This window comes from Thermoactinomyces mirandus, assembly GCF_013868055.1.
Lineage (GTDB): Bacteria > Bacillota > Bacilli > Thermoactinomycetales > Thermoactinomycetaceae > Thermoactinomyces > Thermoactinomyces mirandus.
In genome coordinates this window covers 115,343-173,013 of sequence record NZ_JACEOL010000036.1, presented here as the reverse complement: position 1 = coordinate 173,013, position 57,671 = coordinate 115,343, and the positions used below count along the sequence as shown (strand labels likewise).

Sequence of the window (57,671 nt, the reverse complement as noted above, 5' to 3'; positions counted from 1 at the left end):
TCCTCCTGGTTTGGGTAACAAGTGACTGATCCGATTCAGCGAAGAGACGGAAAACAGTCCCGTTGCGAACACTGATCCCGTTGTCACTCCGAAAGCTAGCAGGTAATAAATCCAGGCACTGTCAATCTCATGCCATTGCACCCAGGTTACACCAATCATTGCAATAAAAAAGACAGCCAAATACATCATGATTGAACGAAAGCGGAAATCAATCGGATATACTTTCTGATTTTTAAGATAGACCCAGACAATTACAAACAAGTATGCCAAAACGGTCATTGTCACTGTTCCCCAAATACTGAAAACAGGTACAAGGAGCAAATTTCCGGCCAGGTAAATGACCGCTGCTATCATAAACCCGTATGAAATCACTTTGGTCTTCTTCTTGATCAACAAACCGACCCCGAAAACATTATGCAATACATTAAACAATGTTCCAAGGGATAATGCCCATACATAAATATACCCCGATGCCAGCGACTGGTCATTCCGTCCAATAATATACAGATTGTAGATAGGCTTCATGAAAAATGCCAGAATCATCACAATGAGCGTTCCGACCACAAGCAGGGCCCGCCCAACCAAACCGAACAGTTGCGGAGCGTCTTCCCGTTCCTTAATGGACATGGAAAACGGACGCCATGCCAATTGAAATGGAGAGGTTACCAAAACAATGATGCTTGCAAGCCGTACGCAAGTTTCAAAAATATCGGCACTGAGCAGGGAATCGATATGGTACAGAATGGGACGGGATACAGAAGTCATAACCCAAAAAGCCAACAATGTCGGCAATAAAGGTGCCCCATATTGAATCAAATCAGTCAGATGTTTGCGTGAAAACCGAAAAACAAATTCCTTGCGAAATAGAATAATCAGAATCAGCGCAACTGTCAATTGGCCGATCAATTGTCCATAAAATATCCCCATTACACGCATATCATAAACAACAACAAACATGACACTCAACAGATTGGAGCCAATCACATAGGCCATGCTGAATATATTAAACATCCAGACCTGACGGTTATACCTGGCATATCCCAGAATGTGCTGAATGATCACCGCTCCAAAAGTTGCCAAAAATGCAACGGGTAACAAGTTGGCATAATTCCGCGGACTGTCATAAATCCATTCAGATAATGGAGCCCCGAACAGGAAAGCAAAAATTGTAAAAACAAGACAGGCTCCGGCACTGTACACGACAGCGTTCGTAAAATAGACGCGCCTTTCAGTCAGGTTTTTGGCATCATAAAAATAAAAAGCCATCGCCATATCGGTCCCCAAAATACTCAAATAGGTCAAGATCAGCGTGATCGTATTTGTGAGTCCCCATTCGGCGATTTCTCCTTCTCCGGTCAAAAAAGCGACGTAGATGGGGCCAAGCATGGCCGCAACCACCTTGTTCCCCATCGTCGCAATTGCAAATGCGGCAGAATCTGAAAAAAGCCGTTTAATATATTGTTTCATGTTAAAACAACACCTCTACCTGATTCGGTGTCACTCCTGATTCTCCAATTTTTCACGTTCAGGCACTTCGCGCAAGACACGCGCCGGAACTCCCACATACACTTTTCCCGTCTCTGTATCCTTGTTGACCAAAGCGCCTGCTGCAATGAAGCTTTCTTCTGCCACGGTAACTCCCGGAAGGAGGATGGAACCTCCTCCTACACGCGCTCCTCTTTTTACAACCGGTCCACACACATATTTAAAGCGTTCCCTGGTTCGTCCCATAAAGTTGTCATTGGTTGTTGTTACGGTCGGCGCAATAAATACATGGTCCTCGAGAGTTGTATATGCTGTAATATAGGCATTGGTCTGAATCTTTGTAAAAGATCCGATTTCCACCTGGTTCTCCACCGCGACGCCGCGGCCAATCACCACCCGGTCGCCAATGACGCACTTTTCACGCACAGATGCCTGGTCACCGATCATCACTTCTTTTCCAAACCGACTTCCCCGATACAGGACCGTACCCGCTCCGATGGTGGTTCCGTCGCCAATTTCCAGGGCAGGGAGGCTTGCATCCACCTTTACGGTTGAAGATTTGGCCGGACGCGGCCAGCGTCCCAACACACAATTGTCCGAAACAAATACGTCAGAACCGATCACGGTTCCTGCATGAATGGTAACATTGTTGCCAACAGTCACATTATCGCCAAGGACAACTCCTTCTTCAATAACGGAAAAATGGCCGATGGAGACATTTGTTCCCATCTTGACCGAATCATGTACAAAATGTTGTTTCATGGAAAACCCGCCCTCTTATAATTTTTCGTAATCCGCCTTGATTTCCTGTACGCCACTTAAAGCATTGCGCGTATCAAAAACAACTTTTGCTTTTTCGGCAATCAGTTCATAATCAAAAGCGCTGTGATCCGTTGTAATCAACACAAGGTCTACAGATTCCAGCATTTCCGGAGTGACATTTTCAACCGTTTCAATCTCTTTTCCCGCAGCCTTGAATGATTTCACATAAGGGTCAACCACAACAAAGTCAGCACGATATTTCTCGAGCAACTCCACGATCTGGATGACGGGAGATTCCCGATAATCGTCAATATCTTTCTTGTAAGCCGCTCCCAGCACAGCTACTTTAGCCCCATTTAACGCTTTGCCATATCGGTTAAGGATTTTCATGCAACGGTCAACCACGAAATCGGGCATTTCATTGTTGATTTCCCCGGCTACTTCGATCAGACGGGTATGGTAATGGTATTCACGCGCTTTCCATGTCAGGTAGAAAGGATCGATCGGAATACAGTGCCCTCCCAGTCCGGGGCCGGGATAAAAGGCCATGTAACCATACGGCTTGGTTTTGGCTGCATTGATCACTTCCCAGATATCAATTCCCATTTTATTGCACAGAATGGCCATCTCGTTTACCAATGCGATATTGATGTTGCGGAAGGTGTTTTCCAGGATTTTCTCCATTTCCGCCACTTTCGGACTTGATACCAAATGAACTTCCCCATCCAGAACAGCCCGGTACAACGCACCGGCCATCTTGGTGCAATTTTCCGTTACGCCGCCAACCACTTTGGGGGTGTTTTTGGTCTTGAATACCTTGTTGCCGGGATCGACACGTTCCGGTGAATAGGCAAGATAAAAATCAACTCCCACTTTCAACCCGGTTTCCTCCAGAATCGGCTGGACAACCTCTTCGGTAGTTCCCGGATAGGTGGTACTTTCCAGAACAACCAGCATTCCCGGATGCAAGTATTTCGAGATGCTTCTGGCAGAAGATTCCACATAGGTTACATTGGGTTGCTGATATCGATCAAGCGGTGTCGGCACACAAATGGCAACCGCATCTACCTCCGAGATTCTCGAATAGTCCGTTGTGGCGGTCAAATGGCCGTCTCCGACAATTTGTTTCAGTTCTTTGTCGACAACATCCCCGATGTAATTTATGCCATGATTCACCTGATCAACCCGATTTTGCAAAATGTCAAAACCAATGACTTTAAAACCTGCTTTGGCTTTTTCCACAGCCAGTGGCAAGCCGACATATCCCAAGCCGACAACACCAATGACTGCCGTTTTTTCTTCAATTTTTTGCAGTAAGGTTTTTCCGCTCACAGGTTTTACCTTCTTTCACTTATTTATTGGCATAATACTTTTTAATGGTGTCTGCAATAAACCCGATCGTTTCATCCTCCAATTCCGCATACATCGGGAGGGCAAATGTCCGTTTGGACATATATTCGACATTTGGCAAGCTTCCTACTCCATAGCCCAAACCTTTGTAAACCTCCTGTTGATGAAGCGGAACCGGATAATAAATTCCGCAGGCAATGCCGTTTTCTTTCAAATGAGCCATCAATTCATCGCGATCCTCGGCCTGAATAATATATAAATGGTATATGTGCTTGCGGTCTTTCCCTTCATAGGGCGTAACAACCGGGGTTTCTTTCAGCAATTCGTTGTACAACGCCGCTTTTTCCCGCCGCCCGTCATTCCAATTGTCCAAATGGCGGAGCTTGATGCGCAAAACAGCAGCCTGGAGGGCATCAAGCCGGCTGTTATAACCGATCATGCTGTGATAATATTTCGGATTTGAGCCGTGAACGCGCAAAATGCGAACTTTTTGGGCCAGCTCGTCATCATTGGTCACAATCATTCCTCCATCGCCATAACCGCCCAGGTTTTTGGTCGGGAAGAAGGAGAAGGTGGCTGCGTGGCCCCATGCCCCGATTTTACGTCCTTTGTATTCCGAACCCATTGCCTGTGCCGCATCTTCCAGTACGAACAGGTTGTGTTCTTCAGCCACAGCCATAATTTCGTCCATATTGGCCGGTTGACCGAAGATGTGAACCGGAATGATCGCCTTGGTTTTATCTGTAATCCGTGCCCGGATTTGATCGACATCAATATTGTAGGTTTTGGGGTCGATATCGACAAAGACAGGAGTTGCCCCGAGCCGGGAAACCGTTTCTGCGGTGGCAAAAAATGTGAATGGTGTGGTGATTACTTCATCTCCCGCTTTGATTCCGGCCGCGTCCAACGCCAGCAGAAGTGCGTCTGTTCCGTTTCCTACACCGACAGCATGTTTTACACCAAGATAGTTAGCCACTTCTTCCTCAAAAGCCCTGACTTCGGGTCCCATGATATATTGACCGCTATCCAGTACTTTTTCCACTGCCTGCATGACTTCGTCGCGGATCGTTGCAAGTTGGGCTTTCAAATCTAGCAAAGGAATCTTTTTCATTAGTAAACTCTCCTTATCTATTTTCAGGTTAGTTGCGTTTCAATTGATTCATTTTTACTGGTTTTCCTGTTTCAGCAGCCATTTGGCATGCGATGACGAAACTCAACGCTTTGCGGCCTTCCTCACCGGATACGATGGGCCGCCTGTTGTCCTGGACGGCCTCGGTCATATCTTGAATAATGCACTGATGACCCGGGATTCCAAATGGATCTTTTTCGATTTTTTCTATGGTGGCTTCAGCTTCTTCTTCAGACAGACCCTCAAATTTCCATTCTTTAATCCAGTTGGCTGTCCGGCCTGCGATGACTGCTGTTCCCTTTTCCCCAAAAATGCTTAATGATTCTTCCAGGTTTTTGGGATAGATGGTGACAGCGGCCTCCAGGACTCCCAAAGCTCCATTCTTGAAGCGAATCACCGAAACAGATGTATCTTCAGCTTCAATATTGCGGATCCGGGTTGCACTATAAGATGAGACTTCCTCGATATCCCCCATCATCCATAACAAGAGATCCATGTTGTGAATAGCCTGGTTCATCAACACGCCCCCGTCCATTGCCTTGGTGCCTCGCCAGGGAGCCTGGTCATAATATGCCTGGTTCCGATTCCAGCGAACAGTGGCATTCGCATGTCCGATCTTGCCAAAGGCACCCTGCTCCAATTGTTTTCTCAATTCAACCACAGCCGGGCGAAACCGGTTTGGATGAACGACGGCCATTTTGACACCATTTTTCTCACAAGCTGCAATCATTCGGTCGGCGTCTTCCAATGTAAGAGCCATCGGCTTTTCCACAATAACATGTTTTTTGGCTTCTGCAGCCTGAATCGTCAATTGTGGGTGAAGCCCGCTGGGTGTACAGATACAGACGACATCAACATCTGTCCTCAACATACCCCCCAAATCCTTGTACCCTTGAATTCCATCTTTTGCGAATTCCTTGAGACGCTCTTCATTGGTATCGCAAACCGCAACCAACTCTGCACCTTGTGTGGCTTCAATGGCTGAAACGTGTTTTTTTGCAATGTGGCCACAACCTACAATTCCATAGCATATCACAAGATCTCCCTCTTTTCCTTGTCCAGGTCAGTCAATATTGTTCCATACACAAACTTATATCGACTACCGATATTACAATAACATTACAAAATCTATACTACAATGTAACATAGATGAAATCTTTTGGGTATCCCTGCTAACAAAAAGTCATAAACTTTTCTGCTCCAATAATGTAGTATAACATTGAAGCGTTTGTCGTGCATTTTGACTCCAGGTCAATGCCCGGGATGCCCGATGGGCGTTTTCCCCCATTGACGTAATCAGGGAGGGGTCATCTACCAGAATCTTGCGCAGACAATGGGCAATTTTTCCTGGGTCCTTGGCTGGTGCCAGCAGGCCTGTTTTCCCGTCCTGAAGAATTTCTTTAATTCCACCCACATCGGTGGCAACCATGGTCCGCCCACACCCCATCGATTCCAGCAGGATTGACGGCAACCCTTCACTCAGACTGGTAAGAACGGTCACATCTGCGCTGCTGATCCAATCCGGAATTTCGTCATATGGTTTTCTCCCCAGAAAAGTGACAGCCTCCGAAATACCCATCTCTTCCGCTTTCTGTTCCAACTCTGTCCGAAGCGGCCCGTCTCCGACCAAATAGAGAAGAATATCCCGATTCACTTTTCGCACTTCATGGAAAGCTTCCAATAAATATTGAATCCCTTTGACAGGGTATAGATTCCCTATAAACAAGATCAATTTTTTCCTTGGGTCCAAGCCTAATTTTGCCCGTACCTGCAACCGGTTCCTCGGTCGAAACCGTTCCGGGTCAAATCCGTTGTAAATGGTGACTGTATTTGCTTCGGGACACAGCTTTTTAACTTCTTTTTCCAGTCGCTTACTTACCATGATGACCAGATCGCTTGCTTTTAACGCCTGAACTGTCTGTTCATAGATCTCCCGATTCCGATACGGGTACAGCATGATATCCGAACCGTGAATCGTACTGACAAGGGGAACCTTCCACTCTTTCTTCAGCTCTCCCCCGGCATATCCATCGGGGTAGATGGTATGGCAATGAATTAATTCAAAAGGAAATTCTTTATGTATTTCACGCAATCCGGTTTGTAAAGACTTTATATAATATCGACCATACCGTTCGAAAAAAAATCCTCCCGGGAACATTCGCGTCGGAACATAATAAACGGGAATCCCTTCTTTTTCTGTCCGTTTGGGCAAGTTCCGGTATTTTCTCCATTTTGGATAAAAAGGAAACGAAGGAATCGGTACAGCAACCTGTACTTCCGTTCCTTCCTTTTGCAATGCCTTTGCCTGGTTATGGACAAAAATTCCAGCTATGGGATTCACCGGATTGGGATACATATGAGAAATGATTAAAACACGATGGCTCATTCAACCACTTCCTTTATCCGGTTTCGTTTAATAAGGCACACATTCATTGAATTGTCCAGTTTCGGTGATACTAAAGACATCATTGATGTCAGGAGAGATTGTGTGTCATGAGAAGACAGAGAATTGTCAGTGATGACTCAACGGATTGGTTGCTTGGCATTGTCAATGCCATCCTGTTTAGCTTGCCTTTTTGGGGACTGATTTATTTTGGACTTCGTATAATCCAGATATGGAATTAAGAAAGATGAGAAGGAAGGCCCCGACCGGGACCTTCCCAAATCTATGGTTCTGTTATTCGTCGATCGCAAACATCAATTCGGCTTCCACCGCCACATTTTCTCCTACGCGGGCAATTCCCCGGCCTTTCCCGACTTTCCCCCTCAGACGGGTCATTTCCACTTCCAGGGTAAGAACATCTCCAGGTTTGACCTGATTGCGGAAACGCACTTTTTCCAATCCGGCAAAAAAGGCCATCTTGCCACGGTTCTCTTCCACACTAAGGATTGCCACCGCTCCCACCTGAGCCAATGCCTCAACAATAAGCACCCCGGGCATCACCGGATAGTCGGGGAAATGTCCCTGAAAAAAGGGTTCATTGATAGTCACATTTTTCAAACCTGCCGCTCTTTTGGCCGGTTCCAGTTTCGTAATTCTGTCAACCAGCAAGAAAGGATATCTGTGAGGAATAATTTCCTGTATTTGCTTGGCATCAAGCATATTTGCTTCACTCCTGTTCTTTTGCCAGTCAATTCTGCCGAAAGTCACTTGTCATCATTATAGCGAAACAAAGTTTAAAATACCAAGCGCCAAAAAAGGCAGTTTCTTAACAATCAAGGAAAAAATAACTAAACATTGAAAATGGTTCCCGGCACCAGATCTTGTCAAAAAGTATCTGATACCAAAAAAGAACCGGACTTGCCGCCGATTCTTTTTACATTGCCTGTTGGTTTATCGCTTTCAATTGTACCATATAGATCAGTGAAGTGAGATAGGACAACGCAATGACCGACCACAAAAAGGTTTGGGCGATCGAAAAGTTGAACATAAGCAAAAACAAGGCAATATAAAACAAAAACGTTGTTAATTTACCGAAAATATTTGCCGGAACCGTTTTCTTGCCACGCAGATGAAATATCATGGAACAAAGGATCATCGTTACATCCCGGAAAAAAATGACAAAAGCAGCCCATATCCCAATTTTCCCGGAAATGAGCAGAGACAAAAAAACTGAAAGCATCATCAATTTGTCAGCTAAAGGATCGAGCATAATTCCCAGTTGGGTGATCTGTCTCATCCTTCTGGCCAAATAGCCGTCGATCACATCGGTCAACCCCGCAAGAAGAATGATCCCAAAAGCCCAGTGCACGTGCCATGGCATGTCTGAAAAGAACACGACGAGGTAAGCAGGAATCAAAATAAAGCGAATCAGGGTCAAGAAATTGGGCAAATTCATCCCAGGAACTCCTCCTCACAGTTACCGAACCGATCCAACATCCAAAATGAAATAGCCCGTCCCATTTCACATGTAAGACTTGAGCGGAAGACGGGGCATATTATCCATACATTAATTTGAAAATATGAATCCACATATCAATATCAAAAATATCACTAACCGGTTGTTCTCCAATCACAGAATGGCCGATGATCAGTCCCGCAAACAAAACGAAAATCAATGTTGCAGGCAGCCAATAAATTCTTACCCATTTGGGAATCTGTTTTTCTTCTTCCTTTTCCCATGCTTTTCCGCCGGCAAAGGTATTCTGTTTTTTCCTTTGTGCAGCGGCATCAGATGCCATCAAATCAGGTTTTGCTACAAAAGAAGGCTTTTCCTCTTCTGTCATTGATTCCCCGCTGTTTTTTTGGTCCAATGCCGGGTCGATTGAATATTCCTTAAAGTTAATGGGTGTTAACGTGTCCTCCAAAGATAACTGACGGCCCGTGTTAGAGGACTCATTTTCAGGGGCAAACGGAATTTCGGCATTTTCGGAACCAGGCTTTTCCTTTTTTCCGGAGCCCTCGTTCCCGTCTTGAACTTCCTCGTCTTTGCCTGTTTCTGGTTTCTTTTCTTTATTGCTATTTTTTACAACTGAGCTTTTTTTCTTGGCCAGGCCCAAATTGTGATGCGTATCTTCCTCAAACTCTTCACCTTTTCGCCATTTCAGCTGACCTACTGGCATGGTGTCTTCCAATTTTTCATCTTTTGAAAATATATCATGCTGATTATTCAATTTTTGTTTCAAAGTCTCTACATTGTCCAGCTGATAGTCTGTATGTTTTTCTTTATCAGGATAACTCATCTGCATTCCTCTCCAAGACTAACTTCTATTTCCGAACCTCACTTCTCTATAAGCTCGTCCAATTAAATAAACAAGCTTCATTGTACTCATAATAGAATATATCGTAACTGTGAACATAAGTCTATACTTACTAATTGTTGGAGTGTGAACGTTTCTTATACAGTAGAAGCACCGGCGACAATAAAATTATACATATAATAACAACGATTCATTCCTCTTTTAATATTATGTAATTCCGGTGCCTCCCTGCTTTTTTCATACATGCATTGAAATTTCCTGCTTTTTTTTGTCGGACGACTTTCGTTTATATTTGATTTTTGTTGCTTCCCCTCCCCGGATATGACGGATCGACTTATGGTATTCCAGGATTTCCTTCACCTGATTGGCCAGTTCCGGATTGATTTCCGGCAGGCGCTCTGTGAGATCTTTGTGAACGGTACTTTTGGAAATACCGAACTTTTTGGCAATCGTCCGAACCGTATTTCGCGTTTCCACAAAATAATGACCGATCTTTAATGTCCTTTCCTTAATATATTCTTGCACCCGTTTCTGCCTCCCCTCTCTCCATTTGCTACATTATATTTACGGGTGCCAAGGGTTATTCTTTGAATACAAGCCATGACAAGCTGTTATTTCAATTTTTTGTTCTTTTGCTGCAAATAAAAAAGCGTTCCCTTTTATTGGAAACGCTTTTTTATTTATTTTGCTGTGCTCAAATATATATCAGGATTCATTGCCTTCTGGTTGCGGTCGCGAATCTCAAAATGCAAGTGAACCCCGGCTTCCTTTTCAAAGCGATTTCGGCCGGCTTTGGCAATTACCTGTCCTTTTTTCACCATTTGCCCTTTTTTCACCTGTACATCGTCCAGGCTCTGGTAAACCGTCTGGATGCCGCTTTCATGCTGAATCACAACCTGCCATCCGACAACCGGATTTTCTTCTACCCGAATCACTTCCCCTTCAAGTGCGGCAACGACATCAAACGTTTTTCCGTCTCTGCGGGCAAAATCAACCCCCGCGTGGGGCGTATAGGTATTGGCATATTCTACAAGTGAGGATTCCCGGCTTGCTTGTGAATTTTCTTCTTTATAAAATCCTATCGTTTTGATAGCATCTGAATTTTTGGCAACAGGCAATACCAGATCATCATCCGTGGGATTGGTTGGAATATCCTCCTCGGGGAGTTTTTGTTCCACCCAGTTTCTCGCCGTTTTTGACGTTTTTTCAACCTGATGTTCCTGATACCACCAAGCCACACTTAAAATTAGTGCCGCCACTGTCAGGTAAACAGCGGGAAAAAACCATTTTTTAGCCATTAATTTCTTTAATTTCAGCCGTCGCTTCGCTTTTTCAAAGGAAGAAATCTGTTTGTTTGGTTCTTCAGGTTTCATCTAAATCACCTCAGGAACCATTGTCGACCAGCAAATTCCTTTTTATACCCAAGGTGGAAAATTTTTAGTAAATTTGCATCAAACTTGCAACCATGACAATACATATTTCTCATTTTTCGGTGGATACTAATAAAAATTTCCACTCAGGAGGTCTTTTCATGGTAAAACCCTTCAAACCGGATCTTGTCTATTACGAGCCGGGCGCTCTGAAATATCCGCTTGGCAAAGAGCTGGTCAAACATTTCAAAAACATGAATATCCCGATGAAAATGACTACCTCCCATAACCGCGTAACCGGACTGCCAGGCAAAACCAATCCGGAAAAATACCGGGTTGCCAAACGGACATTGGTCATAGGAGTCAGGAAAACATTAACATTTGAACCCTCAAAACCCTCTGCCGAGTATGCAATCCCGCTTGCAACCGGCTGCATGGGCCACTGCCATTACTGCTATTTGCAGACGACACTGGGGCATCGTCCATACATCCGGATCTATGTCAATCTGGACGAAATCTTTGCCCAGACGGAAAAATACATCCGGGAACGCGCTCCGGAAATTACCCGTTTCGAAGCGGCCTGTACATCCGATCCGGTCGGTATTGAACATATCTCGGGGTCACTGAAAAAAGCCATCGAATTTATGGCGGAACAGCCGCTGGGCCGTCTCCGGTTTGTTACCAAATATGCTCATGTCGACTCCCTTCTGGATGCGCACCACGCAGGCCATACCCATTTCCGTTTCAGTATCAATGCCGATTATGTGGTAAAAAACTTTGAGCCTGGCACCTCCCCAATCAATGAGCGTGTGGAAGCGGCAGGAAAAGTGGCAAAGGCAGGGTATCCGCTCGGGTTTATCATCGCGCCGATCATGATTTTTCCAGACTGGGAAGAACAATATACAGAGCTTTTGGCAAATCTGTCCCGCCACCTGCCAAAACAGCTGGATAACCTGACTTTCGAATTGATTACCCACCGCTACACCAAAACAGCCAAACGAATCATTGAAGAGCGTTACCCGAAAACAAAACTGGAAATGGACGAAGAAAAAAGAAAAAAGAAATGGGGACGTTACGGCCGGGTCAAATATGTGTATCCAAATGAACAGATGGCCAAGTTGGAAAAACATCTGGAAAACTCAATAGAAAAATATTTTCCTAATGCAAAAGTCCTTTATTTCACCTGATCTTCCCGAGTTTTTACGATGTCAACCCCCTGGTAATAATGCCTGATAATTTCTTTTGCGCTTTTTCCTTCCTTTGCCATCAGGTTGGCCCCCCATTGGCTCATGCCCACGCCATGTCCATATCCAAAAGACGTGATTTTTACCTGCCCTCCCTGCACTTCCACTTCAAAATCAGATGACGCCAATTGCAATGCTTCCCGAACTTTCCTGCCGGAAAAAATCCGGTCCCCTATTTTTACTTTGGCCACCCGCTTTCCTTCAGTACGTTGGGTCACCTGAACCGGTTCTCCTCCGGCTGAAGCAGGAAGACTGATGGATTGACCGGTTTCTTTTTCCAGACGGCTGATAAACTGATGCAAGGAAAGAGTTTGTTCATGGAGATATTTCGGGGAAAGCCGGTCCCAGGAAGAGGATACGCTTCGCAGATACGGATATTTTCTTTTGAAGTAATCTTCGGAGTTTTCGGTATAGCCGTTGCTGGTTGAGAAGAAAGCGGCATAAATCGGTTCGCCCTCATAGGTAATAATCTGTCCGGCTGTTTCCGCTACCGCCTGCTCTATTTTTTTGTGGTTTGCCTGATACCGGCTTCCCCACTCTCGCTGCAAAGCTTCATCCGTCTTGTAAACCTGGTGTCGCATGGTATCCGTTACATGGGCTTCCTTAGCAACGTTTCCCCATTGGGCCAGATCAGTAAAATCCTTCCTCAACAAACGGTCAATGATATAGGTTCTGGCGGCCAATGCCTGGGCTTTTAACGCTTCTTTATGGAAGTCAGCAGGCATCTCCGCCGCTACCACTCCATAAATATACTTTTCGAGCGGCAACTCAATGATTTTCTTCTCATCACTTAAATAAACCCGGATCGTTAACGCAGACTTTTCATACTTCTCCTTCACCTGGGCAGATGCCTCAGGCCGTTTATCCGAATCACAGGCAACCAAAAAAGCCGGGATCAAAAGAATAATCAACAACAGCCCCAACAAGCCGATCAGCAATCCTTTCTGCAACCTTTATTCGCCTCCATCTGTGGACAACATTTACTACTAACCTATGAAAACCGGAAATTGATTTAGAACCCGTTTCGTAGATTGCGGACAACCTTTTTATAAAAAAACACGATCCCTGTCATACAGGCATCGTGCAGCCAGTACAAAACTCGCCCCAGAAAGCGACTATTCCGTTTGTAATCAGGCAAGCGTTTTTTGTTCAACTTTTGAATCCGTCTCTTCCCGAACCCGCTCGATTCTTGCCCCCAGGTTGCGCAGTTTGCCGACGATATCCACATAACCGCGATCAACATGATGAAGTTCGGTTACTTCCGTTACTCCCTCGGCAACCATACCAGCCAGAATCAATGCCGCTCCCGCGCGCAGGTCCGTTGCTTTTACCTGGGCACCGGACAAGGGTTTTCCTCCTTCAATGATTGCGGTACGGCCATCTATCTTGATCTGTGCACCCATTCGTTTGAATTCTTCAACATGCATAAACCGGTTTTCAAAAACGGTCTCGGTCAACATACTGTTTCCGTTTGACGTAAGCAAAAGTGCCATCATCTGTGACTGCATATCGGTCGGGAATCCTGGATACGGCAGTGTCTTGACGTCAACCGGTTTTAGTTCCCCTTCCGCACGGACATAGATTCCATTCTCGCCGTCAAGCACATGAACTCCCATCTCCCTCATTTTGGCGATCAATGGTACCAGATGATCAGAGATGGCCCCTTCCACGAACACTTCACCACGCGTAATGGCACCTGCAACCATATACGTACCGGCTTCAATGCGGTCAGGAATCACTGTATATTCCGTTCCCCGCAAGAAATCGACACCATCGATCCGGATTTCATCCGTTCCCGCTCCACGTATCTTCGCACCCATCGTATTGAGGAAATTGGCCAAATCTACAATTTCCGGTTCACACGCTGCATTTTCAATAACTGTCCGACCCTGTGCCAATGTTGCTGCCATCATTATATTTTGGGTTGCTCCTACACTTGGGAAATCAAGGTAAATGGTTGCTCCTTTTAACCGGCCGTCAATTTTTCCTTCAATGTATCCTTGCCCGATATCAAACCGGACACCCATCGCTTCAAATCCTTTTAAATGGAGATCGATTGGGCGGCTGCCGATTGCGCATCCTCCGGGAAGTGGAATTCTCGCGTGTTTTTTTCTGGCCAGGAGGGGACCCATCACCAAAACGGAAGCTCTCATTTTGCGCATCAAATCATAAGGAGCTTCTGTAGAACCAACCTTTTCTGCATTGATCACAACTTCTTCATTGCCCAGATCTACTTTGATCCCCAAATGTTTCATCATTTGCGTAATGGTCTTTACATCTTCCAAAAGCGGAACATCCATAATCAAGATGTCCCCTCTGGATACCAATATCGATGCGGCAATTAAAGGAAGCACGGCATTTTTCGCACCATGTACCTTTACTCTTCCTCTTAAACGTGTTCCGCCTTGAACGATGATTTTTTCCAAGACTCTTCCCCCCAAAAACTAATATTCGATGGTGATAATTGGCGTTCCCAAAGTCAATGTCATGCGATGGGCATCTGAACTTGTCCGGATCGCTGCCTGCATATTCATCATACCACCTTTTGTTTCAATCCCCTCCGGCATCAACGGAGAGAAAGCGGAAATACTGATGATATGACCAGTACGCATTGCTTCCACTTCTTTTGCCTTCAACAACTGAAAAACCTGGGCGAGCAAGTGTTCATGGTTTTTTATGTCGGCCTGTTTGCTTCCCTGAACAGAATAATGATAAGAAGGAACTATTCCATGATCCAGTAATACACGTGTCGCCTTATCGCGCACAACAAGCCAGTTTTCACCAGGTTCTCCGTTTGCGAAGAGCTGAATCGCCAAATAAGGGTGGATCCTTTTTTTGGATGGTTCATCGTTGATAACGACCATTTTGATCAGAATGTTTCGTCCCGCTGAGCCCTGGGCTGTAAATCTGATGCCATCCGGCCCTTCATCCGTGATTACCGGTCCGATTCCAAAGGCTTTTCCCAACTCCCCGGCCCACTGTTTTACCTCTTCCTTGCTCATTGCCCGTTCCGTGCGGTTTCCATGATGCCATACGAATTTCTCCGGCTGGACCCCGATTTCTTCAAATACATCCAGCAGACATTCTTCCGGTTGGGGCTTCGTTTGTGATGCGATCAGGACCAGCGGCAGAATCAGACAAACAACCGCTGCCTGTTTCCAAATTCCCCGCATTTGCCATCCTCTCCTGTGAATTTGTACAATTGCAATTATTCACATACATTGGAGAGGATATACTTGAACCTATCCAGAAAATAACTGGGTCATCAACTGCGACCAGCCCAAATAGTCGATAAAAAAGGTAGCCAACTGATGCCCGAGTACAATGGACAACAGAATCATCAATGCTCTGGCCTGTACAACCCGGTTGGACTTGAAAAGGAACTCGATTCGCATTCCCAGCAAAATCCACCAAACGATGACAATACACACAATCGAGATGAGGATATTGACCAGGCCAGTCAAAGCAAGTTGTGTCGTTCCATTCATCATATGCACTCCCTAAGGCATTTGTTCACATGGTACCATGGTACAAAAAATTAAGGAGATGCGCAAAAGTTTTTTCCCCCAATCTTGAACAATTTATGATATTTCCCCCGACAAATGGATTTCGAAAAGTGCCATGAAAACAAAAAAGGCATCCCCCACAAACGGGGGTATGCCCTGTCTCAATCCGTCAATATCCAAGCGAATTGGCGGCTTGGGAGAATCCGGATACCCAATCCAGTTGCCCAAAAGCCTGCAAAAAGAAGTCAGGAATAATTCCCAAAAGGATGGTTCCCAAAACTGCCATTCCAACAACCGCCACCGTTGGCCATGAAACGGCGATTTTTTGGGAGTCCTCCGCTTTCCTGAAATACATTTGCCGTGCAAACCCAAAGTAATAATAGTAAGAAATGACCGTTGTGGCAATCATGATCGCTGCCAGCCAATAATGGGTACTTGCAATGGCACTCATCAGGATATAAAACTTCCCGATAAACCCGGCCGTAACCGGAAGTCCTGCAAGCGACAGGAGGAAAAATGTCATGATGAGCGCCAGGCTTGGCGAGCGCTGATATAATCCGGCAAAAGCATTCATGTCATAGGTTCCGGCTCTTCTGGCCACAATCTCAATCACCACAAAGGCACCCAGCGTCATACACAGATAAGCGACCAAATAGAATACAAGGCTCGGGAACAAGTCAAATCCGACAAACCCCATTGTTGCCGGAGGCACAAGCATATAACCGGCATGGGCAATGCTGGAATAAGCCATTAACCGTTTGGTATCTTTCTGGCGCAAAGCAACAGTATTTCCCACAATCATGGAGAGTGCTGCAACAAGCATGAATGACCAGGAAATCACTTCATTCCAGACTCCGGTTGTTACCAGGGGAATAAAAGCGATCAGCACAATGCGGACGACAAAGGCAAATGCAGCCACTTTGGAAACAACCGCCAGGAATATGGTTACGGGTGTAGCCGCTCCCTGGTATACATCCGGTGCCCAGGTATGGAAGGGAGCCGATGAAATCTTGAATCCGAATCCTACGATCATCAAAAAGAACGACAGATAGAGAAATGCCTGATAGTCTGTTCCGGCAATTTCTGCCACATGCTGCTGTATTTCAAACAAATGGGTTGTTCCTGTCAAACCGTACAAAAACGACATTCCGTAAAGGATAAATGCGGAAGATACGCTGCCCAGGACAACATATTTCCAGGCGGCCTCTGCCGAATCGGCCCGTTTTCTTCGAATTCCTACCAGGATATAGGAAGAGAGGCTCAATAACTCCAAACCGACAAACAACGTGATCAGTTCTGCAGAAGATACCATAATCATGGCACCCAGCAAAGCGGTTAACAGCAGGGAGTAGTATTCACTTTCTGCCTCCAGTTTTTCCGTATCCTTGTCCGACAGAGAGAACAGTAGAACCAGCGCCGTTCCAAACAGCAATATCGCTTTGAAAGCCAGACTGAAATCATCAATCCGGTAGGAATCCCCCAAAATCTGATAAGGTTCATGTCCCCAGCCCAATCCGACAAATATACCTGCCACCAGTACTGCAAGCAACCCTAAAATACCAATCCATTTCCTTGAAACTGTTTCTTTGAGCAGCAAATCAACGATGGTTAATAGGGCGGCGGCAGCGACGATTACAAGTTCTGGAGCCAACACTCGCAGGTCAAAATCCAGCAACGTTTGTATCATGCCCCTACCCTCCGATCCGAGATACAATAAGATCTAGTGTTACCTGCATGGGCGCACCCAAGGAATCCGGATAAACACCGATTAGTACAATCAACGCTACCAAAACCATCATCGGCACACTTTCGTTGACATTCAGATCATTCAATAACCGGTAACGCTCGTGAATCGGACCAAACGTTGTCTTCAGCAAGGCACGCAGTGCGTAAACAACGGTGAAGATTAACCCGAGAGCCCCGATCGACGCAATCACTGGATAGTTTTGGAACAAACCGAGGTATGACAAAAATTCGCTGATAAAACCGGACAATCCGGGTAAACCCAGGAGCGCCATGATACCCACAAGGAAAATCCCTGAAAAAACAGGCATCGATTTCGCAAGTCCGCCTAAATCATCCAATTCAGTTGTTCTGGTCCGCTCATACATACATCCGACAAGGAAAAAGAGCAGTGCTGAGATCAATCCGTGAGACACCGCCTGGAACATGACTCCTTTCAATCCTGCTGCATTCAGGGAAGCCAGTCCAAACAGGATAATTCCCATATGGCTGATGCTGGAGTAAGCAAGAACGCTTTTCAATTCTCTTTGTACGATGGCAAGCAGCGCTCCGTACAAAATGTTGATTAATCCAAGGATCGCAATCAATACGGCTATTTCTTTCATTTGTTCCGGGAACAATCCCACGCCAAACCGCATAAAACCATAAGCTCCCATTTTCAGGAGAACTCCCGAGTGAATCATGACTACCGGTGTGGGTGCTTCAACGTGCGTCCGCAACATCCAGCTGTGAAATGGAAAAACAGGCAACTTGATGCTGAAAGCAATCATCAAGGCAATAAAGACTGCCCATAATGTCGTTTCGATTTGCGGCGGAAGCAAAGCCAGTTGTCCCATCACCTGTCCCATCCGAGACTCCAGATCAGAATACTCAAGGGAACCAAACATAATCATGAGCGCAACCATGGCAAACAGCAAAAATCCTGATCCCAATCCGTTATACAGCAAAAACCGGTTAGCTGCCTTTACTTTCCCGAGGAATCCCCATTTCCCGATCAGAAAAAAGGTAACAATCAGGGTGATTTCGAAAAAGATGAAAAAGAGAAACAGGTTTGCGGCTGCAAAAACCCCGATCATTCCCGTTTCAAGCAGCAGCAGCAACTGATAATAACCTTTTGTGGCCTGGCGAATATATAAAGAAGCCACGGCAGCGAGGGTACTTACAATTGTCGTTAACACAATCAGCGGAAGTGACAATCCGTCAACCCCCATACTGTAATGGAAAGTCCACGGCTCTCCCTGCAGGATCGGAATTTGGAACCAGATAACGGATTGAAACCACTGTAGCCCTTTAAATCCCTGATCAAAATGCAAATACATGTACAGTGCAAAGAAAAGTGACGGGAGTGTCGCCATGATTCCCCAGAATCGGTGAAGCCCCGTTTTTTCACGGGGGAGAAAAAGAAGAACAGCGACTCCTAAAAGCGGGAAAAATGTAACCAATGCAGGCAACCAATTTATCCAACTCATTTCAAAAACCTCCCCGCCGTTAAACCTACAATCAATAGAACAAAACCGATTACACTAACCAAAGCATAGGTTTGCGCCTGCCCGTTCTGGATCCGGGAACCGATCCGGCCGATAAATTGTGCGATCCAGGCAGTTAAATAAGCAAGTCCTCCTACAACAAACCGGTCCACACCATACAGGAACCAGCCGATTCCTTTGGCAGGCAAAACAAACGCATAATGATACAACTCATCAACATAGTACTTGTTGAACACCAGCTTGTGGAGCCGGGGAACGGTTTGTACCACTTTGGACGTGCTCCATTTTCTGCTTCCAAAGTAAAGATATGCCAGTCCAATTCCGACCAGGGATACGGTTACGACCAGCACCGGCAACCAGACAGGGGCATGACCTGTCGCAGCTGTATAATCATTGCCTTTGGATAACCATGCTGTCAGCAGATGCATGGGAGATGCATTTGCAAATCCGCTAAACACGGAGAAAAGTCCCAGGATCACGATTGGAACCATCATCACAACCGGAACCTTGCTGTCCGCTTTCGGACCCCTGGCTTCCCCGGCAAAAACCATAAAGAACAGGCGAAACATGTAAAATGCCGTAAAGAAAGCTGCAATAATCCCGATCACAAACAAATCGATTCTTCCATCCAGGTAAGTGGACAACAGGATCTCATCCTTGGAGAAAAACCCGGAAAATGGAGGAATTCCCGCTATCGACAGACAACCGGCCAAAAACCAGATTCCCAGTTGACGGTGGCTTTTCCAAAGTCCACCCATTTTCCGTATGTCTTGCTCATGGGAAAGCAATACGATTACTGCACCTGCACCCAGGAACAAGAGGGCTTTAAAAAAAGCATGTGTAAAGAGATGAAATACCCCCGCTACATACCCGGCAGAACCAAGCGCCAGCATCATATAGCCCAACTGACTTACCGTTGAATACGCCAGCACCCGTTTAATATCGTATTGTGCCAAACCGATGGTAGCGGCAAAAATAGCAGTAAATCCGCCAACATAGGCTACCAGATCCATTGCAAAAGGCGACGCCTGGAAGAGGAAAAACAGATTGGCAACAAGGTAAACACCAGCCGCTACCATTGTGGCTGCATGAATTAACGCACTGACAGGTGTTGGCCCTTCCATGGCATTGGGCAGCCATGTATGTAATGGAAACTGGCCTGATTTTCCAATTGCACCGACAAAAATAAGCACAGCAAGCAAGGTGATGAGTCCCGGCGTCAGTTGACCAGACTCAACCACTGCCTGAAGATCAGATACTTCAAAACTTCCTGCATGCCAAAACGCCAGACAGATGGCAATGAAGAAACCAACATCACCAATCCGTGTTACGACAAACGCTTTGCGGGCTGCATCTCTTGCTTCCGGTTTAAAATACCAGAAACCAATTAACAAAAATGAGCAGACCCCTACCAGTTCCCAGAAAATATAAATCCATAACAGGTTACTGGACATGACCAGACTGAACATGGAGAAAGTGAATAATGCCAGATAGGCATAAAACACCTGAATCCGGTCATCATGTTTCATATAGCCGTAGGAATACAAATGGACGAGCATGCTGACAACGCTCACTATGAATAACATCAACATCTGAAGTGACCCAATCTCAATACTGAGTGACACTGTTTGATTTCCAATCTGCAGCCAGGGAACTTTCCATGTTATTGTCTCTCCTGCCACCAGGACCCATGTGGACAGGGCGAAAGAGGCAAATGTTGCCGCCACTCCGACTGCGGCCGCCATCTTCTTGCAAAAAGCCTTGCGGCCAAAAATGAGCAGAAGAAAAGCAATAACCGGAAAAAGGGGAATCAAGAGAGCAAGATTTGCTTCCATTTCTGATCCTTCCTTCTTCTATAAGTTTCATCGCTCTGTTTTCATGTCGAAATATCATGTCAAAGTGAAAGATGAAAAAGAGCTTCATCCATTAACCTTTTAATGACTTGAATTGGTCTGCTTCTGCAGTTTCCACATGCCGGTACAGGGCGATCAGTATAGCAATTCCCAGCGCCGCTTCGGCAGCTGCAATGGTAATCGTAAACAGGGTAAAGATATGCCCCGCAAGATCGGGAAACAGACCGAATTTGGAAAAGGCAACAAAATTGATATTTGCCGCATTCAACATAAGTTCAATACAAAACAGCACAATCACGGCATTCCGTTTTGTCAACACTCCATATAGTCCAATGCTGAACAGGATGGCAGACAAAGCGAGATAAGAGGTAACAACCATCATTTCTCCTCCTTTTTCGCCAAAACTACTGCGCCAACCAGAGCAACCAGTAAAAGGATTGAAGCTAATTCGAATGGAATAACATATTCTGTAAAAACCCTTTCTCCCAGTTGCAAAATCGTCCACCCTTCTCCATCGCTGGGTTCACTGATCACGGGAGTCTGGTAAATAATCCACATCAATACACCAAAAAAGGCTGCCACTCCGACAAAGCTGAGCACAGCATGCCACGGAGCGATGGAACTCTTCAATTCTTCATGGTTCTTCGTCAACATGATTCCAAACAGCATGAGAATCGAGATTGCTCCAGTATAGATCAGGATCTGAATCACCGCCAAAAATTCGGCATGTAATTGCAGATAGATCCCCGCAATACTTAAAAAGGTAAATGCCAGCGCCAAAGCCATATGGATAACCCGTGTAAAGTTGATCATGAAGACTGCTCCGCCAATAGCCATAACAGAAAGGATAAAGAAGGCAATAAATTCACTGTTGATAGACATTATTGTTTTCCTCCGTGTCTTTTTGCTACATTGCCGCTTTGTTCCTCACGAATATGTGTATTGTTTTGGTTCAGCCATTCCAAATCCTTGAACAGTTCGTCACGGCTATACACGGCGAGTTCATAGTTATTGGTCATTGTAATTGCTCCAGTCGGGCAGACCTCTGTACACAGATCGCACAAGATGCATGTTTCAAAATTGATCGTGTAGGTATCGATCACTTTCCCTTTCTTTTCCGGTTGCTTTTTCCCGGATAAAGTAATGCAATCTGTCGGACAGATCCGTGCACATTGGTTGCAGACAATGCATTTTTCCGGATCAAAATGTTGTATCCCGCGGAAGCGGTTTGGCATAAGGAGCGGCTCATCCGGATAACGATAGGTTACCTTCGGCTTGGTCATGTTTTTCAGGGTAACTCCCAACCCTTTTACTAAGCCCAGCACGATGCTTCCCTCCATTCAAATTCTCCATCAAAAATATGCTCCGATTACAGGAACTTCCTTCAAAACACAGGTTAACAAAATGTTCAGCAAAGCGATTGGCAACAATACTTTCCAGGAAAACTGCATCAATTGGTCTGCACGAAGCCTTGGCATCGTTGCTCGCAGCCAAAACAGGAAAAATACAATCAGCAAAAACTTGAGGACAAACCAAATGATTGGTGGAATAAACGTCAGTCCAAACGGTGCATTCCATCCTCCAAGATAAAGTACGGTCGTTAAAGCAGCCATTGCGAACATATACACATACTCGGTCAGCATGAAGAAGGCAAACCGAAATCCCGAATATTCAACATGGTAACCGGCAACCAGTTCCGATTCCGCTTCGGGCAGGTCAAACGGACAACGGTTCAGTTCTGAAATTGCCGCGATCAAAAAGACGACAAACCCGACAAACTGGGGAACAATAAACCAGACATCCTTTTGTGCCTCAACAATTTCCGTAAGATTTAACGATCCTACAGACAGAACGATACCAACTACAGACATGACCAGGGGAATTTCATAACTGATCATTTGTGCGGCTGAACGCATGCCGCCCATGAGCGAATATTTGTTGTTGGAAGACCATCCCCCGATCAGGATTCCGATAATCGTAATGCTGGAAAGGGCCATGTAGTATAATAAACCGATTGCAAAATCGGAGAACCGGATTGAGTCAGAAAACGGAATTACCGCCAATACCGCAAAGGAAGGTACAAATGCGATAATCGGTGCGATCCGGAAAAGCAATTCGTCTGACTTGTTCGGGATCACATCTTCTTTGAACAACAATTTCAAAACATCGGCGACCGTTTGCAGCAAACCCCAGTATCCTACGCGATTGGGACCAATCCGGTTTTGCGCCCAGCCGATCACTTTTCGTTCAAAAAAGATCGCATACACAACAAAAAGAAGTACAACCAGAAGCAGCAGTACTGGTCCGATCAGCAGCCATGAATTCATCAGCAATCCACCTCCCCCAGAATAATGTCGATACCACCCAGGATTGCAACCAAATTGGAAATATTTTCTCCTTTCAGCAAGTGCGGTATAATTTGCAAATTATAGAAAGACGGACGGCGGAATTTCAGGCGCCATGGTTTGTCTTTTCCCTTGCTTACAATATGACATCCCAATTCTCCCCGCGGAGATTCAATCCCTACATAAACTTCCCCTTCCGGAACCCGAAGGACTTTGGGAACCTTGGCCAAAATCGGCCCGCTTTCGGGGAACCGGGCAATTGCCTGTTCAACGATCCGGAGCGATTCTTCTATTTCCCTCATGCGACACAAATACTTGTCATACAGGTCACCCGTTTTTCCGACCGGGACATCAAACTCGAACCGGTCATAAATGGAATAAGGTTTGTTTTTCCGCAGATCCCAGTTAATACCGGTAACCCTGAGGTTCGCTCCGGACAAGGCATATTCAATGGCCAATGATTTTGAAACAATACCGATTCCTTTGGTGCGTTGGATGAAGATTTCATTTCCGGTAATCAAATTGTGGTATTCTTTTACTTCTTTCTTCATTCTTTCAACAAACCCGGCCACTTTTTCAATCCATCCCGAAGGCGCATCCCATTTTACGCCGCCTACGCGCATATAGTTAAAAGTCATGCGGGCGCCACACAATTCATTGAAGAGATCCAGAATCTCCTCGCGATCGCGGAAACAGTACAAAAACGGAGTCAATGCCCCCAAATCCAGCAGATAGGTTCCCACCCATACCAAGTGGCTTGCAACCCGGTTAAGCTCCATGGCGATCACCCGAAGATATTCAGCCCGTTCCGGGATTTCCAGTTGCATGAGACGTTCCGCAGCGTGTACGATGGCATAATTGTTGGTCATAGCCGATATATAATCCATGCGGTCGGTGTAAGGAATAATTTGCGTATAATTCAAATCCTCCGCCAATTTTTCCGTCCCTCGATGGAGATATCCAATCACCGGCTCCGCATCCACAATAATTTCTCCATCGATTTTCAACTTCAACCGCAGTACGCCGTGAGTACTGGGATGCTGAGGTCCAACGTTCAACAACATTTCTTCTGTACGGAGCAAGGATTAACCCTCCTTATCAAGCGATTCATAATCTTTCCGAAGCGGGTGTCCCACCCAGTCATCAGGCAACATGATCCGTCTTAAATCGGGATGTCCTTTAAAACGGATCCCCATCAAATCATACGCTTCCCGTTCATTCCAGTTGGCAGCTTTCCACAAGTGAGCCACGCTCGGAACTTCCGCCTTTTCCCGGTCTGTTTTGACACGAATGGCAATCTGATGTTCATTCTTGAACGAATAAAACTGATAAACCACTTCCAGTTCTGTCTGGTAGTCAACAGATGACAGAACCCGCATATAATCAAAGGCAAAAGCGGGATCTTCCTTTAATATAATGGCCACGTCACTCCATTTTTCCTTGGTGACAACCAGTGTAGGCACGTGTCCGCTTGCCCGATTAATGTAAGCTTCCGTGATTGCATCTTCGCCAGCCTTTTCCCTGATCTCCCTGACAAATTTCTGCAAAAGAGGCTCAAGCGGGGACGGTTCTTCCGGTTTTTCTTCTTTTTTGGCCTGATTTGGACGTTCCGCCGGTCTCGCTCGCCTGGCTCCGGCAGCGCCTGTTGGCATTTTCGGTACTGCTTTTTTGGCCGGAGCAGCTTTCTTTTCGGCGCGGTCAGGCTCTGCCTTTTTCCCCGGAGAAGATGATAATTCTGCAGATTTCTTTTCCAGGTCTTTGTTATTAATTTCACATGTACTCATCGGTTAATCACCTTCTTGCCGTGTTTTGCCTCATAACGGATTTTCTCCTGCAGCTTGTTAATGCCGTAAATAAGCGCTGCCGGGTTGGGTGGGCATCCGGGAATATAAACGTCTACCGGAACGATCTGGTCTACTCCTTTTACAACTGAGTAAGATTTCACATATGGACCCCCAGCAGTAGCACAAGAACCCATTGCAACAACCCATTTAGGATCAGGCATCTGATCATATAACCGGCGCAATAAAGGACTCATCTTCTTCGTAACGGTTCCTGCCACAATCATGACATCGGCCTGGCGCGGAGATGCCCGGAATATGACGCCAAACCGGTCAAAATCATAGTGGGAACCGCCTGTAGCCATCATCTCAATCGCACAGCATGCCAATCCAAATGAAAGTGGCCACATTGAATTGCTGCGAACCCATCCTTTCAGCTGATCCAAATTGGTGGTGATGACATTTCGCTTAAACTCCTGTTCTTCAAACGGAGTTATATTTTCAAAATTCAGTTCCATTCTAACACCCTCTTTTTCCAGGCATAAATTAGTCCCAGGATGAGGAAAAACACGAAGATAAACATTTCAGCCAGGATGAACAGCCCTATTTCAGAGCGTAGAACATCATAACTGGATGCCCATGGATACAGGAAAACGGCCTCCACATCGAAAATGACAAAAAGCAAGGCAAACAGGTAGTAACGGACGTTATACTTTACCCAGCTGTCACCGGTAGGATCAACACCACTTTCATAAGTGATCCGCTTTTCAGGTGAAGGCTTGTGGGGACGAAGGATTATTCCTGCCGACAAAGCCAGTACGGGGAGGGCAATACCTACGATAATAAAACTCATCATCATCAAATGACTTGGCTCAATCAAACTGATCCCTTCCTTCTTCGAGATCCTTTACCATAAAAACGTCTTCATTCATTTCCAATATCGACCTTAACAATTCGTTCAGAAATAAAATCATTTACATAAACCAATCATATCCATAATTAATCGACCTCATGACCAATTTCGAAAATTGGATGACAATTTTTTACTACTCAGGTCCATTTTTTTAATTCATTCAAATTGCTGAAAAGTCGGCATCTCCATCCCCTATTTTTAGATTATACACTACTTTACTAATTGTGAGAAGGATAATGATTTTAATAATTACAATTTTAATTAAAGTTGTTCCCCTATCAAGTTGAAAGAAAAAAGATCATTTCACCCGGTGTCATAATAAAAAGGCACCTTTTGTAAGGTGCCCCCCTACAAGCTATTCATTTAACATAAGTTCCTGATTCAATTTCGGTTTTATCCAACAATAAGTTGACATGGTTGTTGCATGGAATATCAATCCTGTCGGCTAACATCAGGTGATGAGACCCGGCAGAAGATCTGTCAATCGGACAATACCGCTGATTCGGCAAGAATCGTGATTTTATCAGGACGGACTTCGATAAACCCGTCATTGACTTTGATTCGTTCTTCCGACTCATTTTTCTTGACTCGAACTGTCTCACCAATAATCGGGCTTACAAACGGAATATGTCTGGGCAAAATACCCACATCCCCATTAGCCGCTCTGACAATGACCATATCAACCTGTTCCGAATAAACAATTCGCTCAGGTGTTACGATTTCCAATTGAACCTTACTCATATTTGCCTACCCATCCTCCAAAGATCGAACCCTTTGGGTATGGCAGGACTTCACCTCCTTACCATACGGAGTGAGCCGTTCATCAAGTCCATCCCCCTCCAAACCCAAACGGAAACAGGGGCAGTCCGTCTGAACAGGACGGAAAAAAGATCCGTTTCCGTCCTTCATTTAAATCATACGGGTATAACCGAGTTTTTTGGCTTTTTCAATGGCTTCATCGATGCCTCCAACCATGTAGAATGCATCCTCCGGCAAATCATCATGCTTGCCTTCCAATACTTCCTTGAAGCTGCGAATAGTTTCCTTGACAGGTACATAGACACCGGGGTTACCGGTAAATTGCTCAGCAACGTGGAAACTTTGCGACAGGAATTTCTCAATTTTCCGTGCACGGGCAACCAATTGCTTGTCATCGTCAGATAATTCATCCATACCAAGAATAGCAATGATATCTTGCAATTCCTGATAACGTTGCAAAATTTGTTGAACGCCACGGGCCACTTGATAATGCTCCAGTCCAACTACATCAGGAGACAGGATCCGGGAAGATGACGCAAGCGGGTCAACTGCCGGATAAATTCCTTTCTGGCTTAAACGACGTTCCAGGTTGGTAGTTGCATCCAGATGAGAGAATGTCGTCGCTGGCGCCGGGTCGGTGTAGTCGTCTGCGGGCACATAAATCGCCTGGATCGAGGTAACCGAACCGGTTTTGGTTGAAGTAATACGTTCTTGCAACTGCCCCATTTCCGTTGCCAGAGTCGGTTGATAACCCACAGCAGAAGGCATGCGCCCGAGTAGCGCAGACACCTCGGAACCAGCCTGGGTAAAGCGGAAAATATTATCAATGAACAACAAGACGTCCTGACCTTCACTGTCACGGAAATGTTCCGCCATCGTAAGACCGGTCAAAGCAACCCGCATCCGTGCACCAGGTGGTTCGTTCATCTGACCGAACACCATGACAGTTTTATCGATAACGCCGCTGTCTTTCATCTCATAATAAAGGTCGTTTCCTTCACGGGTACGTTCCCCAACACCCGCAAATACAGACAATCCTCCGTGCTCCAGGGCAATGTTATTGATCAGTTCCTGAATCAACACCGTTTTTCCTACACCTGCACCACCAAAGAGACCGATTTTTCCACCTTTGGCATATGGACAAAGCAAATCAACCACTTTAATCCCGGTTTCCAACATTTCCTGTTCCGTTGATTGATCGACAAAATCCGGTGCCGGACGGTGAATTGGCATTTTTTCTTCCGCTTTTACTTCCCCGGCTTCATCAATCGGCTCACCCAACAGATTGAAAACCCGTCCCAATGTTGCTCGTCCTACAGGTACGCTGATCGGGCCCCCGGTATCAACGGCTTCCATTCCCCGAACCAATCCATCCGTTGAGGACATTGCTACCGTACGTACAACGTTATCCCCCAAATGCAAAGCAGCTTCCAAAACCAACTCTTTTCCTTCAGGCCGCTTCACTGTAATTGCATTATAAATTTCAGGCAAGTGTCCGCGTTCAAATTCAACGTCTACAACCGGACCCATAACCTGAAGCACACGTCCAGAACTCATCAGATTCCCTCCTTAAACATCCATGCAGTTGTTTCCTGTCCTTTCAACTCCGCCCTGCTCAGCCGTTAAGCGCAGATGCACCACCAACGATTTCTGCAATTTCCTGGGTAATGGCTGCCTGGCGCGCACGGTTCAGATGCAGTGTGAAAGTGTCAATCATTTCTGTTGCATTGTCTGTCGCATTGCTCATCGCTGTCATTCTTGCCGCAAATTCACTTGCTTTTGCATCAAGCAGTGCACTGTAAACCAAGGCTTCTGCATAACGGGGGAGCAAAACAGATAAAACTTCTTCCTGTGATGGCTCATATTCGTATGTTGTTTTCGGGCTTTTGGATTCTTCCTGCAAATTGCCACTTGACAGTGGCAACAATTGTTTGTTTACCGGACGTTGAACGATTGGATTGACAAACTGGTTGTAAACAATATATAACTGGTCGTATTTCTCTTCCGCATAATAACCGACAGCTTTTTTCACAATTTCCTGCACTTCCTCATACGTGGGAGCATCAGGTAATCCCGTGATCTCATCGATTACCGGATAGTCGCGCTTCTTCAGAAAATCCCGTCCTTTACTCCCGATGGCAAACATTACGTACTCGTCCTTGCTCTGATGGCGTTCACTGAGGGTTTGAACCAATGTCCGCAAAAGGTTGCTGTTATACCCTCCGGCCAATCCGCGATCCGACGTAATGACAAGATATCCCGTTTTGCGCACCGGACGTGACTCAAGCATGGGATGTTTGGCGCCCTTTGTCCCCCGGGCGATATTTACAATCACATCACGCATCTTTTCCGCATAGGGACGCCCTTTTTCCGCCTTGGTCTGTGCCCGGCGCAAATTGGCCGCCGCGACCATCTTCATGGCTTTGGTAATCTGCCTCATGTTTTCTGTCGAACGTATGCGTCTTTTAATATCACGCATTGATTGCCCCATGGTTTCACCGCCTTTCTGCAACCGACTCCCAGCCATCAGAGCCGCTGGCAAACAGCGACTCCATCAAAATTGATCCGGCATCTGTTACTTTTCAGAAACTGCAAATCCTTTCTTGAAAACTTCAATGGCTTTTTTCAGTTTTTCCTCTGTTTCCTCTTCCATGACTTTTTTCTCGCGGATCGATTTAAGAATGCCTTGTTCATTGGCATCCAGATAATCATGGAAATCTTTTTCAAAGCGGCGAACATCTGCCACCGGAATATCATCAAGATATCCTTTTGTTACCAAATACAGGGAAACAGCCTGTTTTTCGACAGGAAGCGGCTGGTTCTCGTCTTGTTTCAGAATTTCTACTGTCCGTTCGCCCCGTGCCAGTTTCGCCTTGGTTGCTTTGTCCAGATCCGATCCAAATTGCGCAAACGCAGCCAGCTCATAGTACTGGGACAAATCCAGACGCAAGGTACCGGAGAGTTTTTTGATTACTTTGGTCTGAGCCGAGCCACCTACGCGCGATACCGAAATACCCACACTAATCGCCGGGCGAACCCCGGAATAGAACAGGTCAGATTCCAGGAAAATTTGTCCGTCGGTAATGGAGATTACGTTGGTTGGAATATAAGCAGATACGTCTCCTGCTTGCGTTTCGATAAATGGAAGAGCAGTTAAGGAACCGCCACCGCGAGCATCTGACAGTTTGGCAGCCCGCTCCAGCAACCGGGAATGCAAGTAGAATACGTCTCCCGGGAAAGCTTCACGGCCTGGTGGTCTCCGCAGCAAGAGGGAAAGTTCACGGTATGCAGCAGCCTGTTTTGTCAAGTCGTCATAAATGGCAAGTACATGGCCGCCCTTGTACATGAAATATTCGCCCATCGCACAACCCGCATAAGGAGCGAGATACAGGAGCGGAGCCGGATCAGAAGCACTCGCAACGACGACAATGGTATAATCAAGCGCCCCATACCGGCGCAATTTTTCCACTACCTGAGCGACTGTCGATTGTTTTTGGCCAATTGCCACATACACACAAATGACATCTTCGTTTTTCTGGTTGATAATCGTGTCAAGCGCAATTGCCGTTTTACCGGTCTGACGGTCCCCGATCACCAACTCCCGTTGGCCACGTCCGATCGGAATCATCGAGTCAATCGCTTTAATTCCTGTTTGCAACGGTTCATGAACCGATTTCCTGTCAATGACGCCAGGCGCCGGCGACTCAACCGGACGAAATTCCGCTGTTTCAATAGGTCCTTTTCCGTCAAGTGGCTGACCAAGCGGATTGACAACCCGTCCGAGAAGCTGTTCGCCAACAGGCACTTCCATCATACGACCTGTACGCTTTACCTGGTCGCCTTCGCGAATATCCTGGAAGGGTCCTAAAATAATGACACCCACGTTGTTTTCTCCCAGGTTTAATACCATTCCCATGACGCCATTTTTAAACTCAACCAGCTCACCAGCCATGGCATTCATCAAACCATGAACCTGAGCAATCCCGTCACCTACCTGCATGACGGTACCTACATCCGTAACCTCAATTCCGGCACGGTAATTTTCGATCTGCTCTTTAATGAGAGAACTGATCTCTTCCGGTTTAATGCTCATCAGTGTCACCCCGATCTTTTCTTCCGTCTATGGTCTAACCTACTTGTGTTCGTTTTAAATGTTCCCTGAAGCGGTTCAGTTTCGTTCTCAGGCTTCCATCATACAGGCGGTCGCCTATTTGTACGATCACCCCGCCCAGGATATCTGAATCCACTTTTTCAACAATCTCCATTTTTTTCCCGATGATCGGTTCAAAAGTTGCCAGTAACTGTTCCTTATCATCGGCAGTCAATTCGAATGCCGTTGTGACGATCGCTTCCGTGACTCCTTTTGCTTCATTGGCAAGGGACTTGTATACTTCGTAAATATCAGGCAAAACCGTTTCCCGATGTCTGTCGATCAGCAAATAGACCAAATTGTTTGTATACTTGTCAAGCCCCTTGAAAACCTTTGTTACAAGTTCTTTTTTTTGCTCGGTCCCGATCGCGGGATGATTCAGCATTTGGCTCAACTCCGGGGAAGCCGCAAATATATCGGCAATATGTTTCAGGTCTTTTTCAATCAAATCCACGCATTTTTTTTCTGAAGCAACCTCAAACAACGCTTTCGCATAACGTTTTGCTACTGCTTTACTCATTGTAATCTTCCTACCTCGTCAAGATAGCTGGAAACAAGCTCGGACTGTTCTTTTTTGTCCAATTCCTTTTGCAGAACCTTGGATGCTAATTGGATCGAAAGCATACCTACTTCATCACGCAAGCTGGCCAGCGCTTTTTCCTTTTCACGCCGGATTTCGCTGGTTGCTTCTTCAAGAATGCGTCCTGCCCGTTCCTGCGCCTGTTTGATAATCGCCTCAGACTCACGATCTTTTTGTGCCCTTGCACGTTCAATGATTTCTTTCGCTTCCTTGCGTGCCTTGTTTAATGCTTTACGTTGTTCCTCCAGCAATTTTTCAGCTTTTATGCGGTTTTCTTTTGCATCCTCAAGCTGATCCTCAATATAATCCTGCCGTTTTTTCATTGTCTTCAGCATAGGACGAAGGGCAAATTTGGAGACAAGAAGCATTAAAATAATAAATGCCACCAGCTGAAACAGCATCGTTCCGATTTCAAATGACAATCCAGTTCACTCCCTTCAGGCTTATGGGATTGTTCAGCTTCTTTTTTCACACGATCAGACGGGGACATCTTAAGATTCCCCGTCTACTGACCGGACTCATCAGATAATGCCAAGTACCAGCATGATTCCAAATGCCACAGCAATAATCGGCAAGGCTTCAACCAATGCAATTCCAATAAAGGTTTGCGCAAACAAGGTTCTTTGAACTTCAGGTTGACGAACCACACCATCCAGATAGCGACTAAATACCAATGCGTTACCAATTCCCCCTGTGATTGCAGCAAATGCGAGCAATAATGCACCAGCCAAAATGTTCAAATCCATAACTATTCCTCCTCAATATATCGTCTTAAAAGGTTTAAGAACCATTGTTCTAACATTTACAAACTTTCAAGTGTGTAAATATTCAGCACAGATGTTTTTCAGACTTTTTCTGTTCAAAGCTTTTCGTGAGTAAAACCATTAATCATACGCGATTTTTTGCGCCATGTATACCATAGCCAGTACCGTAAAGACATACGCCTGAATGAGGCCAACCAGGACGGAATAAGCAAGCCACACGATAAGTGGCGCCCCGGTCAGGTACCAACTTCCTCTGAGTAAAACCATGATCAGGATTTCACCAGCAAAAATGTTGGCCCAAAGACGCATGCCGTGTGTAACCGGTTTGGCGACTTCGTCGACCAAATGGATCGGAAACATCCACCAGTACGGCTGAAAGTAATGGGAAACATAGTGTTTTGCTGATTTACGGATTCCCAAAAAGTGAGCAACCAGGGTAATCGCCAATGCCATTGAGATGGTTACGTTGATATCTGCAGTCGGTGACTTCCACCAGGCATAAGCATTATGCTCTTCGCCTCCGCCTGCTTCGTGCCCTTCTTCATGAACCGCCTCAATATGTAATGACGGGATCGGATCATGGTATTCCGCGACTACATTGAACATAAGACCCAATTGGTTTGCAATAAAAATAAACAAAAAGAGTGTAAATGCAAAACCATAAAAGCGTTCAGCTGTTTTTCCTTCCAGGTTTGAGCGGACAATCCCTTGGGTAAATTCAATCAGCATCTCAACAGCATTTTGCAGTCCTTTAGGAACGAGTGAACGCCGACGGGCCGCAGCGATTGCCAGGATCAGCACCAGAGCACAAGTAACAATCGTTGTAAACATAACAGTTACATCAAACTGGATGGGAATCCCCGCCAACTCAAACCCTATTTTAGGTGTTTTTTCCATTTGCCGTAGATTCACCCCTTTCTTTCCAAGTTGGAGAACGTCTGGCATCAAGAAACTCCAGGAAAGCAATTAATATATAACAAAATGGCAACCCCGCTACAATTGCGCGAACATCAAACCATGCGGAAAACTTCACAGCAAAAAAAATCGCTAAGGCCACCATCAGATAACGATGAATCATACCGATTCCTCGATATTTTGCGGTCTTTGTCGCAATGACATTTTCTTCTACAACTCTCATTTTTTTCGCGAGATTAAAGACATTGTACAAACTTACACATATACCCAGGAAAATACCGGCCACGATTCTTTGGTAAGGGGCAACAAACCAGATGGCCAGTAGCAGAGCGAGCATCGCAGCAGTGAAATAAACCACCTGCTGTTGAATCTTTTTCAAGGACCCCATGAGGAATTCATTCCTTTAACAAAGCTCTCAAAGTATAGATCGCGCTGACAAAACCTAATCCTATTCCGAGCAACACACCCGATAACAGCATGAACGGCTTTGTTCCCCAAACAACATCCAGTTTTTTCCCCAGCCAGGCCCCGCCCAGCGTCAGAAGGACAATTTCCGTCCCCATTGAACTGACTGCCGCAGCAATCCGCATGGCTTTACTGTTCACATTCATAAAAAACCCCCATCACTCTGTTTTTGGAGGAAAATTTAGCTTGGGGAGCTTAATTTTTGCTTCTGATTGTTTCCCGAGTAGGTACTCTTTCTGCCTATAGTAACGAAATGTTCTATAAGTTGTCAACTAATTCTCAAAAAAGCCTGCTGCACAAACTATTCAATTTATAAAAATTAATTTATATATAACTAATATATTCATATATTTTTAGCCAAACAAACTAATAATATGACGTTTTTGCTTCCCGATTGCTTTTCTCCCTTTAAAGTTTTTAATGATTATTTCGTCCCAAAGAGCCGGTCACCAGCATCTCCCAAACCTGGAACAATATAGCTTTTCTCGTTCAGTTCCGGGTCTACCGCGGCTACATAAATATCCACATCACCATGCTCTTTTTGCACACGTTCAATCCCTGCTTCCGCGGCAATCAGGCACATCAGTTTGATGTTTCTGGCTCCTATATCCTTCAGGGCGCTTATTCCGGCAGTGGCAGAACCTCCGGTTGCCAGCATGGGATCAATCAGGATCAGGTCCCGTTCACCAATATCCGAAGGCATTTTGGAGTAATATTTAACCGGCTCCAGGGTTACCGGATCACGGTACATTCCCAGATGGCCAACCTTGGCAGTCGGGATCAGTTTCAAAATGCCATCCACCATGCCAAGCCCTGCACGCAGGATCGGAACCAGACCTATTTTTTTCCCTGCCAGTACTTTGCATTTCGCCCGAGTAATCGGTGTTTCCACTTCCACTTCACGAAGCGGCATGTCCCTGGTAATTTCATAAGCCATCAAAGCTGCCACTTCGTCAACCAATTCGCGGAATTCCTTGGTTCCGGTGTTTTTGTCGCGAATGTAAGTCAACTTGTGCTGAATAAGCGGGTGATCAAATACATAAAGATTCCCCATTATTACCCCACCCTTTTCTAATATTTTATTACATCCAAATGATTATACCCGTAATCTATTCAATATAAACAGTTATTCACAAAAAAATCTTGGAAAAATTATCCTGAATAATTAAAGGGCTTTACGACAGCTTTACCAAAAATAAACGGGTATTTTTTCTGGAAAGACTTTTTTATGGAAACTATTTTCACTTTTCTGGTTGCCAGATTACGGACTGTTGAGGGAAAACAATAAAAATACAGTCGGCGTTAACCGAATCCTCTTGCCTTTGGAAAGAATAATATCTGCTGGTGCCAGCGTTAACTCTTGAGAAAAACCAATTCATAACGAATTTTTTCCTATAAATTGTTCTTTTTGTCATTATAATACAATTTTACTTTCAGGGCATGTTTCTGTTATATATTTGTTATTTGTTGTCAATTTTCGATAAATTTTCATTTCCTTTCTTTAACATACGCTAATGTCTTCTGCTTGAAGGATTAAAGGTCAGCAGATTGCCCGTCAAGCTCCCTCAAGGCCTGGTTCAGATCAACTCATTCCGAAAAACCTCCAACCGGTCTCCGGCTGAGTGTCCGGCATGGTCTCCAGACTGTATAGATAATCAAATCCCTCGGCAAATATCTATTGTTTGGTCTGAATCCCCATCAGCATTGGAATAAGTTTATTCTGAAATGAGTAAATAATCTTCAAAAGCACCCTAAAAACTAAGATGATTTTTTTAAGCTGGAATTATCATCATTTTCCAAAAAAAGTCAACAACAATATCAAACCGGCATATCCAGCACAGAACACAATCTAGGGTCCAAAAAGGATGATAGCGTCCCGCGAGCATTTTTAAGGCAAACCAACCAAACGGTTTTCCAAACAGAAAAGAAAAATTCTTGGGACTAGCAGTTTTTTTAGATAATTTTTGCTTTTAACCTCAGATTATAACAGTCCGATCCACCAGGGACCGGACTGTGGGTTTATGGATGTTTCATGTTATTCAATATGAAAGTTGCGAATACAAGGGATACGTTTCAGTCAAGTGCGCAACCCGCTGTCTCGCTTCCGCCTGCACCTGGCTGTCCTCCGGATTTTTCAATACCATTCCTATAATCCTGGCGATCTCTTCCATCGCCTTGGTATCCATTCCCCGACTGGTTACGGCAGCAGTTCCGATCCGGATTCCACTGGTTACAAACGGCTTCTCCGGATCAAACGGAATGGCATTTTTGTTGGTCGTAATTCCCACTTCATCCAGAAGTGCTTCCGCTTTTTTCCCGGTCAGGCCCATGTTGCGTACATCGATCAGGATCAAATGATTATCCGTTCCGCCTGAAATAAGTTCAAATCCCTGTTCTTTCAGGGAATCAGCCAGGTACCTTGCGTTTTCCACAACCTGTCTGCTGTATGCTTTAAACTCATCCGTCAATGCCTCGCCAAGTGCAACCGCTTTTGCGGCAATCACATGCATGAGCGGTCCCCCTTGAATTCCGGGGAATATCGCTTTGTCGATCTGTCTGGCATATTTTTCCTTGCACAGGATCATGCCGCCGCGTGGCCCGCGCAGGGTTTTGTGGGTGGTGGTCGTTACAAAGTCAGCATACGGAACAGGACTGGGATGAAGACCCGTTCCCACTAGACCGGCAATGTGAGCCATATCTACCATCAGGTAAGCTCCAATTTCATCGGCGATTTCCCGAAATGCCCTGAAATCGATCATGCGGGGATAGGCGCTCGCACCGGCTACGATCAACCTGGGATTGTGTTCCAATGCCACCTTGCGCACTTCATCATAGTCAATACGGTGGGTATCGCGGTCAACACCGTAAGCCACAAACCGATACAGTTTCCCGGAAAAGTTGACCGGACTCCCATGCGTCAGATGACCGCCGTGTGCCAGATTCATTCCCAAAACCACATCTCCGGGGTTCAATACTGAAAAATAGACAGCCATATTGGCCTGTGCCCCGGAATGAGGCTGCACATTGGCGTGTTCTGCGCCAAACAGTTTCTTGGCACGCTCCCTGGCCAGATCTTCCACAACATCTACATATTCACAGCCGCCATAATACCGTTTGCTCGGGTATCCCTCAGCATACTTGTTGGTCAGGACAGTCCCCATCGCTTCCATCACAGCCGGAGATACAAAGTTTTCAGAAGCAATCAACTCTATTTTATCCTGCTGACGGCCCAATTCCTGACGAATCGCTTCAGCCACTTCCGGATCACTTTTTCTTAACAATTCCATGATATACCTCCTTGAATGTTCGGCTTTTTTATATATTCTATCAAACCGATTCCATTTTGAGGACATGTATTTTAGATTTTCAATAATCATAAATTGCCCGGGCTCCCCCGATCAATTTGGGACGGGTCTTTGCCATCGTGACATGTGCCTTCCCGATCGTCCGTTGAGTCGGACGAACTGGAACGGCAACCGGCTTGAGATGCATTCCGATCAATGTATCTCCAATATCGATACCCGCATCCGCCTGAATGTGTTCTACAATTACGGGATCCTGCATATGCCTGAAAGCATAGGCAGCCATGGCTCCTCCCGCATTGTGGACGGGTATCACAGTAACTTCCGGCCAACCAAACCGTTCAGCTGTTTCCCGTTCCACCACCAGGGCCCTGTTCAGGTGCTCACAAGCCTGAAAGGCCAGATGGAAACCAGCCTGTTTTTGAACATCGCAAATTGCATCATATAATATTTTGGCTATTTCTTCACTGCCGGAGGTGCCGATTTTCTTGCCCGACACTTCACTGGTGCTGGCTCCGACGACCAATACATGCCTTGAGGTCAGGGGCATTGCTTCAAGCAAATCGTCAAGCGCACTTTTTACTTCTTCACGCAACATTACTCATCATCTGCTTCCATCTGTTCAACCTTTTGCAAACGGCGCAGGTGCCGGTCTCCCTGAAACTCTGCAGTCAGCCAGGTGCGCACGATTGATTTGGCCAGATCAATCCCCACAACCCGTTCACCCAGTGCCAGGACATTGGCGTTGTTATGTTCGCGGCTCATTCTCGCGGAATATTCATCCGTTACGACAGCACAACGAATTCCTTTCACTTTGTTTGCGGCGATAGACATGCCAATCCCCGTTCCGCAAATCAGAATGCCCCGTTCAAATTCCCCTTTGGCGACGCGTTTGGCTACAGGTTTGGCATAATCGGGATAATCGACAGAGGTATCACAATCACATCCTGCATCCTCATAAGAAATTTTCATTTCATCCAACAAACCTTTGATCTCTTCTTTCAGCTTGCGACCGCCGTGGTCAGAACCCAATATGATTTTCATAATGTAAGCTCCTTTCTGTTCCCTCACAAGTATACCCTATTCACTGGCTGAATTGGATGGGGGCAATTCCTGTTTCCAACGGTCAACAATCCTGACAATATATTCTTTTAATTCCTCTGCGCATTTCCGGTAATGATCCACATCCCCGCCGAACGGATCAGCCACATCCAGATGTCGGGCAGCCCTGATCCTGTCCAGATATTTTTTCTCCTCTTTCTTCAGCGGCTGGAGCGCTTTATCCAGCGCCAGGCTGGCCGTTTCCGACCAGGGCTCGTCCGCTTTCAAATCAAAGCGTTTCCGGATTTCGGCCCGTTTATTCTCGGCTTCCATATACAGGCGATCCAGTTTCTGATGGATGTCATCAATTCCCTCGCCCCACAAGGCATACTCTTTCAGCGTATATACTTTTCCGGCACTGTGGGGAAATTGGTGAACAATCATCTTTTTGTGCGCTCCGGTCATCGACAGGACCAAATCTGACCAATCAATCAGTTGGGGAGTAAGCGACTGGGACTCATGCTCATACGCAATACCTTTTTCCTTCAGGACCTGGACCGCCTGCGGAGATGGCTTTATTCCGCTGATCGCTGAAACACCTGCCGATTTCACTTCAACAGGCAGCCGGTTTCTTCCAGCCATCTCACGAAGCAATGCTTCAGCCATCGGACTGCGGCATGTGTTTCCGGTACAGACAAACAATACTTTCTTCACTCACTTCACCTCGGGACATCTGTTCTTAAATATCAGTTGAACAGGCAGTAAATTTCTCGTGCTCACCTTTATGCAAAGAAGATACTTATCCATTCTTTTTTAAAAAAACATATCATTAAATGACCGGTTTCTTCCACCCTTCAGGAATTTTTCTGAGGATGGTCAAAACAAAAATTTTCCGCCCAAAAAAAGCAAAATAAATCCGCCAAGTATTTCTCCGTAACGGCCGATCCATCCGCCTACAAACCGCCCCAGCAAAAGGCCGGTTCCTGCCATCATAAGGCCGGCGATTCCAAACAGGAGAATGGTCAGGATCACGTCTGTATCGAACAGGCCCAGGCTGAGTCCCGCCGAGAGTGAATCCATGCTGACACTGAGCGAAAGCAACAAGGTCTCCGTCACCGACTGAATTTCAATTTTCTCTGCCTTATCGCCCCTGAGAACCTGGTATAACATGTTCAGTCCCTGAAAACATAGCATTCCGCCCCCGAACGTGACGGCGATCTCCTTGATCACAGAGCCCAGCAAACGCCCCAATCCCATCCCCACCAGCGGCATCAGAATATGAAAAATGCCAACCGACAGGCTGAGCCAGGCCATCTGTCTGACAGACAACCGCCTCATTCCCAGTCCGATTCCAAGTGAAAAGGCATCCATTCCGAGTGCAACTGCAATCATGGATAATGTCAAGACTTGACCCCATTGTGCCAGCGTCAGCTCCATTTGTTTCCCCCCCTGTCCCATGGTTGGGTTGGTGCTTGTACATGCATATGCTTTTTTCCTGAAAAAAGAACCAGAGGTTCACACAGGAGATTCCCGCCCAAAAGCTGCATGGTTGCAGTAATCGGATAACTTATTTTAAAAAGTGATGATAAAATGGGAATTGTGCTTTCCTGTGCACTTACAGGTTATCGGCCTGAACCTGACAACAAAAGGGGAGAAGAACCCATATGTGGGGACTGATGATGACCATACTTCTGACGCTGTATGGTTGGATGTGTTTATACATCGGCCGCAAGGGGTGGAAACTGTTTGGCAAACCGGCTTCACGTTTTGGCAGATCATTATTTGTTTCTGCTTTCATCCTGTTGGTTTTACCCTTTCCACTGGCAGAACTGGGTGAAGACATTTTGCCCGATCGCGCCGTTTCCTGGCTGACGATCTGGGGCGGGCATTCGATGATCATGCTCCTGTATTTATGCCTGCTCCTCTTGTTGATCGATGTAATCGGATGGATCGATCGCCGGCTCCGGTTCATTCCCTCGGCCGTCAGCAAACATCCGCTCATGCCTTTCCTGCTTGCTGTTGCAGTCATTCTACTGACCATGGGCACCGTGGCTTACGGGAGTTGGAATGCCCAACATCCTGTCACCCAAAAATATGAAATTGCCATTGATAAAAACAGCGATCTTGAGCAACTCCGGATCGCCATGGTTTCAGATATCCATTATGGTCCCATTGTGAATGCTGCGCGGCTGGAACAATTAAGAAAAATGATTGACCAGATCCGGCCGGATCTCGTTCTGGTGGCCGGAGATCTCACTGACAGCAGCCTTCCGCCGCATGAGGCGGAAAAACTGGCCTCTCTGCTGGGTAAAATCCAGGCACCATACGGGACTTTCGCCGTACCCGGAAACCATGACCATGATCTCCGCAGGCCGGACAGCAGACTGATGCAGGCTCTGGAGAAAGAGAATATTCACGTCCTGAAAGATACCCACATCCTGATCAAGAACCGTTTTTATCTCATCGGTCGGGATGATCCCAACCGCCGCAGGGAACCGGCAAGGAAAGACCTGAATGACCTGATGAAAGGAATTGACCGTTCCAAGCCCCTTATTCTGCTGGATCACCAGCCCATTGAACTGGACAAGGCAAAATCTTGCGGTATTGATCTGCAACTGTCCGGCCATACCCATAACGGTCAGATTTTCCCAGCCAACCTGATTACCCGTCAAGTCTATGAAATGGATTGGGGCCTGCTGAAAAAAGAAGCCTACCATCTGATCGTATCCTGCGGGTTCGGCACATGGGGCCCGCCTCTTCGTATCGGCAACCATCCGGAAGTGGTGCAGATTGACATGACATTTCAATAAACGGACAAACAGCGATTTTATACGTAACCATAACTCAAACATTTTAACAGGAAACACTTTAATACAATCGCTTCCTTGCAACGCTTAATCCACAAAAAGTCCTGTCCAAAATTTTTGGAGAACCTTTACAGAAACGGTTTTGTTGCAACTTTTACCCAGTTTGAAAAGGAAAATTTGTATCTTCCTTCTTTACAATATTCGTTTTATCTTGATCACGGAAAGTGAATCCATGAAAAATTTGCCCTTTTGTCATAATCAATCTGTCGTTGGCGAACACAAACTGGCCAAAGCCTTGTTTCAGCCTGATATGGAAAAGGAGCCTGATCCACAAGACTCCTTTCCCCATGACAAATATATCCTCACACTTCAACGATTTTGCCGGACGCGGCTTTTTTCATCCGGTTCATCACGGAATAAAAAAGTCCCTGTTCCTGAAATGATTCGGCAAAAATCATTTCCACTTTCTGCTCATCAAAGTGGCGCAACGCATCATACAAATGGCGGGCCACGCTGGTCGGATCCTGGCGGGATCCGGCTGCAACCACACAATCGGCCTGATACTTCTCTTTATTCTCCTCGGTTGTCAGAACCCCGACCCGTTTTCCTCTTTCCTTTGCTTCCTCAACTCTTTTTTGTATGTACAGGACCATTTTCTGCGGGTCCCCTTTAACCAGCCACATTTCCCCTTTTGGAGCATAATGGCGATACTTCATTCCGGGAGAACGGGGAACCTGTTTTTGGTCCCGGATCCCGGGATCGACGTTCACTTCGCCCAGCGTTTCCCGCAGTTCCTCCAGGGTGATCCCCCCCGGACGAAGCAGAACGGGAACCTCTGCGCTGAGGTCAACCACGGTCGATTCCACACCAATTCCGGCCGGCCCTCCGTCCAGAATTCCATCTATTCTCCCCGCCAGATCCTGCCACACGTGTTCTGCTGTGGTCGGACTGGGTTTTCCGGAACGATTGGCACTGGGGGCGGCAACCGGAGTTCCTACTTCGTTCAGCAGGGCAAGGGCAACCGGGTGATCCGGCATGCGAATCCCTACTGTCGGGAGCCCGGCCGTAACATTTACGGCAAGATTATGACGATGGGGCAAAACCAGGGTGATCGGACCGGGCATATATTTTTCCATCAATATTCGGGCAGCCTCCGGCACCTTAGCGGCCCATTCAAATAGTTGATCCTTGTTTCCGATATGAATGATCAGCGGATTATCTGATGGTCTGCCCTTGGCTGCAAAAATCCGGGCGACACTCTCATCGGAAGTCGCAATGGCCCCAAGTCCATAAACAGTCTCCGTGGGAAAAGCGACCAGTTTCCCTTCTTTCAGCATGGATGCTGCCTTCTGCACGGCTTCTGACTGCCGCAAATGAAATTCATCCAGATTACAGTCAACCTGATACCATTCTGTCTTTCCCAAGATGTTTCCCTTCTTCCACTTATTGTCCACCTATGATAGCACAAACCGGTTTTCAATTGGGCAGTGGATATTTCCTGAAAGCATAGACCATCGGCTGTCCCTGGGATATGGATTTGGCCAGGTGCTCCGATTGACGAAGCTCTTCCGGAATATCATCCTGTCCCGTTTTGACAAACCCGAGCTGGGTAAAAAAACGGGTTGATTGTCCGGCCAGCAGGAATATATGGGATAATCCCATTTTTTCGGCATAGGAGAGCAAGATCCGGATCATGTTCATGCCTACTTTGCTGTTCCAGGGCGCCCGTTCCAGCACAAAGGAACGGAGCAGGCCATAAGGGGGATAAACCTCCATCCCGACAACTCCTACCATTGGCGAAACTTTTCCTTCATTTACAGAAGGGACTTCGGCAATAAAAAAGTGATGGAGATGCTGCTCAATCCCCCGATCTCTTAATCCGACCTCTTTGATCAATTTTCGAATCTGAAACAGATCCTTTTTTTCTGCCTGACGAATGACAAACATAAAAGTTCCCCCATTTCCGCTACTGTTCTTATTAATAGCGGTATGAAAGGGGGGGCATTTATAGAACCGGAATCAGCCCTGAACCAGTCAGTCTCCGATCCATTCTTTCGCTTTTTCCAGCAGCAAAAACCGGACTTCCATCTTTTGGCTCGGTTCTTCCTTTTTTTCTTTATCCATGGAAGCATATGCTGTTTGTGTCGAGGCAACCGATGTCGAAAAAGAGGTGTTCTCTTTGCTGACTGCATCTCCGTTGCTCATGTCGATAAAACAGAGCGGGGGAAACAATACACACCACCAGTTTTCTCCTTCACCGCGGCCAATCGTAATCCGGAGTGCCTCATAATCCCCGGCAGGATATACCCGGGTTCCATATAGTTTGGTTGGGAAGGGAACCACCCCGTAATCTATACGAAACGGACCGTCATAACCATGTTGGCTCAAGGTTTGCCCAACTATTTTTTCAAAGCGCGGCAAATTTTCTTTTACTATTTCCCTCGCTTCTTCCAGGTTATGTGGTTTGTAAGCCCATGTGCTGATTTCGCCGATGATTTCATCGCGGACCTTTCGTTTAAGCAACTGGTCCTCCGGACGGTCGCTGTTTGCCAGGATTCTCAGTCGGATCGCCTGATCCGGGATCTCTTTTTGGACAGAGACATCTGTGTCTGATCCTGATAATGTTTTCGTCCAGCCGTTTAAGTCAAGACTGTAAAGAAAAAAAACAACTCCCGACAATCCCAATAAACCAAAAAACAGATAAGTCCATTTACGCATGGCAAACATCCTCCTCTTTATCCCTACCAACAGTATGGACAGAGAGGAGAGGATTTAATCAATTTTCTTTATCCGGTTGCAAACCGCCCTATCACAATCCGGTCCTTGCCTGCCAGATCCTGTCTCACCTCGATGTTCACAACATTTTCCATGCCCTGAAAAAGCCGGGCCACCTCATCCCCCTGGTCAGCCCCGATTTCAAAGGCAATCAGCCGTGGACGTGCAGGCCACTCAGACAGCTGCCGGACAATGGCCCTGTACGCGTCCAGCCCGTCGGCACCGCCATCCAAAGCGAGACGGGGCTCATAATGGGACACGGTTTTTTCAAGCATCCCGATTTCCCCCGCAGGAATATAGGGTGGATTGGAGACAAGGATATCGATGGGAGAATATTCCCGTTTGAGAGGCTCCAGGAAACTTCCTTCAAACCACAGAATCCGGTCTTCGACTCCATATTTGCGCGCGTTCCGTTCGGCGACCGCCAGTGCCTGCGCGGACAAATCAATCGCCGTTATCTGCCAGCGGGGTTTTTCCAAGGCAAGCGTAATAGCGATCACGCCGCTGCCTGTCCCGACATCGACGGCATGAAACGGCCGATCGGCAGATATCATCGTTCCTTCCTCCAGGACAGCCTCTACCAGCAATTCGGTTTCCGGCCTCGGGATCAGCACTCCGGGTTCCACTTCAAAAGCCCGCCCAAAAAAAGCCTGATCCCCTACAATATATTGCAAAGGCTCCCCTTGAATCCGGCGCTTTAGCCAATTATCCAGCCTCAACTCCAGGGCAGGCGGCCAATCCTCCTGCATTCCCGCAAAAAAATGTGCCCGATCCAGCCCTATTATTCGCCGCATCATATATTCTGCTTCAAACTCCGGAGAATCAATCCCATTTTGCCGCAAAAAAGAAGATGCCTTCCGCCAGACTTCCCGGACAGTACGTTCATTCATCACTCTCACCCTTTATTGGGAGGGGCTGCTTCCTGTTGTTTGAGAAGCTCCGTTTGCTCATACATGATCAGGGCATCAATAATCTCTTCCAATTCCCCGTTCAGAATCAAATCCAGCTTGTGCAGGGTCAAACCGATCCGATGGTCCGTCACACGGCTTTGGGGGAAATTATAAGTGCGAATCCGTTCACTCCGGTCGCCCGTTCCAACCGCCGATTTCCTGACGCTGGCCATTTTCTCCATTTCTTCTTTCTGTTTCAGATCGAGCAATCTTGCGCGAAGAACACGCAAGGCTTTCTCTTTGTTGCTGTTTTGTGATTTTTCATCCTGGCAGGATACCACAATTCCTGTCGGAATATGGGTTATCCGTACTGCGGACTGGGTGGTATTGACACTTTGCCCTCCAGGGCCGCTGGAACAGAAAGTATCAATCCGAAGATCTTTATCATGAATCTCGATTTCCACCTCTTCCGCTTCCGGCAGCACGGCAACAGTCGCGGTCGAAGTATGAATCCGGCCGCCCGATTCGGTTTCCGGGACACGCTGGACCCGATGGGCTCCGCTCTCATATTTTAACCGGCTGTATGCCCCGTGTCCCTGGATCGAGAAGACAACTTCCTTGAATCCGCCAAGCCCGGTCGTATTGGCATCGAGCATTTCTACTTTCCAGCCCTGTTTTTCCGCATAGCGGGTATACATCCGGTACAGGTCAGCCGCAAACAAGGCGGCTTCTTCGCCCCCTGCTGCTCCCCGCACCTCAACAATCACGCTTTTGTCATCATTTGGATCCCTGGGAAGCAGAAGAATTTTTATTTTTTCTTCCAATTCCCCTTTCCGTTCGTTTAACTCGTCTATTTCCACCTTGACCAATTCACGCATTTCGTCATCCAGTTTTTCTTCCAGCATGGCTCTGGCGTCATTCAATTGTTCCACAACCTGTTTATATTCCAGATAAGCCTGGTTTTTCTCTTCAAGCCCGGCCTGCTCCTTGGAGTATTCCCGGAGTTTGTCTGAATTGCTGATCACTTCCGGATCACAGAGCAAACGGCTCAATTCCTCGTATCGTTGATGAATCGCCTCCAGACGATCTAGCACCTTCGCTCACTCCTAACCCTTTCCGATCTCTGATGATCTCGCATCATTTGATTTTACCACAAGCTTCGGTCATTATGGAAGAAAATAAAAGACACCAGCCCGCCGGCAGTGATATGATGAGAAAAATAAGTACTGACAATTCAAAAGAGAAGGAGCAAACTTATGACAGAAGTCATCATAAATGTGATTAATAATCTGATTCTGTTTACTCCGATTATTGCCCTGTTTTTGCTCATCAATCTCTCCGAAAAACTTGAGACCAAAACAGGAAAAGCCTTGGGGTTTCTCAGCTGCTTCTTTGTCATCCTCGGCTTCCTCGCCGCTTTTCTGATTGGAATTACCCTGTATCTCAATGGAAAACCCTTTTTGCCATGGGCCAGACATTTTATGGCTGATGGGGGTTCAGCCCAAAAGTTGGCGAAGATCGGCCTGTCCCTCTGGCTGCCTGCACTGGTCGCCATCATTGTTTTCATTCCCGGAGTACGCCGGCTTTGTTCGCGATTTCTTCCCATAGATCCGCAAAACCGGGTTCATACATTGGCTCTGTCGATGTCCATGATTGTTTTCATTCAATTTTTTGTGACACAGAGCTTTGGCTTAAGCACATTGAACCAGCAAACCGTCCCCAACACACAGACGGGAACACTCTCCTCAATCTGGTCGCAGGATATCCTGCTCGCCATCCTCGGACTGGTCGGAGTGGGATGGCTGACCCGACGATCATTCAAACAGACCCTTGCCCGGCTGGGACTTTGGGGAATCACCTGGAAACAGGCAGGAACAGGCATGTTGATCGGGCTGGTCATGCTGCTTGCCCCCATCATTGCCCAGCAACTGAGCATTTTTTTTGATTGGGCCGATAATACGCACGCCAATGAATTGACAGACAAAATTCTTGGGCCGCTATTGACCTCAATTCCGGGAATTTTAACGTTGGGATTTGCGGCCGCTCTGGGGGAAGAAATTATCTTTCGCGGCGCTTTGCTCCCGCGACTGGGTTTTATCTATACAAGCATTCTGTTTACCCTGGTTCATGCCAATTACGGTTTCAGCGTCAATTCCCTGGTCGTCCTGCTGCTGGCCATTGTCCTTGGCTGGGCACGGATTCGCTACAATACCATCGTATGTATGATCATCCATGCCACTTACAACATCTTTGTCAGCTTATTGGGCAACCCCTTTTAGATTGAGGACAGAAACGGCTCCCCCCGCCTGTGTTGTGGTTCGGGCGGGTTTCTTGCATTTTTAAAATCCCAACCAAATGGCTGAGATTTTTATGGAGTCTATATTGTCACCTGATCAACGTGGTTCGGGACTTCATGGCAATGTCGGCAACGGGCCTCGTATTGCTCTTTGGCGCCTACTTTAATCACCGGGTCATCCATGGCTGCAGGCCGCCCGTCAATCAGCCGCTGTGTTCGGCATGCAGGGCCACCGCATCGGACACAGATCGCTTGCAGTTTGGTAACATATTCGGCCACAGCCAACAGAATGGGAGTGGGACCAAACGGCTTTCCGCGGAAATCCTGATCCAATCCCGCACAAATTACCCTTTTTCCCTGATCAGCCAGTTTCTGGCATATATCAACGATTTCCGGTTCAAAAAACTGGACTTCATCAATCGCCACAACATCAATATCCCCGGAAAGCAATTCGGAAATCTCACCGGCATTCTGTACCGGATGCGCATCAGTCATCAAGCCATTATGGGAAGCAATCGCTTCATGATTATAACGGTCATCGATCGCCGGTTTGAACGCGGCTACCTTTAACCTGGCGATTTTGGCGCGGCGAATCCGGCGGATCAATTCCTCACTCTTGCCGGAAAACATGCCTCCGCAAATCACTTCAATCCATCCCTGACGATCCCGGTTTAAGGAATGATGATTTCCCATTTGTGTTCCTCCAACTTCCAATATGATCCATCATGACAAACGTTCCAGACACAGAAAAAGCACCCAGCCCTCTCTTCTGGATGCTGCAACAATCATTGTTATTTTACCTTAATCAAACATATAACAGTAAAAAAGTCTACTTTTCAAAAACAAAAGGCAAGCCATTTTCCACGCTTGCCACAGCTTGACAAAATCTTACTTGAGATTGTATTTCTTTTTGAAACGGTCGACCCGACCACCCGCATTCACCATTTTCTGTTTTCCCGTAAAAAATGGATGGCACTCGGAACAAATATCCACACGCAAGTTTTCTACAGTCGATCCGGTTTCAAATGTATTTCCACACGCACAGGTGACTTTGGTCATTTTGTATGCCGGGTGAATTCCTTGTTTCATTCGTCTCACCTCTTTCCTAATGCCGTTCCAATAACGTACGTTTAAAACCACTGGTGTATTATAGCATGTTTGCATCAGAAAAGGCAAGAAGACGTCCCGGCAACTACCCAAACGTTAAAAAGGCGCAATTCCCCACGGGTTATGGAGAATGCGCCTTGATTGAGAAAAATAATATGAGAGCAGAAGTTATTTTAAAACAAGCAACGGGTTGATTGCTTTTCCGTTTTTGCGTACTTCAAAATGAAGGTGGTAACCGGTGGCGCGTCCGGTCTGCCCCATCATGCCCAGCCTTTCACCTGTATTGACCTGTTCGCCTTTACTGACGGATATTTGGCTTAGATGCGCATAGTAAGTTATCCATCCTCCCCCATGGTCAATGACTACCAGGTTCCCATACCCTCCTGAATATCCGGCCTGAGTGACGACCCCGCCCAGTGAAGCGCAGATTTCCGCTTTTGCCCCTGCTTCATTCCAGATATCAATTCCTTTGTGCTGCCGGCCGTTTCGCCAGCCAAAATTGCTCGTAATCTGCCCGTTTACCGGCCACCTGAAAACATAGGTCCCCGTCCGGGAATGGTCAGCCAGGCGAATCACGGGTTTTCGATTCGGGTTCCTCTTTTCAGACAGCGAATGCCTGGGGGGATTTCCTTTCCATTTTTGCGGAACGGCAAGCAATTGCCCCGCATAGGTAATCGATGATTCCTTCAGCTCCGAATTCAGGACCGCCATAACTTCAGGTGTCGTTTGATACTCTTTAGCCAGGGATTGGACAGTATCTCCCAATCGTAAACGAATCCACTTTTTTACAAGAGGAATTTGAATTTCCTGTCCGATTTGCAACAGATCAGGATTTTCCAGATGGTTAAACCGTGTCAGTTCCTGACAGGACACCCCGAAAAGACGGCCAATTCCAGAAAGAGTGTCTCCTTTTTTAACACGGTAAGTGAGGGGCTTTGTCTCTACTGTCGCAGCCAAATTCCCCTCAGCAACCTGGGAGATCGGACTTAAGAACTGATACATCGCTTCCTGTGCTATCTGCTCCTTCTCCGGGTCCGCATCCGCTCCTGCTGCCAGTTCCTGGGCATAAACGGGATGTCTGTCTGTCCCGACCATCCATGACGCCGATGTGGAACAAATGGCCAGAGAAGAAGCCAATAGGGCACGTTTCGAAGACATGTCAGCACCTCACAGAAGAGATTGGATAAGGTGTGAATTCCACCTGGTTTCATCTTTATGTGAGGCGTTTTTCATTTATGCACCTTTTATCTTCAGGATCAAGAAACGGATGTTGTGGTACGGCCTGATTTGAAGTCCAGAGAAGCGAGGAATTCTTCATTGGTTTTTGTTTGTTTCAATCTTTTTACGAGGGCTTCGGTATACTCGTTTGAATCACTCAATGATTTTCGAAGCATCCATAATTTTTCCAGTTCTGTTTTATTCAGCAGCAGTTCTTCGCGTCGTGTGCTCGACCGCCGAATATCGATGGCAGGAAAGATTCTTCGTTCCGCAAGGCGCCGGTCCAGATGAAGTTCCAAATTTCCGGTACCCTTGAATTCTTCATAAATCACATCATCCATCCGTGATCCCGTTTCTACAAGCGCTGTTGCCAGGATGGTCAGGCTGCCACCTTCCTCAATATTGCGTGCCGCTCCAAAAAATCTTTTCGGGCGGTGCAGTGCTGCCGGGTCGATTCCGCCGGACAATGTCCTTCCGCTTGGGGGAATCACCAGGTTATAGGCACGGGCCAGCCGTGTGATGCTGTCCAGCAGGATGACTACATCCCGTTTGTGCTCCACCAGCCGCTGAGCCCTCTCCAGAACCAGTTCCGCAACTTTTATGTGATTTTCAGGCAGTTCATCAAATGTGGAACTGACTACCTCTGCATCGACTGAACGCTGCATATCGGTCACTTCTTCAGGTCGTTCGTCAATCAACAGCACAAACAGTTCAATATGGGGATAGTTCTCGGTAATGCTGTTGGCTATTTCTTTTAAAAGCATCGTCTTGCCAGCTTTGGGCTGTGCCACAATCAAACCGCGTTGTCCTCGTCCGACAGGGGCAATCAAATCCATCATCCGTGTAGAAATTCGCTCGGGAGAGGTTTCCAGCAGGAGACGCTTCTGCGGGTAAAGAGGAGTTAGAGCTGCAAAGTGGAGTCTTTCCGCAGCAATGTTGGGATCTTCGCCATTCACCGCTTCGACATGAAGCAATCCGAAATAACGTTCATTTTCTTTTGGCGGACGAACCTTTCCGGAAACAAGATCGCCGGATCTCAGGTCAAAACGACGAATTTGGGAAGCCGAAATGTAAATATCCTCTGAGGACGGAAGAAAATTAATCGGCCTTAAGAAACCGTAACCTTCGGGAAGAACATCAAGCACTCCCTCCATGAACATGAAACCGTCTTTTTCCGCTTTCGCTTTCAAAATGGCAAAAATCAGCTCTTTCTTTTTCATCTGCGAATAGTAAGGAATCTGGTATTCTTTTGCCAGTTTGTATAAATCAACCAATCTGCGTGTTTCCAAATCGCTCAGCGTGAGCTCCATGAGTCGCACCACCACTCAATTCTGTAAAATTCTCTTCCTCTTTCTCCAAAAACGGAGAAGAGGAAGAGGAAAGAAAATTATAAAATAAGGTTCGGTTTTTTCTCAAGTCGATGAGTCCCCTCCACAAAACGGATAGTGCCCGTTTTGGCACGCATGACCAGAGAATATGTCCTGGCAATACTTCCCTTGTAGCGTACCCCTTTCAACAGTTCGCCATCGGTAACGCCGGTGGCAGCAAAAATTGCATCGTCCCCCTTGACCAGATCATCCATTCTCAGGACTTTTCGGGGGTCTTTAAGTCCCATTCTCACACAACGCTGATATTGTTCCTCATCTTCTGGCAGGAGGCGGCCTTGAATTTCTCCACCCAGACATTTCAGTGCCACAGCGGACAACACACCTTCCGGCGCTCCTCCTGAACCCAGCAGAATATCTACTCCCGTATCGGGAAAACCGGTATGGATCGCTGCTGCAACATCTCCGTCCGGAATCAGTTTGATACGGGCCCCCGCTTTTCGAATATCCTCTATTAATTTGGCATGTCGCGGACGATCGAGCACAACGGCTACCAAATCTTCTATATCCTTGCCTGTTGCACGGGCAACGGCTTTCAGATTGTCTTCCACAGGCGCATCAATATCAACTTGTCCAACGGCTTCGGGTCCGACGGCAATTTTATCCATATACATATCGGGCGCGTGCAATAATTGGCCTTTATCCGAAATGGCCACGACTGACAACGCATTCCACAAGCCTTTTGCCACAATATTCGTACCCTCCAGCGGATCCACAGCCACGTCCACCTCCGGAAGATAACCCATTCCCACTCTTTCACCGATATACAGCATGGGCGCTTCATCCATTTCTCCTTCGCCAATGACCACGGTCCCCCGCATCGGAATCGTGTCAAAGACCTTGCGCATGGCTTCGGTGGCTGCAGCATCCGCTTCATCTTTCTTGCCATAGCCCATCCATCGTCCCGATGCTATGGCAGCAGCCTCCGTAACACGAACAAGCTCCATCGTTAAACTTCTTTCCATGAGAAATCCCCTCTTCTGATTATCAAATTAGCCATCACATTTAGAAACAATTCTCCAATTAGAGTAACATATTTACGTTATATGTTACATACTTCGCTCGTTTTTACTTTTTTTTATGATAATTCTCTAAAAGGATGCCTCATTCTTATTAAAGAAATCTAACGGGACACGTTTGAAAATTTAAAATGAGGGCTCATGGCGAAGGAATCATGAGGATCCGGGTTGAAAAGTTTAACTGATTGGCCTGATATGAAGGAGTTCGCTTGCCAGCCGTAAAATCCTTTTATCAAGTTGCCGGCCTGAAAAATTGAAATAATGAAACGTTTCCTCTGATTAAGGGGGAAGCCTGGCCCATAGGCGAAATGCCCCGGCCAGACTTCCTGCCTGTTATGCCCGAGTTGCTTTTTTCCAGTCCGCTTCAAACCTTTCAATGCCCTGATCAGTAAGTGGATGATGAACCATTTGTTTCATCACTTTATAAGGCAAGGTGGCGATATGCGCTCCGCTCATGGCAGCCTGAATCACATGCAAGGGGTGACGAATACTTGCTGCAATGATTTCGGTGGAAATATTGTGCAACCGGAACATTTCCGCCACTTGACCGACCAGTTGCATGCCATCATGGCTGATATCGTCCAGGCGGCCAACAAACGGACTGACATAGGTTGCTCCCGCCCGTGCTGCCATAAGTGCCTGGTTTGCGGAAAAAATCAGGGTTACGTTCGTGGCTATTCCTTTTTTGGAAAAATGGCTGACTGCTTTCAGCCCTTCAATCGTCATCGGAACCTTGATTGTCACCTGATCCGAAATGGCAGCCAGACGTTCGCCTTCTTCAATCATTCCCTTTGCTTCACGGCTGATGACTTCCGCACTTACCGAACCGTCAACAATACTCAAGATTTCTTTCAACACATCTTCAAATACACGACCGGATTTCGCGATAAGACTGGGGTTCGTTGTTACTCCGGACAAGAGTCCCCATTCATTAACTTCCCGAATTTCATCAACGATTGCAGTATCCAAGAAGAACTTCATGGCAACCATCCTTTAAGTAATTAAGATCTGGTCAAACTGAGTATATTTTTTATGCTTTGCCGGAGCTTCCAAACAGGCGCATTTTTCCTTTAACGGTTTCCTTGATGGCTTCACGGGCCGGGCCCAGGTATTTGCGAGGATCAATCATGTCAGGGTTTTTGTCAAGCAATTCCCGGACAACTTTTCCCATGGCAACCTGGTTTTCGGTATTCACATTGATTTTCGCTACGCCTTTGGAAACTGCAATGCGAATCGCTTCATCAGGAACGCCGGAACCTCCGTGCAAAACGATCGGCGCTTCAATCAGACCTGCTACCTCTTCAATGATATCATAGTGTATTTTTGGTTCTCCTTTGTAAAGACCATGTGCCGTTCCCACAGCAATTGCCAATGCGTCAACATTTGTTTCCTTCCAGAAGCGAAGGGCTTCTTCCGGTTTTGCCAGGGATGCATCTTCATCTTTTACATCCAGGTCATCTTCAACACCGCCGATGGTACCCAATTCCCCTTCTACGGATACACCGACAGAATGTGCCGCTTCCACCACTTTTTTGGTCAAGCGGATATTTTCTTCCAACGGATAATGGGAACCGTCAAACATAACGGAAGAAAATCCGGCCTGAATACATTGCATAACCACTTCAAAACTGCTTCCGTGATCAAGATGGAGCGCGACCGGAACATCTGCTTCTTCAGCAGCCACTTTGGACAAGGCAACCACGTTTTTCAGTCCCATGTAACGGATCGCGCCTTCACTGGCACCAAAAATAAGCGGGGACCGTTCTTCTTTCCCAGCTTCAATGATCGCCTGGACAAACTCCAGATTGTTAATATTAAATTGCCCGACTGCAAAGCCTTCTTTCTTGGCTCGTGGCAGGAAGGCATTCATTGATACAAGTGGCATTCTGCTGCCTCCTTCATTTTCTTGTGATTCACTTTTGCATTATAACACTTTGCTAAAGGAATTGGATAGAAAACACCGTATCTGTTAATAAAACTTACTTTTAGTTAAATTCAATATTCTCCTTGTTTCATCAGGAGTCGCGATCCCACGGTCCAGTTCCATGGAAATTCTTGCCACTCGCTCCACCAATTGGGCATTTGTGGCCAGTTCTCCTTTTCGGTAGTAAATATTGTCTTCAAGGCCTACACGCACATGCCCGCCCAACACAATGCCCAATACCGCCATCGGCAACTGGTGCTTTCCAATTCCGGCCACGGTCCAGGTGGCTCCCTCCGGCAACTGCCGGATCAGATGCAGCAGATTTTCCGCCGTAGCCGGAAGCGCGCCGGGAACCCCCATCACAAAATCGAAATGGAGATGCCCCGTAAAGTAGCCTTTTTTGACCAGATGCAGCGCATTAGCTATCATGCCCACATCAAATATTTCAAATTCAGGCCTGACCCCAAACTGTTCAAATTCCTCAGCAAACCTGACAAGCTGCTGTGGATCGTTCATAAACACATCGTTGCCAAAGTTGACCGTCCCTGTCGTCAATGTAGCCATTTCCGGACGCAGGGAGATTGGCTCAAGCCTCTCTTCAGCAGACATTCCGACTGCCCCTCCTGTTGATACCTGTACAACCAGATCGGTTTGCTTTTCTATTCTTTCAATCACTTCCCTGTAAAGCTCCCGGTCCTGGCTTGGGCGTCCGTTTTTGTCACGTACATGGATATGAACAATGGATGCTCCTGCTTTTCTCACCTCTTCTGCCGCTTTAACGATTTCTTCCGTCGTTGTTGGAAGATGGGGTGTATCCTCCTTGGTTACTTCTGCTCCCACCAACGCCGCAGTGATTATCAGCTTTTGCAAAAACCCTACCTCCCCATCCAAAAATCCAGTTTAACGGTTTTTGGGAACCACGCAGGTCCCTGAAGCACGGGCCACCAAAACAGGCGGATCAAGCACACGGGCAAGCGTAGGACGTTCCGGATCAATTCCGCCTTCAATCACCTTGACAGCTTCAAAGGACATTTTTCTGCTCGTATTGCCAACCTTTTCGATCCGGCCTGCCACCTCAATAAAGTCGCCTGCATGAACAGGTGCCAGGAACTCTACCTGATCATAGGCAACAAACAGCCCTTCGTCTCCATCATGACGAATAAGCAGTTCTGTTGCAACATCCCCAAACAGGGACATGATCCGGGCCCCATCCACCAGGTTTCCGCCATAATGGGCATCTGCCTGGCTCATCCGCAAACGGATTTTCGCTTCCATCCTGTCGCCCCCTTTAACTGTCTCAAGATGCCAGCTGCTTCATAACTTCAGTACGCAATTCCTCAATGTCAAATGGTTTGGTAAAATGCGTCAGGGCTCCTAACTGGCTTGCTTCCGCAACCATATCCAGTTCGCCGTAAGCGGTCATCATGATCACCTTTGCTTCGGTATTGAATTTTCGCAAGCGGCGCAATAATTCCAAACCATCCATGCCTGGCATCTTCATATCCAATAATATGAGATCCGGCTTTTCCGCTTGTATGATTTCGAGGGCCTGTTTCCCGTTGGAAGCCTGAAAAATATGTATATCTTCTTTGGAGAACACTTCCTGGAGCAGAAGTCGAATTCCATATTGATCATCCACCACAAGTATTTTTTTATCCAATTGAATATGCCTCCCCTCATAAAACCGTACCATCACAGCTTTATGCCATGGGTGATACCGTGAAATAAATATTTTAAGGAAAATAGAAGGACATTCAAAACTATATTTATTGATTCCTTCACCTATTTCCTGCTTACAGTAAAAAAATAACTGCTACCAAACACTTTTACACAAAAGAATTACTTTCAAAAAGCCAGAACCAGGCATACCCTTTTTCCGAAACAAGGTATGCCAAAAATAAAAAATAAAATTTTTTAGTCGGTCTCTTGTAATCTATAAAAAAACAATCAATTAATAGTATAATTAACCCGTTGCATGCGGTTATTTATTTTTAAACCATTAAGGGAACATTGTACTGAGTAGGAGTAGAACCATGAAACTTCGAACAATTATTATTGCTGTCAGCATCACGGTCATATTTTTGCTCGCTTTCTCTGTTTTTCAGGAAGTATCCGCATTGGAGGATAAAAATCTGCACGCGTTAAACGAGCGGCCAGCCAACTTGTCTGACCAGCCGACCATTGTCTTTGTGGCCCCCCATGCCGATGACGAGTTGTTGTCAATGGGAGTGGATATCGTCAATCATCTCCGGTTGCGTTGGGATGTTCATCTGGTCTTGATGAGTCCGGGAGGACACTCTCGTGCCCGGTTTCTGCTCAACGGGTTCAAGGACTCCGGGAAACAGCCGTATCTTCATAAAGAGCCGGTATATTGCCCATTGCATAAACGGTACCACGATCCTGAAAAAGAGAAGTACTCGGATCCGTATCTGGACGTAAATGATCTGGGCAATGCCCGCGTCAGGGAATTCAGGGAAGTGGCGAGGCGTCTGGGGGTTCCCGAAGAAAATGTACATATTTACAACATTGAAAATGACCGTTTCGATGAACAGTATGAGGAAATCAGCGATGTTATTGAAGAATTGCTGAAACGTTTTCCGGATGCGCATTTCCGGACAACGAGCATCTGGGATTTTCATCCCGATCATGCCATGTTGGGAAAAGTCCTGATGGAATACGAACAAAAAAACCGGATTTCACCGGACAATACGCTCTACTTCATCTCCATCTATAAAGCAAGGTTTACCCGGTATCACCTTCCTTTCAAAGAATACACAATGCATTTAATCGATCCGCAGGATGCCCAAAAAATAAAATACGCTGCCCAGGTATATGGTATCTGGGACCCTGCAAACGAATGGTACCAGATAGGCTATCACAGTGTAAAAAGCCAATTTGAGAAACTGGTAAAAAACGTAAAAAACAAATATCATTATTAGAATAGATTTGACAAAGGTTTGGGCTTTATGTCCGAACCTTTGTTACAATGATTGATAAAAAACCATTTCCGTGCAAAAGGAGGATTCGTATGCGTGTTTTAGTTGTTGGCGCCGGAGCCATGGGCGGCTACTTTGGAGGAAGACTGGTGGAAAAAGGAGAAGATGTCACCTTTCTCGTCCGTCCGGGAAGACAGCAGCAACTGAAGAAAACAGGGCTTGTGATCAAAAGTGTACATGGAAATTTCCGGTCTCCTGTAAAGACGCTCATCAGCGGGGAACCGTGTGAGCCGTTTGATCTGGTTTTGCTTGCCGTCAAGGCCTATCACCTGAATGGGGCCATCCCGTCATTCGAGCCATATGTCCATGAACATACGATGATTTTGCCGCTTTTAAACGGAATCAGGCATATGGAGACATTATGGCAACATTTTCCCGAAAAAAATGTCCTGGGCGGACTGGGCTTTATTGAAACAACTCTGAACCGGCAGGGAGAAATTGAACAATACAGCGCTGTTCACGATGTTGTATTTGGCGAATGGGATGGAACAGAGACCCCTCGGATCAAACAGGTAGAGAAACTTTTTCAGGGCGCCAGAATGGGATCACGCTCCTCTTTGAAAATCCAGCTGGAAATGTGGAAAAAATATTTGTTTATCAGCGCCATGAGCGGAATGACCTGCCTCATGCGCAGCAGTATCGGTCCCATTTTATCCTCGCCGTATGGAAAAGAGACCTATAAATCATTTCTCGACGAACTTTTTTCTGTGGCAGTCCAAAAGGAGCCGAGACTGTCCCCTGATTTGCCAGAAAAAATCCTGACAAACACAGCCAGACTGGAACCGACGATGAAATCATCCATGCTTCGTGATCTGGAAAAAGGACTTCCTATTGAAACGGATCATTTTCATGGCACCCTGATCGAGTGGGCACAAAAGGAACAAAAACTTCCGATCCTTAAAGCAATTTACAGTACTTTGTCGATCTATCAGGAACAGCAAAAAAATAGTTACAACGAAAAATGATAAACATAATCTTATGGGACGGTTTTAACTTTAGCAATAGAACAAAACCGATAATTAATATTTTTCGCAAAAAATCGGCCCTGAAATATGAATGGAGTCGATTTTTTGCAAAGTTCCTCACAATAACTCATAAAAATCACTCCAAGTTTAAATTTTTATCTATATAAACCTGGTTAGCATTTTTTTCTTCTTCAGCGTTGCTTCATACAAAATAACTGTTGTTGCAATTCCTACATTTAGCGAATCACAGTCCCCAAACATAGGTATTTTTATCCCTGCATAATCCGTATCATACCAGTCTTTTGATATCCCGTATCGCTCACTTCCCATAACGATCGCAACTCGGCCCTCATAGCTTTCCTCATAGTAATTTAAACTGGACCGGGTATCGGTTAAAATGATTCTGAAATCATTTTTAACCAGCCACTGATGGACATCTTTGAAGTCAGCTTCAACAATTGGCACTTTAAAACATGAACCCTGACTGCTCTTGATAAATTTAGGATGTATCAACCTTGTTTTCTTATTTGTAATAATAACTGCTGAAACATCCGTTCCATCCGCAGATCTGACAATAGTTCCTACATTGCCGAGAATTTCCAGACCATCCAAAATCACAACAAGAGCATTTTTATCTACATTTA

Annotated in this window: 64 protein-coding genes (2 of these 64 running past the window's edge); 6 read left to right on the top strand and 58 right to left on the bottom strand. The window is 46.3% G+C overall.

Annotated features, from left to right (window positions below):
• From H2C83_RS12070 to H2C83_RS12045, 6 genes are all read right to left on the bottom strand, one after another.
• On the bottom strand, positions 1-1,467 hold the 5' portion of the coding sequence (locus H2C83_RS12070) for an MATE family efflux transporter (RefSeq protein WP_181741057.1). 9 nt of this gene lie to the left of the window's left edge; 1,467 of the gene's 1,476 nt are visible here — the first part of the coding sequence; the start codon lies at positions 1,465-1,467; its stop codon lies off the left edge, out of view.
• A 30-nt stretch (positions 1,468-1,497) separates the two neighbouring features.
• On the bottom strand, positions 1,498-2,247 hold the full coding sequence (locus tag H2C83_RS12065; RefSeq protein ID WP_181741055.1) for an acyltransferase: 750 nt from the start codon (positions 2,245-2,247) through the stop codon (positions 1,498-1,500).
• Positions 2,248-2,262: 15 nt separating this feature from the next.
• Positions 2,263-3,579 carry a nucleotide sugar dehydrogenase gene (locus H2C83_RS12060; protein ID WP_181741052.1) on the bottom strand — a complete coding sequence of 439 codons (1,317 nt, stop codon included), beginning with the start codon at positions 3,577-3,579 and terminating at the stop codon, positions 2,263-2,265.
• Between the two features lie 19 nt (positions 3,580-3,598).
• On the bottom strand, positions 3,599-4,708 hold the full coding sequence (locus H2C83_RS12055; protein WP_181741050.1) for a DegT/DnrJ/EryC1/StrS family aminotransferase: 1,110 nt from the start codon (positions 4,706-4,708) through the stop codon (positions 3,599-3,601).
• A gap of 28 nt (positions 4,709-4,736) precedes the next feature.
• Positions 4,737-5,762 carry a Gfo/Idh/MocA family protein gene (locus H2C83_RS12050; RefSeq protein ID WP_181741048.1) on the bottom strand — a complete coding sequence of 342 codons (1,026 nt, stop codon included), beginning with the start codon at positions 5,760-5,762 and terminating at the stop codon, positions 4,737-4,739.
• Between the two features lie 147 nt (positions 5,763-5,909).
• Positions 5,910-7,112: a glycosyltransferase family 4 protein gene (locus H2C83_RS12045; protein ID WP_181741045.1), complete on the bottom strand. Its 1,203-nt coding sequence runs from the start codon at positions 7,110-7,112 to the stop codon at positions 5,910-5,912.
• A 107-nt stretch (positions 7,113-7,219) separates the two neighbouring features.
• Here H2C83_RS12045 and H2C83_RS18160 point away from each other — a divergent pair, with 107 nt between their 5' ends.
• The gene (locus H2C83_RS18160) at positions 7,220-7,351 is read left to right on the top strand and encodes a hypothetical protein (protein ID WP_281364150.1); all 132 of its coding nucleotides are present in this window, start codon (positions 7,220-7,222) and stop codon (positions 7,349-7,351) included.
• Positions 7,352-7,403: 52 nt separating this feature from the next.
• On the opposite strand, the gene fabZ is transcribed toward H2C83_RS18160, so the two are convergent.
• The 5 genes from fabZ to H2C83_RS12020 form a co-directional block, all read right to left on the bottom strand.
• Positions 7,404-7,829 carry a 3-hydroxyacyl-ACP dehydratase FabZ gene (fabZ, locus tag H2C83_RS12040; protein WP_181741043.1) on the bottom strand — a complete coding sequence of 142 codons (426 nt, stop codon included), beginning with the start codon at positions 7,827-7,829 and terminating at the stop codon, positions 7,404-7,406.
• Between the two features lie 214 nt (positions 7,830-8,043).
• The gene (locus H2C83_RS12035; RefSeq protein WP_181741041.1) at positions 8,044-8,565 is read right to left on the bottom strand and encodes a CDP-alcohol phosphatidyltransferase family protein; all 522 of its coding nucleotides are present in this window, start codon (positions 8,563-8,565) and stop codon (positions 8,044-8,046) included.
• 100 nt (positions 8,566-8,665) lie between these two features.
• Positions 8,666-9,409: a DNA-directed RNA polymerase subunit beta gene (locus tag H2C83_RS12030; protein WP_181741039.1), complete on the bottom strand. Its 744-nt coding sequence runs from the start codon at positions 9,407-9,409 to the stop codon at positions 8,666-8,668.
• Between the two features lie 255 nt (positions 9,410-9,664).
• On the bottom strand, positions 9,665-9,952 hold the full coding sequence (spoIIID, locus tag H2C83_RS12025) for a sporulation transcriptional regulator SpoIIID (RefSeq protein WP_181741037.1): 288 nt from the start codon (positions 9,950-9,952) through the stop codon (positions 9,665-9,667).
• A gap of 155 nt (positions 9,953-10,107) precedes the next feature.
• Complete coding sequence (locus tag H2C83_RS12020) at positions 10,108-10,800, bottom strand: M23 family metallopeptidase (RefSeq protein WP_181741035.1); 693 nt, start codon at positions 10,798-10,800, stop codon at positions 10,108-10,110.
• 158 nt (positions 10,801-10,958) lie between these two features.
• Here H2C83_RS12020 and splB point away from each other — a divergent pair, with 158 nt between their 5' ends.
• Entirely contained in the window at positions 10,959-11,984 is a 1,026-nt protein-coding gene (gene splB / locus H2C83_RS12015) for a spore photoproduct lyase (protein WP_181741033.1), read from the top strand.
• Here the strand turns inward: splB and spoIID are convergent.
• The 31 genes from spoIID to H2C83_RS11860 all read right to left on the bottom strand — a co-directional run bounded on the left by spoIID (position 11,972) and on the right by H2C83_RS11860 (position 39,082).
• Positions 11,972-12,991, bottom strand: a complete 1,020-nt coding sequence (gene spoIID, locus H2C83_RS12010; protein ID WP_181741031.1) for a stage II sporulation protein D — start codon at positions 12,989-12,991, stop codon at positions 11,972-11,974. The two genes, splB and spoIID, sit on opposite strands and share 13 nt — an antisense overlap.
• A 180-nt stretch (positions 12,992-13,171) precedes the next feature.
• Positions 13,172-14,467, bottom strand: coding sequence for a UDP-N-acetylglucosamine 1-carboxyvinyltransferase (gene murA, locus H2C83_RS12005; RefSeq protein WP_181741029.1), 1,296 nt, complete (start codon positions 14,465-14,467; stop codon positions 13,172-13,174).
• 18 nt (positions 14,468-14,485) lie between these two features.
• Positions 14,486-15,214 (bottom strand): YwmB family TATA-box binding protein, encoded by a 729-nt coding sequence (locus H2C83_RS12000; RefSeq protein ID WP_181741027.1) that lies wholly within the window; start codon positions 15,212-15,214, stop codon positions 14,486-14,488.
• A 69-nt stretch (positions 15,215-15,283) separates the two neighbouring features.
• Complete coding sequence (locus H2C83_RS11995; protein WP_246333877.1) at positions 15,284-15,532, bottom strand: DUF1146 family protein; 249 nt, start codon at positions 15,530-15,532, stop codon at positions 15,284-15,286.
• 184 nt (positions 15,533-15,716) lie between these two features.
• Positions 15,717-17,234 carry an NADH-quinone oxidoreductase subunit N gene (locus tag H2C83_RS11990; RefSeq protein ID WP_181741025.1) on the bottom strand — a complete coding sequence of 506 codons (1,518 nt, stop codon included), beginning with the start codon at positions 17,232-17,234 and terminating at the stop codon, positions 15,717-15,719.
• Positions 17,235-17,238: 4 nt separating this feature from the next.
• Positions 17,239-18,759: a complex I subunit 4 family protein gene (locus H2C83_RS11985; RefSeq protein WP_181741023.1), complete on the bottom strand. Its 1,521-nt coding sequence runs from the start codon at positions 18,757-18,759 to the stop codon at positions 17,239-17,241.
• A complete protein-coding gene (gene nuoL, locus H2C83_RS11980; protein ID WP_181741021.1) occupies positions 18,756-20,612 on the bottom strand; it encodes an NADH-quinone oxidoreductase subunit L in 1,857 nt (618 codons plus the stop codon). The genes H2C83_RS11985 and nuoL overlap by 4 nt, the downstream gene beginning before the upstream one ends.
• A gap of 91 nt (positions 20,613-20,703) precedes the next feature.
• On the bottom strand, positions 20,704-21,012 hold the full coding sequence (gene nuoK, locus H2C83_RS11975) for an NADH-quinone oxidoreductase subunit NuoK (protein ID WP_181741019.1): 309 nt from the start codon (positions 21,010-21,012) through the stop codon (positions 20,704-20,706).
• The gene (locus tag H2C83_RS11970; protein ID WP_181741097.1) at positions 21,009-21,506 is read right to left on the bottom strand and encodes an NADH-quinone oxidoreductase subunit J; all 498 of its coding nucleotides are present in this window, start codon (positions 21,504-21,506) and stop codon (positions 21,009-21,011) included. Before H2C83_RS11970 ends, nuoK begins: the two co-directional genes overlap by 4 nt.
• 5 nt (positions 21,507-21,511) lie before the next feature.
• The gene (gene nuoI, locus H2C83_RS11965) at positions 21,512-21,955 is read right to left on the bottom strand and encodes an NADH-quinone oxidoreductase subunit NuoI (RefSeq protein ID WP_181741017.1); all 444 of its coding nucleotides are present in this window, start codon (positions 21,953-21,955) and stop codon (positions 21,512-21,514) included.
• A 27-nt stretch (positions 21,956-21,982) separates the two neighbouring features.
• Positions 21,983-22,957, bottom strand: coding sequence for an NADH-quinone oxidoreductase subunit NuoH (gene nuoH, locus H2C83_RS11960; protein WP_181741015.1), 975 nt, complete (start codon positions 22,955-22,957; stop codon positions 21,983-21,985).
• Positions 22,957-24,057 (bottom strand): NADH-quinone oxidoreductase subunit D, encoded by a 1,101-nt coding sequence (locus H2C83_RS11955; RefSeq protein ID WP_181741012.1) that lies wholly within the window; start codon positions 24,055-24,057, stop codon positions 22,957-22,959. Before H2C83_RS11955 ends, nuoH begins: the two co-directional genes overlap by 1 nt.
• Before the next feature lie 3 nt (positions 24,058-24,060).
• Complete coding sequence (locus H2C83_RS11950) at positions 24,061-24,759, bottom strand: NADH-quinone oxidoreductase subunit C (RefSeq protein WP_181741010.1); 699 nt, start codon at positions 24,757-24,759, stop codon at positions 24,061-24,063.
• Positions 24,756-25,274 (bottom strand): NuoB/complex I 20 kDa subunit family protein, encoded by a 519-nt coding sequence (locus H2C83_RS11945; RefSeq protein WP_181741008.1) that lies wholly within the window; start codon positions 25,272-25,274, stop codon positions 24,756-24,758. The genes H2C83_RS11950 and H2C83_RS11945 overlap by 4 nt, the downstream gene beginning before the upstream one ends.
• Positions 25,265-25,615 carry an NADH-quinone oxidoreductase subunit A gene (gene ndhC, locus H2C83_RS11940; protein WP_181741095.1) on the bottom strand — a complete coding sequence of 117 codons (351 nt, stop codon included), beginning with the start codon at positions 25,613-25,615 and terminating at the stop codon, positions 25,265-25,267. Before ndhC ends, H2C83_RS11945 begins: the two co-directional genes overlap by 10 nt.
• Before the next feature lie 534 nt (positions 25,616-26,149).
• Positions 26,150-26,410 carry an ATP synthase F1 subunit epsilon gene (gene atpC / locus H2C83_RS11935; RefSeq protein ID WP_181741006.1) on the bottom strand — a complete coding sequence of 87 codons (261 nt, stop codon included), beginning with the start codon at positions 26,408-26,410 and terminating at the stop codon, positions 26,150-26,152.
• A gap of 168 nt (positions 26,411-26,578) precedes the next feature.
• The gene (gene atpD, locus H2C83_RS11930; RefSeq protein ID WP_181741004.1) at positions 26,579-27,985 is read right to left on the bottom strand and encodes a F0F1 ATP synthase subunit beta; all 1,407 of its coding nucleotides are present in this window, start codon (positions 27,983-27,985) and stop codon (positions 26,579-26,581) included.
• 58 nt (positions 27,986-28,043) lie between these two features.
• Positions 28,044-28,919: an ATP synthase F1 subunit gamma gene (gene atpG, locus H2C83_RS11925; RefSeq protein WP_181741093.1), complete on the bottom strand. Its 876-nt coding sequence runs from the start codon at positions 28,917-28,919 to the stop codon at positions 28,044-28,046.
• A gap of 84 nt (positions 28,920-29,003) precedes the next feature.
• A complete protein-coding gene (atpA, locus tag H2C83_RS11920) occupies positions 29,004-30,521 on the bottom strand; it encodes a F0F1 ATP synthase subunit alpha (RefSeq protein WP_181741002.1) in 1,518 nt (505 codons plus the stop codon).
• A 34-nt stretch (positions 30,522-30,555) separates the two neighbouring features.
• Positions 30,556-31,098 (bottom strand): F0F1 ATP synthase subunit delta, encoded by a 543-nt coding sequence (locus tag H2C83_RS11915; RefSeq protein WP_181741000.1) that lies wholly within the window; start codon positions 31,096-31,098, stop codon positions 30,556-30,558.
• Complete coding sequence (atpF, locus tag H2C83_RS11910) at positions 31,095-31,580, bottom strand: F0F1 ATP synthase subunit B (RefSeq protein WP_246333876.1); 486 nt, start codon at positions 31,578-31,580, stop codon at positions 31,095-31,097. The genes H2C83_RS11915 and atpF overlap by 4 nt, the downstream gene beginning before the upstream one ends.
• Positions 31,581-31,679: 99 nt before the next feature.
• On the bottom strand, positions 31,680-31,904 hold the full coding sequence (atpE, locus tag H2C83_RS11905) for an ATP synthase F0 subunit C (protein ID WP_181740998.1): 225 nt from the start codon (positions 31,902-31,904) through the stop codon (positions 31,680-31,682).
• A gap of 138 nt (positions 31,905-32,042) precedes the next feature.
• Positions 32,043-32,834: a F0F1 ATP synthase subunit A gene (gene atpB, locus H2C83_RS11900; protein WP_312853910.1), complete on the bottom strand. Its 792-nt coding sequence runs from the start codon at positions 32,832-32,834 to the stop codon at positions 32,043-32,045.
• Entirely contained in the window at positions 32,803-33,216 is a 414-nt protein-coding gene (locus H2C83_RS11895; RefSeq protein WP_181740996.1) for an ATP synthase subunit I, read from the bottom strand. The genes atpB and H2C83_RS11895 overlap by 32 nt, the downstream gene beginning before the upstream one ends.
• A 16-nt stretch (positions 33,217-33,232) precedes the next feature.
• The gene (locus H2C83_RS11890; RefSeq protein ID WP_181740994.1) at positions 33,233-33,448 is read right to left on the bottom strand and encodes an AtpZ/AtpI family protein; all 216 of its coding nucleotides are present in this window, start codon (positions 33,446-33,448) and stop codon (positions 33,233-33,235) included.
• Positions 33,449-33,726: 278 nt separating this feature from the next.
• A complete protein-coding gene (upp, locus tag H2C83_RS11885; RefSeq protein WP_181740993.1) occupies positions 33,727-34,356 on the bottom strand; it encodes a uracil phosphoribosyltransferase in 630 nt (209 codons plus the stop codon).
• Positions 34,357-35,341: 985 nt separating this feature from the next.
• Positions 35,342-36,589, bottom strand: a complete 1,248-nt coding sequence (glyA, locus tag H2C83_RS11880; RefSeq protein WP_181740991.1) for a serine hydroxymethyltransferase — start codon at positions 36,587-36,589, stop codon at positions 35,342-35,344.
• A gap of 79 nt (positions 36,590-36,668) precedes the next feature.
• Entirely contained in the window at positions 36,669-37,202 is a 534-nt protein-coding gene (locus H2C83_RS11875) for a TIGR01440 family protein (RefSeq protein WP_181740989.1), read from the bottom strand.
• Entirely contained in the window at positions 37,202-37,648 is a 447-nt protein-coding gene (gene rpiB / locus H2C83_RS11870; protein ID WP_220184132.1) for a ribose 5-phosphate isomerase B, read from the bottom strand. The genes H2C83_RS11875 and rpiB overlap by 1 nt, the downstream gene beginning before the upstream one ends.
• A 36-nt stretch (positions 37,649-37,684) precedes the next feature.
• Positions 37,685-38,359, bottom strand: a complete 675-nt coding sequence (locus H2C83_RS11865) for a low molecular weight protein arginine phosphatase (RefSeq protein WP_181740987.1) — start codon at positions 38,357-38,359, stop codon at positions 37,685-37,687.
• 162 nt (positions 38,360-38,521) lie between these two features.
• Positions 38,522-39,082 (bottom strand): manganese efflux pump MntP, encoded by a 561-nt coding sequence (locus tag H2C83_RS11860; RefSeq protein ID WP_181740985.1) that lies wholly within the window; start codon positions 39,080-39,082, stop codon positions 38,522-38,524.
• 227 nt (positions 39,083-39,309) lie between these two features.
• On the opposite strand from H2C83_RS11860, the gene H2C83_RS11855 reads away from it, so the two are divergent.
• Positions 39,310-40,455, top strand: coding sequence for a metallophosphoesterase (locus H2C83_RS11855; protein WP_220184131.1), 1,146 nt, complete (start codon positions 39,310-39,312; stop codon positions 40,453-40,455).
• 359 nt (positions 40,456-40,814) lie between these two features.
• On the opposite strand, the gene H2C83_RS11850 is transcribed toward H2C83_RS11855, so the two are convergent.
• From H2C83_RS11850 to prfA, 5 genes are all read right to left on the bottom strand, one after another.
• Positions 40,815-41,840 carry an L-threonylcarbamoyladenylate synthase gene (locus tag H2C83_RS11850; RefSeq protein ID WP_281364153.1) on the bottom strand — a complete coding sequence of 342 codons (1,026 nt, stop codon included), beginning with the start codon at positions 41,838-41,840 and terminating at the stop codon, positions 40,815-40,817.
• An 88-nt stretch (positions 41,841-41,928) separates the two neighbouring features.
• Positions 41,929-42,399 (bottom strand): GNAT family N-acetyltransferase, encoded by a 471-nt coding sequence (locus tag H2C83_RS11845; RefSeq protein ID WP_181740983.1) that lies wholly within the window; start codon positions 42,397-42,399, stop codon positions 41,929-41,931.
• Positions 42,400-42,486: 87 nt separating this feature from the next.
• Complete coding sequence (gene spoIIR, locus H2C83_RS11840) at positions 42,487-43,170, bottom strand: stage II sporulation protein R (RefSeq protein ID WP_181740981.1); 684 nt, start codon at positions 43,168-43,170, stop codon at positions 42,487-42,489.
• 68 nt (positions 43,171-43,238) lie between these two features.
• Positions 43,239-44,117, bottom strand: a complete 879-nt coding sequence (gene prmC, locus H2C83_RS11835; protein WP_181740979.1) for a peptide chain release factor N(5)-glutamine methyltransferase — start codon at positions 44,115-44,117, stop codon at positions 43,239-43,241.
• A gap of 5 nt (positions 44,118-44,122) precedes the next feature.
• Positions 44,123-45,211, bottom strand: coding sequence for a peptide chain release factor 1 (prfA, locus tag H2C83_RS11830; RefSeq protein WP_181740977.1), 1,089 nt, complete (start codon positions 45,209-45,211; stop codon positions 44,123-44,125).
• Positions 45,212-45,373: 162 nt separating this feature from the next.
• Here prfA and H2C83_RS11825 point away from each other — a divergent pair, with 162 nt between their 5' ends.
• Positions 45,374-46,396, top strand: a complete 1,023-nt coding sequence (locus tag H2C83_RS11825) for a CPBP family intramembrane glutamic endopeptidase (RefSeq protein ID WP_181740975.1) — start codon at positions 45,374-45,376, stop codon at positions 46,394-46,396.
• A 98-nt stretch (positions 46,397-46,494) separates the two neighbouring features.
• Here the strand turns inward: H2C83_RS11825 and H2C83_RS11820 are convergent, their stop codons facing one another.
• The 10 genes from H2C83_RS11820 to H2C83_RS11775 form a co-directional block, all read right to left on the bottom strand.
• Positions 46,495-47,106 (bottom strand): thymidine kinase, encoded by a 612-nt coding sequence (locus H2C83_RS11820; protein ID WP_181740973.1) that lies wholly within the window; start codon positions 47,104-47,106, stop codon positions 46,495-46,497.
• 195 nt (positions 47,107-47,301) lie between these two features.
• Complete coding sequence (rpmE, locus tag H2C83_RS11815; protein ID WP_181740971.1) at positions 47,302-47,502, bottom strand: 50S ribosomal protein L31; 201 nt, start codon at positions 47,500-47,502, stop codon at positions 47,302-47,304.
• Between the two features lie 186 nt (positions 47,503-47,688).
• Positions 47,689-48,678 carry a M23 family metallopeptidase gene (locus H2C83_RS11810; protein ID WP_181740969.1) on the bottom strand — a complete coding sequence of 330 codons (990 nt, stop codon included), beginning with the start codon at positions 48,676-48,678 and terminating at the stop codon, positions 47,689-47,691.
• Between the two features lie 98 nt (positions 48,679-48,776).
• Entirely contained in the window at positions 48,777-50,048 is a 1,272-nt protein-coding gene (gene rho / locus H2C83_RS11805) for a transcription termination factor Rho (RefSeq protein ID WP_181740967.1), read from the bottom strand.
• A gap of 77 nt (positions 50,049-50,125) precedes the next feature.
• Positions 50,126-51,088: a class II fructose-bisphosphatase gene (gene glpX / locus H2C83_RS11800; RefSeq protein WP_181740965.1), complete on the bottom strand. Its 963-nt coding sequence runs from the start codon at positions 51,086-51,088 to the stop codon at positions 50,126-50,128.
• A gap of 387 nt (positions 51,089-51,475) precedes the next feature.
• Positions 51,476-52,123, bottom strand: a complete 648-nt coding sequence (gene fsa / locus H2C83_RS11795; RefSeq protein ID WP_181740963.1) for a fructose-6-phosphate aldolase — start codon at positions 52,121-52,123, stop codon at positions 51,476-51,478.
• A gap of 49 nt (positions 52,124-52,172) precedes the next feature.
• Positions 52,173-53,027, bottom strand: coding sequence for a class II fructose-1,6-bisphosphate aldolase (gene fba / locus H2C83_RS11790; protein ID WP_181740961.1), 855 nt, complete (start codon positions 53,025-53,027; stop codon positions 52,173-52,175).
• Between the two features lie 84 nt (positions 53,028-53,111).
• Positions 53,112-53,936 (bottom strand): 3-keto-5-aminohexanoate cleavage enzyme, encoded by an 825-nt coding sequence (gene kce, locus H2C83_RS11785; RefSeq protein WP_181740959.1) that lies wholly within the window; start codon positions 53,934-53,936, stop codon positions 53,112-53,114.
• A gap of 30 nt (positions 53,937-53,966) precedes the next feature.
• Complete coding sequence (kal, locus tag H2C83_RS11780) at positions 53,967-54,341, bottom strand: 3-aminobutyryl-CoA ammonia lyase (protein WP_181740957.1); 375 nt, start codon at positions 54,339-54,341, stop codon at positions 53,967-53,969.
• 22 nt (positions 54,342-54,363) lie between these two features.
• Positions 54,364-54,759: a response regulator gene (locus H2C83_RS11775; protein ID WP_281364149.1), complete on the bottom strand. Its 396-nt coding sequence runs from the start codon at positions 54,757-54,759 to the stop codon at positions 54,364-54,366.
• A 340-nt stretch (positions 54,760-55,099) separates the two neighbouring features.
• Between H2C83_RS11775 and H2C83_RS11770 the strand changes: the two genes are divergently transcribed.
• Both H2C83_RS11770 and H2C83_RS11765 read left to right on the top strand, forming a co-directional pair.
• Positions 55,100-56,005, top strand: coding sequence for a PIG-L deacetylase family protein (locus tag H2C83_RS11770; RefSeq protein WP_181740953.1), 906 nt, complete (start codon positions 55,100-55,102; stop codon positions 56,003-56,005).
• 89 nt (positions 56,006-56,094) lie between these two features.
• On the top strand, positions 56,095-57,027 hold the full coding sequence (locus H2C83_RS11765; RefSeq protein WP_181740952.1) for a ketopantoate reductase family protein: 933 nt from the start codon (positions 56,095-56,097) through the stop codon (positions 57,025-57,027).
• 159 nt (positions 57,028-57,186) lie between these two features.
• Here the strand turns inward: H2C83_RS11765 and H2C83_RS11760 are convergent, their stop codons facing one another.
• Positions 57,187-57,671: the 3' portion of a TrmH family RNA methyltransferase gene (locus H2C83_RS11760; RefSeq protein WP_181740950.1), read on the bottom strand. The gene runs 400 nt beyond the window's last position; the window shows 485 of its 885 coding nt (coding positions 401-885); the start codon falls outside the window, past its right edge; the stop codon is at positions 57,187-57,189.

Excerpts from the sequence above, each read along its gene's own strand:
- fba (WP_181740961.1), bottom strand. The coding sequence starts at position 53,027 with ATGCCACTTGTATCAATGAATGCCTTCCTGCCACGAGCCAAGAAAGAA.
- H2C83_RS11810 (WP_181740969.1), bottom strand. The coding sequence starts at position 48,678 with ATGTCTTCGAAACGTGCCCTATTGGCTTCTTCTCTGGCCATTTGTTCC.
- H2C83_RS11825 (WP_181740975.1), top strand. The coding sequence starts at position 45,374 with ATGACAGAAGTCATCATAAATGTGATTAATAATCTGATTCTGTTTACT.
- H2C83_RS11995 (WP_246333877.1), bottom strand. The coding sequence starts at position 15,532 with ATGATGAATGGAACGACACAACTTGCTTTGACTGGCCTGGTCAATATC.
- H2C83_RS18160 (WP_281364150.1), top strand. The coding sequence starts at position 7,220 with ATGAGAAGACAGAGAATTGTCAGTGATGACTCAACGGATTGGTTGCTT.
- atpA (WP_181741002.1), bottom strand. The coding sequence starts at position 30,521 with ATGAGCATTAAACCGGAAGAGATCAGTTCTCTCATTAAAGAGCAGATC.
- fsa (WP_181740963.1), bottom strand. The coding sequence starts at position 52,123 with ATGAAGTTCTTCTTGGATACTGCAATCGTTGATGAAATTCGGGAAGTT.
- H2C83_RS11770 (WP_181740953.1), top strand. The coding sequence starts at position 55,100 with ATGAAACTTCGAACAATTATTATTGCTGTCAGCATCACGGTCATATTT.
- spoIIR (WP_181740981.1), bottom strand. The coding sequence starts at position 43,170 with ATGCGTAAATGGACTTATCTGTTTTTTGGTTTATTGGGATTGTCGGGA.
- H2C83_RS12000 (WP_181741027.1), bottom strand. The coding sequence starts at position 15,214 with ATGCGGGGAATTTGGAAACAGGCAGCGGTTGTTTGTCTGATTCTGCCG.
- rpmE (WP_181740971.1), bottom strand. The coding sequence starts at position 47,502 with ATGAAACAAGGAATTCACCCGGCATACAAAATGACCAAAGTCACCTGT.
- upp (WP_181740993.1), bottom strand. The coding sequence starts at position 34,356 with ATGGGGAATCTTTATGTATTTGATCACCCGCTTATTCAGCACAAGTTG.
- H2C83_RS11915 (WP_181741000.1), bottom strand. The coding sequence starts at position 31,098 with ATGAGTAAAGCAGTAGCAAAACGTTATGCGAAAGCGTTGTTTGAGGTT.
- atpE (WP_181740998.1), bottom strand. The coding sequence starts at position 31,904 with ATGGATTTGAACATTTTGGCTGGTGCATTATTGCTCGCATTTGCTGCA.
- H2C83_RS11875 (WP_181740989.1), bottom strand. The coding sequence starts at position 37,202 with ATGTTGCGTGAAGAAGTAAAAAGTGCGCTTGACGATTTGCTTGAAGCA.
- H2C83_RS11855 (WP_220184131.1), top strand. The coding sequence starts at position 39,310 with ATGTGGGGACTGATGATGACCATACTTCTGACGCTGTATGGTTGGATG.
- rho (WP_181740967.1), bottom strand. The coding sequence starts at position 50,048 with ATGGAGCTCACGCTGAGCGATTTGGAAACACGCAGATTGGTTGATTTA.
- H2C83_RS11890 (WP_181740994.1), bottom strand. The coding sequence starts at position 33,448 with ATGAATGTGAACAGTAAAGCCATGCGGATTGCTGCGGCAGTCAGTTCA.
- glpX (WP_181740965.1), bottom strand. The coding sequence starts at position 51,088 with ATGGAAAGAAGTTTAACGATGGAGCTTGTTCGTGTTACGGAGGCTGCT.
- nuoH (WP_181741015.1), bottom strand. The coding sequence starts at position 22,957 with ATGAATTCATGGCTGCTGATCGGACCAGTACTGCTGCTTCTGGTTGTA.
- nuoK (WP_181741019.1), bottom strand. The coding sequence starts at position 21,012 with ATGATGGTTGTTACCTCTTATCTCGCTTTGTCTGCCATCCTGTTCAGC.
- ndhC (WP_181741095.1), bottom strand. The coding sequence starts at position 25,615 with ATGATGATGAGTTTTATTATCGTAGGTATTGCCCTCCCCGTACTGGCT.
- prmC (WP_181740979.1), bottom strand. The coding sequence starts at position 44,117 with ATGAATGAACGTACTGTCCGGGAAGTCTGGCGGAAGGCATCTTCTTTT.
- H2C83_RS11990 (WP_181741025.1), bottom strand. The coding sequence starts at position 17,234 with ATGATACAAACGTTGCTGGATTTTGACCTGCGAGTGTTGGCTCCAGAA.
- nuoL (WP_181741021.1), bottom strand. The coding sequence starts at position 20,612 with ATGGAAGCAAATCTTGCTCTCTTGATTCCCCTTTTTCCGGTTATTGCT.
- H2C83_RS11765 (WP_181740952.1), top strand. The coding sequence starts at position 56,095 with ATGCGTGTTTTAGTTGTTGGCGCCGGAGCCATGGGCGGCTACTTTGGA.
- H2C83_RS12065 (WP_181741055.1), bottom strand. The coding sequence starts at position 2,247 with ATGAAACAACATTTTGTACATGATTCGGTCAAGATGGGAACAAATGTC.
- H2C83_RS11820 (WP_181740973.1), bottom strand. The coding sequence starts at position 47,106 with ATGGGAAATCATCATTCCTTAAACCGGGATCGTCAGGGATGGATTGAA.
- atpD (WP_181741004.1), bottom strand. The coding sequence starts at position 27,985 with ATGAGTTCTGGACGTGTGCTTCAGGTTATGGGTCCGGTTGTAGACGTT.
- H2C83_RS12045 (WP_181741045.1), bottom strand. The coding sequence starts at position 7,112 with ATGAGCCATCGTGTTTTAATCATTTCTCATATGTATCCCAATCCGGTG.
- H2C83_RS11945 (WP_181741008.1), bottom strand. The coding sequence starts at position 25,274 with ATGGAACTGAATTTTGAAAATATAACTCCGTTTGAAGAACAGGAGTTT.
- splB (WP_181741033.1), top strand. The coding sequence starts at position 10,959 with ATGGTAAAACCCTTCAAACCGGATCTTGTCTATTACGAGCCGGGCGCT.
- H2C83_RS11985 (WP_181741023.1), bottom strand. The coding sequence starts at position 18,759 with ATGAGTTGGATAAATTGGTTGCCTGCATTGGTTACATTTTTCCCGCTT.
- H2C83_RS12035 (WP_181741041.1), bottom strand. The coding sequence starts at position 8,565 with ATGAATTTGCCCAATTTCTTGACCCTGATTCGCTTTATTTTGATTCCT.
- H2C83_RS11845 (WP_181740983.1), bottom strand. The coding sequence starts at position 42,399 with ATGTTTGTCATTCGTCAGGCAGAAAAAAAGGATCTGTTTCAGATTCGA.
- H2C83_RS11775 (WP_281364149.1), bottom strand. The coding sequence starts at position 54,759 with ATGGTACGGTTTTATGAGGGGAGGCATATTCAATTGGATAAAAAAATA.
- fabZ (WP_181741043.1), bottom strand. The coding sequence starts at position 7,829 with ATGCTTGATGCCAAGCAAATACAGGAAATTATTCCTCACAGATATCCT.
- atpG (WP_181741093.1), bottom strand. The coding sequence starts at position 28,919 with ATGGGGCAATCAATGCGTGATATTAAAAGACGCATACGTTCGACAGAA.
- glyA (WP_181740991.1), bottom strand. The coding sequence starts at position 36,589 with ATGGAATTGTTAAGAAAAAGTGATCCGGAAGTGGCTGAAGCGATTCGT.
- kal (WP_181740957.1), bottom strand. The coding sequence starts at position 54,341 with ATGGAAGCGAAAATCCGTTTGCGGATGAGCCAGGCAGATGCCCATTAT.
- H2C83_RS12020 (WP_181741035.1), bottom strand. The coding sequence starts at position 10,800 with ATGAAACCTGAAGAACCAAACAAACAGATTTCTTCCTTTGAAAAAGCG.
- atpC (WP_181741006.1), bottom strand. The coding sequence starts at position 26,410 with ATGAGTAAGGTTCAATTGGAAATCGTAACACCTGAGCGAATTGTTTAT.
- H2C83_RS11860 (WP_181740985.1), bottom strand. The coding sequence starts at position 39,082 with ATGGAGCTGACGCTGGCACAATGGGGTCAAGTCTTGACATTATCCATG.
- rpiB (WP_220184132.1), bottom strand. The coding sequence starts at position 37,648 with ATGAAAATCATATTGGGTTCTGACCACGGCGGTCGCAAGCTGAAAGAA.
- H2C83_RS11950 (WP_181741010.1), bottom strand. The coding sequence starts at position 24,759 with ATGAGTACATGTGAAATTAATAACAAAGACCTGGAAAAGAAATCTGCA.
- H2C83_RS12030 (WP_181741039.1), bottom strand. The coding sequence starts at position 9,409 with ATGAGTTATCCTGATAAAGAAAAACATACAGACTATCAGCTGGACAAT.
- H2C83_RS12055 (WP_181741050.1), bottom strand. The coding sequence starts at position 4,708 with ATGAAAAAGATTCCTTTGCTAGATTTGAAAGCCCAACTTGCAACGATC.